Origin of the sequence: Agathobaculum sp. Marseille-P7918 (assembly GCF_900625105.1) — a bacterium.
Classification (GTDB): Bacteria; Bacillota; Clostridia; order Oscillospirales; family Butyricicoccaceae; genus Agathobaculum.
This window is the reverse complement of sequence record NZ_UYYD01000004.1, coordinates 113,465-170,313: the sequence shown is the minus strand read 5'-3', so window position 1 is coordinate 170,313 and position 56,849 is coordinate 113,465. Positions and strand designations below refer to the sequence as shown.

The 56,849-nt window shown below is 57.4% G+C and carries 52 protein-coding genes, 1 tRNA gene, 1 other RNA gene and 2 pseudogenes (2 of these 56 running past the window's edge); 28 read left to right on the top strand and 28 right to left on the bottom strand.

Features of this window, described 5'->3' with window-relative positions; all coding sequences use genetic code 11:
- The 4 genes from EJL02_RS08310 to EJL02_RS08295 all read left to right on the top strand — a co-directional run.
- Positions 1-695: the 3' portion of a sugar ABC transporter substrate-binding protein gene (locus EJL02_RS08310; protein WP_125115942.1), read on the top strand. The gene continues 316 nt to the left of window position 1, outside the view; 695 of the gene's 1,011 nt are visible here — the last part of the coding sequence; its start codon lies beyond the left edge, outside the window; its stop codon occupies positions 693-695.
- Positions 696-914: 219 nt separating this feature from the next.
- Positions 915-2,423, top strand: coding sequence for a sugar ABC transporter ATP-binding protein (locus EJL02_RS08305; protein ID WP_125115941.1), 1,509 nt, complete (start codon positions 915-917; stop codon positions 2,421-2,423).
- Positions 2,416-3,399, top strand: a complete 984-nt coding sequence (locus tag EJL02_RS08300) for an ABC transporter permease (RefSeq protein ID WP_125115940.1) — start codon at positions 2,416-2,418, stop codon at positions 3,397-3,399. Before EJL02_RS08305 ends, EJL02_RS08300 begins: the two co-directional genes overlap by 8 nt.
- A gap of 258 nt (positions 3,400-3,657) precedes the next feature.
- Positions 3,658-4,662, top strand: coding sequence for a Gfo/Idh/MocA family protein (locus EJL02_RS08295; RefSeq protein ID WP_125115939.1), 1,005 nt, complete (start codon positions 3,658-3,660; stop codon positions 4,660-4,662).
- Positions 4,663-4,779: 117 nt separating this feature from the next.
- On the opposite strand, the gene EJL02_RS08290 is transcribed toward EJL02_RS08295, so the two are convergent.
- Positions 4,780-5,799, bottom strand: a complete 1,020-nt coding sequence (locus EJL02_RS08290; protein ID WP_125115938.1) for a Gfo/Idh/MocA family protein — start codon at positions 5,797-5,799, stop codon at positions 4,780-4,782.
- Positions 5,800-6,090: 291 nt separating this feature from the next.
- Here EJL02_RS08290 and hrcA point away from each other — a divergent pair, with 291 nt between their 5' ends.
- The 4 genes from hrcA (at position 6,091) to dnaJ (ending at position 10,928) form a co-directional block, all read left to right on the top strand.
- Complete coding sequence (gene hrcA, locus EJL02_RS08285; RefSeq protein ID WP_164510349.1) at positions 6,091-7,137, top strand: heat-inducible transcriptional repressor HrcA; 1,047 nt, start codon at positions 6,091-6,093, stop codon at positions 7,135-7,137.
- Between the two features lie 30 nt (positions 7,138-7,167).
- Positions 7,168-7,713 (top strand): nucleotide exchange factor GrpE, encoded by a 546-nt coding sequence (gene grpE, locus EJL02_RS08280; protein WP_125115936.1) that lies wholly within the window; start codon positions 7,168-7,170, stop codon positions 7,711-7,713.
- 139 nt (positions 7,714-7,852) lie between these two features.
- Positions 7,853-9,703 carry a molecular chaperone DnaK gene (gene dnaK / locus EJL02_RS08275; RefSeq protein ID WP_125115935.1) on the top strand — a complete coding sequence of 617 codons (1,851 nt, stop codon included), beginning with the start codon at positions 7,853-7,855 and terminating at the stop codon, positions 9,701-9,703.
- A 76-nt stretch (positions 9,704-9,779) separates the two neighbouring features.
- Complete coding sequence (dnaJ, locus tag EJL02_RS08270) at positions 9,780-10,928, top strand: molecular chaperone DnaJ (protein ID WP_125115934.1); 1,149 nt, start codon at positions 9,780-9,782, stop codon at positions 10,926-10,928.
- A gap of 57 nt (positions 10,929-10,985) precedes the next feature.
- Here the strand turns inward: dnaJ and EJL02_RS08265 are convergent, their stop codons facing one another.
- The 4 genes from EJL02_RS08265 to EJL02_RS08250 all read right to left on the bottom strand — a co-directional run bounded on the left by EJL02_RS08265 (position 10,986) and on the right by EJL02_RS08250 (position 15,010).
- Positions 10,986-11,852 (bottom strand): NAD(P)-dependent oxidoreductase, encoded by an 867-nt coding sequence (locus EJL02_RS08265; protein WP_125115933.1) that lies wholly within the window; start codon positions 11,850-11,852, stop codon positions 10,986-10,988.
- 28 nt (positions 11,853-11,880) lie between these two features.
- Positions 11,881-13,248, bottom strand: coding sequence for a citrate/2-methylcitrate synthase (locus tag EJL02_RS08260; RefSeq protein WP_125115932.1), 1,368 nt, complete (start codon positions 13,246-13,248; stop codon positions 11,881-11,883).
- A 237-nt stretch (positions 13,249-13,485) separates the two neighbouring features.
- A complete protein-coding gene (locus tag EJL02_RS08255) occupies positions 13,486-14,112 on the bottom strand; it encodes a flavodoxin family protein (protein WP_125115931.1) in 627 nt (208 codons plus the stop codon).
- A gap of 46 nt (positions 14,113-14,158) precedes the next feature.
- A complete protein-coding gene (locus EJL02_RS08250) occupies positions 14,159-15,010 on the bottom strand; it encodes a YihY/virulence factor BrkB family protein (protein ID WP_125115930.1) in 852 nt (283 codons plus the stop codon).
- Between the two features lie 131 nt (positions 15,011-15,141).
- Between EJL02_RS08250 and EJL02_RS08245 the strand changes: the two genes are divergently transcribed.
- Positions 15,142-15,654, top strand: a complete 513-nt coding sequence (locus tag EJL02_RS08245; RefSeq protein ID WP_125115929.1) for an SLOG family protein — start codon at positions 15,142-15,144, stop codon at positions 15,652-15,654.
- Between the two features lie 70 nt (positions 15,655-15,724).
- Here EJL02_RS08245 and EJL02_RS08240 read toward each other — a convergent pair whose 3' ends face one another.
- On the bottom strand, positions 15,725-16,792 hold the full coding sequence (locus EJL02_RS08240) for a branched-chain amino acid aminotransferase (RefSeq protein ID WP_125115928.1): 1,068 nt from the start codon (positions 16,790-16,792) through the stop codon (positions 15,725-15,727).
- Positions 16,793-16,967: 175 nt separating this feature from the next.
- Here EJL02_RS08240 and EJL02_RS08235 point away from each other — a divergent pair, with 175 nt between their 5' ends.
- Entirely contained in the window at positions 16,968-18,152 is a 1,185-nt protein-coding gene (locus tag EJL02_RS08235) for a polysaccharide deacetylase family protein (protein ID WP_125115927.1), read from the top strand.
- 41 nt (positions 18,153-18,193) lie between these two features.
- Here the strand turns inward: EJL02_RS08235 and EJL02_RS08230 are convergent.
- The 3 genes and pseudogenes from EJL02_RS08230 to EJL02_RS08220 all read right to left on the bottom strand — a co-directional run.
- Positions 18,194-18,685 (bottom strand): annotated as a pseudogene (locus EJL02_RS08230) (sigma-70 family RNA polymerase sigma factor); the annotation flags it as partial.
- Between the two features lie 23 nt (positions 18,686-18,708).
- Complete coding sequence (locus tag EJL02_RS08225; RefSeq protein ID WP_125115925.1) at positions 18,709-20,085, bottom strand: recombinase family protein; 1,377 nt, start codon at positions 20,083-20,085, stop codon at positions 18,709-18,711.
- Complete coding sequence (locus EJL02_RS08220; RefSeq protein ID WP_125115924.1) at positions 20,082-20,270, bottom strand: hypothetical protein; 189 nt, start codon at positions 20,268-20,270, stop codon at positions 20,082-20,084. The genes EJL02_RS08225 and EJL02_RS08220 overlap by 4 nt, the downstream gene beginning before the upstream one ends.
- A 201-nt stretch (positions 20,271-20,471) precedes the next feature.
- On the opposite strand from EJL02_RS08220, the gene pta reads away from it, so the two are divergent.
- The gene (pta, locus tag EJL02_RS08215; protein WP_125115923.1) at positions 20,472-21,446 is read left to right on the top strand and encodes a phosphate acetyltransferase; all 975 of its coding nucleotides are present in this window, start codon (positions 20,472-20,474) and stop codon (positions 21,444-21,446) included.
- 116 nt (positions 21,447-21,562) lie between these two features.
- Here the strand turns inward: pta and EJL02_RS08210 are convergent, their stop codons facing one another.
- The 5 genes from EJL02_RS08210 to nifJ form a co-directional block, all read right to left on the bottom strand.
- Positions 21,563-22,924, bottom strand: a complete 1,362-nt coding sequence (locus EJL02_RS08210; protein WP_125115922.1) for an AI-2E family transporter — start codon at positions 22,922-22,924, stop codon at positions 21,563-21,565.
- Positions 22,925-22,977: 53 nt separating this feature from the next.
- On the bottom strand, positions 22,978-23,283 hold the full coding sequence (locus EJL02_RS08205) for a hypothetical protein (RefSeq protein ID WP_125115921.1): 306 nt from the start codon (positions 23,281-23,283) through the stop codon (positions 22,978-22,980).
- A gap of 14 nt (positions 23,284-23,297) precedes the next feature.
- Positions 23,298-23,939, bottom strand: coding sequence for a 3'-5' exonuclease (locus EJL02_RS08200; RefSeq protein ID WP_125115920.1), 642 nt, complete (start codon positions 23,937-23,939; stop codon positions 23,298-23,300).
- Positions 23,936-24,637, bottom strand: a complete 702-nt coding sequence (locus tag EJL02_RS08195) for a DUF2461 domain-containing protein (protein WP_164510348.1) — start codon at positions 24,635-24,637, stop codon at positions 23,936-23,938. Before EJL02_RS08195 ends, EJL02_RS08200 begins: the two co-directional genes overlap by 4 nt.
- A 224-nt stretch (positions 24,638-24,861) precedes the next feature.
- Positions 24,862-28,422 (bottom strand): pyruvate:ferredoxin (flavodoxin) oxidoreductase, encoded by a 3,561-nt coding sequence (gene nifJ / locus EJL02_RS08190; protein WP_125115918.1) that lies wholly within the window; start codon positions 28,420-28,422, stop codon positions 24,862-24,864.
- Positions 28,423-28,735: 313 nt separating this feature from the next.
- On the opposite strand from nifJ, the gene EJL02_RS08185 reads away from it, so the two are divergent.
- Both EJL02_RS08185 and EJL02_RS08180 read left to right on the top strand, forming a co-directional pair.
- Positions 28,736-30,259: a YifB family Mg chelatase-like AAA ATPase gene (locus EJL02_RS08185; protein ID WP_125115917.1), complete on the top strand. Its 1,524-nt coding sequence runs from the start codon at positions 28,736-28,738 to the stop codon at positions 30,257-30,259.
- Between the two features lie 134 nt (positions 30,260-30,393).
- Complete coding sequence (locus tag EJL02_RS08180; protein ID WP_164510347.1) at positions 30,394-31,596, top strand: M15 family metallopeptidase; 1,203 nt, start codon at positions 30,394-30,396, stop codon at positions 31,594-31,596.
- Positions 31,597-31,640: 44 nt separating this feature from the next.
- On the opposite strand, the gene EJL02_RS08175 is transcribed toward EJL02_RS08180, so the two are convergent.
- On the bottom strand, positions 31,641-32,984 hold the full coding sequence (locus EJL02_RS08175) for an MATE family efflux transporter (protein ID WP_125115915.1): 1,344 nt from the start codon (positions 32,982-32,984) through the stop codon (positions 31,641-31,643).
- Between the two features lie 196 nt (positions 32,985-33,180).
- Between EJL02_RS08175 and EJL02_RS08170 the strand changes: the two genes are divergently transcribed.
- The gene (locus EJL02_RS08170) at positions 33,181-34,275 is read left to right on the top strand and encodes a helix-turn-helix domain-containing protein (RefSeq protein WP_164510346.1); all 1,095 of its coding nucleotides are present in this window, start codon (positions 33,181-33,183) and stop codon (positions 34,273-34,275) included.
- Positions 34,276-34,694: 419 nt separating this feature from the next.
- Here the strand turns inward: EJL02_RS08170 and ssrS are convergent.
- Together ssrS and EJL02_RS08160 are read right to left on the bottom strand one after the other, a co-directional pair.
- Positions 34,695-34,889, bottom strand: a non-coding RNA gene (ssrS, locus tag EJL02_RS08165) — 6S RNA.
- Between the two features lie 54 nt (positions 34,890-34,943).
- Complete coding sequence (locus EJL02_RS08160; protein ID WP_243114432.1) at positions 34,944-35,222, bottom strand: DUF1292 domain-containing protein; 279 nt, start codon at positions 35,220-35,222, stop codon at positions 34,944-34,946.
- 383 nt (positions 35,223-35,605) lie between these two features.
- Here EJL02_RS08160 and infC point away from each other — a divergent pair, with 383 nt between their 5' ends.
- From infC to EJL02_RS08140, 4 genes are all read left to right on the top strand, one after another.
- Positions 35,606-36,115: a translation initiation factor IF-3 gene (infC, locus tag EJL02_RS08155; RefSeq protein ID WP_243114431.1), complete on the top strand. Its 510-nt coding sequence runs from the start codon at positions 35,606-35,608 to the stop codon at positions 36,113-36,115.
- A gap of 44 nt (positions 36,116-36,159) precedes the next feature.
- Positions 36,160-36,363, top strand: a complete 204-nt coding sequence (rpmI, locus tag EJL02_RS08150) for a 50S ribosomal protein L35 (protein WP_054327617.1) — start codon at positions 36,160-36,162, stop codon at positions 36,361-36,363.
- A gap of 33 nt (positions 36,364-36,396) precedes the next feature.
- The gene (rplT, locus tag EJL02_RS08145; protein WP_125115912.1) at positions 36,397-36,750 is read left to right on the top strand and encodes a 50S ribosomal protein L20; all 354 of its coding nucleotides are present in this window, start codon (positions 36,397-36,399) and stop codon (positions 36,748-36,750) included.
- Positions 36,751-36,899: 149 nt separating this feature from the next.
- Positions 36,900-37,538, top strand: coding sequence for an orotate phosphoribosyltransferase (locus EJL02_RS08140; RefSeq protein WP_125115911.1), 639 nt, complete (start codon positions 36,900-36,902; stop codon positions 37,536-37,538).
- Between the two features lie 17 nt (positions 37,539-37,555).
- On the opposite strand, the gene EJL02_RS08135 is transcribed toward EJL02_RS08140, so the two are convergent.
- The 3 genes and pseudogenes from EJL02_RS08135 to trmB form a co-directional block, all read right to left on the bottom strand.
- Complete coding sequence (locus EJL02_RS08135; RefSeq protein WP_125115910.1) at positions 37,556-37,918, bottom strand: DUF134 domain-containing protein; 363 nt, start codon at positions 37,916-37,918, stop codon at positions 37,556-37,558.
- Between the two features lie 3 nt (positions 37,919-37,921).
- Positions 37,922-38,329: pseudogene (locus tag EJL02_RS08130) on the bottom strand (NifB/NifX family molybdenum-iron cluster-binding protein); the annotation flags it as partial.
- A gap of 109 nt (positions 38,330-38,438) precedes the next feature.
- Complete coding sequence (gene trmB / locus EJL02_RS08125; protein ID WP_125115908.1) at positions 38,439-39,098, bottom strand: tRNA (guanosine(46)-N7)-methyltransferase TrmB; 660 nt, start codon at positions 39,096-39,098, stop codon at positions 38,439-38,441.
- A 136-nt stretch (positions 39,099-39,234) separates the two neighbouring features.
- Here trmB and malQ point away from each other — a divergent pair, with 136 nt between their 5' ends.
- From malQ to EJL02_RS08105, 4 genes are all read left to right on the top strand, one after another.
- A complete protein-coding gene (gene malQ, locus EJL02_RS08120) occupies positions 39,235-40,728 on the top strand; it encodes a 4-alpha-glucanotransferase (protein WP_125115907.1) in 1,494 nt (497 codons plus the stop codon).
- 37 nt (positions 40,729-40,765) lie between these two features.
- A complete protein-coding gene (locus tag EJL02_RS14450) occupies positions 40,766-42,004 on the top strand; it encodes an HAD-IIIA family hydrolase (RefSeq protein ID WP_243114430.1) in 1,239 nt (412 codons plus the stop codon).
- A 161-nt stretch (positions 42,005-42,165) separates the two neighbouring features.
- Positions 42,166-42,873, top strand: a complete 708-nt coding sequence (locus EJL02_RS08110) for a helix-turn-helix domain-containing protein (protein WP_125115906.1) — start codon at positions 42,166-42,168, stop codon at positions 42,871-42,873.
- A 97-nt stretch (positions 42,874-42,970) separates the two neighbouring features.
- Positions 42,971-43,046 (top strand) — tRNA-Gly (locus EJL02_RS08105).
- A 278-nt stretch (positions 43,047-43,324) separates the two neighbouring features.
- On the opposite strand, the gene EJL02_RS08100 is transcribed toward EJL02_RS08105, so the two are convergent.
- On the bottom strand, positions 43,325-44,191 hold the full coding sequence (locus EJL02_RS08100; protein WP_164510345.1) for a pyridoxamine kinase: 867 nt from the start codon (positions 44,189-44,191) through the stop codon (positions 43,325-43,327).
- A 135-nt stretch (positions 44,192-44,326) separates the two neighbouring features.
- Here EJL02_RS08100 and EJL02_RS08095 point away from each other — a divergent pair, with 135 nt between their 5' ends.
- From EJL02_RS08095 to EJL02_RS08080, 4 genes are read left to right on the top strand one after another with little or no spacing between them, the layout of a single operon-like run.
- The gene (locus EJL02_RS08095; protein ID WP_125115904.1) at positions 44,327-45,598 is read left to right on the top strand and encodes a glycoside hydrolase family 10 protein; all 1,272 of its coding nucleotides are present in this window, start codon (positions 44,327-44,329) and stop codon (positions 45,596-45,598) included.
- A 22-nt stretch (positions 45,599-45,620) separates the two neighbouring features.
- Positions 45,621-46,352 carry an acyl-[acyl-carrier-protein] thioesterase gene (locus EJL02_RS08090; RefSeq protein WP_125115903.1) on the top strand — a complete coding sequence of 244 codons (732 nt, stop codon included), beginning with the start codon at positions 45,621-45,623 and terminating at the stop codon, positions 46,350-46,352.
- A 3-nt stretch (positions 46,353-46,355) separates the two neighbouring features.
- Positions 46,356-46,667 carry a hypothetical protein gene (locus EJL02_RS08085; RefSeq protein WP_125115902.1) on the top strand — a complete coding sequence of 104 codons (312 nt, stop codon included), beginning with the start codon at positions 46,356-46,358 and terminating at the stop codon, positions 46,665-46,667.
- Positions 46,651-47,088 carry a HEPN domain-containing protein gene (locus tag EJL02_RS08080; RefSeq protein WP_125115901.1) on the top strand — a complete coding sequence of 146 codons (438 nt, stop codon included), beginning with the start codon at positions 46,651-46,653 and terminating at the stop codon, positions 47,086-47,088. The genes EJL02_RS08085 and EJL02_RS08080 overlap by 17 nt, the downstream gene beginning before the upstream one ends.
- 45 nt (positions 47,089-47,133) lie before the next feature.
- Here EJL02_RS08080 and EJL02_RS08075 read toward each other — a convergent pair whose 3' ends face one another.
- Positions 47,134-48,417 (bottom strand): glycosyltransferase family 2 protein, encoded by a 1,284-nt coding sequence (locus EJL02_RS08075; protein ID WP_330548625.1) that lies wholly within the window; start codon positions 48,415-48,417, stop codon positions 47,134-47,136.
- 327 nt (positions 48,418-48,744) lie between these two features.
- Between EJL02_RS08075 and EJL02_RS08070 the strand changes: the two genes are divergently transcribed.
- Both EJL02_RS08070 and EJL02_RS08065 read left to right on the top strand, forming a co-directional pair.
- A complete protein-coding gene (locus EJL02_RS08070) occupies positions 48,745-49,245 on the top strand; it encodes an RNA polymerase sigma factor (protein WP_125115899.1) in 501 nt (166 codons plus the stop codon).
- A complete protein-coding gene (locus tag EJL02_RS08065) occupies positions 49,232-50,302 on the top strand; it encodes a DUF4179 domain-containing protein (RefSeq protein ID WP_125115898.1) in 1,071 nt (356 codons plus the stop codon). Before EJL02_RS08070 ends, EJL02_RS08065 begins: the two co-directional genes overlap by 14 nt.
- Before the next feature lie 90 nt (positions 50,303-50,392).
- Here the strand turns inward: EJL02_RS08065 and EJL02_RS08060 are convergent, their stop codons facing one another.
- The 6 genes from EJL02_RS08060 to mraY form a co-directional block, all read right to left on the bottom strand.
- Complete coding sequence (locus EJL02_RS08060) at positions 50,393-51,334, bottom strand: magnesium transporter CorA family protein (protein ID WP_125115897.1); 942 nt, start codon at positions 51,332-51,334, stop codon at positions 50,393-50,395.
- A gap of 180 nt (positions 51,335-51,514) precedes the next feature.
- Positions 51,515-52,663: a cell division protein FtsZ gene (gene ftsZ, locus EJL02_RS08055; RefSeq protein ID WP_125115896.1), complete on the bottom strand. Its 1,149-nt coding sequence runs from the start codon at positions 52,661-52,663 to the stop codon at positions 51,515-51,517.
- A gap of 269 nt (positions 52,664-52,932) precedes the next feature.
- Positions 52,933-53,967 (bottom strand): cell division protein FtsQ/DivIB, encoded by a 1,035-nt coding sequence (locus EJL02_RS08050; RefSeq protein WP_125115895.1) that lies wholly within the window; start codon positions 53,965-53,967, stop codon positions 52,933-52,935.
- A gap of 18 nt (positions 53,968-53,985) precedes the next feature.
- On the bottom strand, positions 53,986-55,122 hold the full coding sequence (gene murG, locus EJL02_RS08045; protein ID WP_125115894.1) for an undecaprenyldiphospho-muramoylpentapeptide beta-N-acetylglucosaminyltransferase: 1,137 nt from the start codon (positions 55,120-55,122) through the stop codon (positions 53,986-53,988).
- A gap of 56 nt (positions 55,123-55,178) precedes the next feature.
- The gene (locus tag EJL02_RS08040) at positions 55,179-56,444 is read right to left on the bottom strand and encodes an FtsW/RodA/SpoVE family cell cycle protein (protein WP_125115893.1); all 1,266 of its coding nucleotides are present in this window, start codon (positions 56,442-56,444) and stop codon (positions 55,179-55,181) included.
- 25 nt (positions 56,445-56,469) lie between these two features.
- On the bottom strand, positions 56,470-56,849 hold the final stretch of the coding sequence (mraY, locus tag EJL02_RS08035; RefSeq protein WP_125115892.1) for a phospho-N-acetylmuramoyl-pentapeptide-transferase. It continues 622 nt past the right edge of the window; only the last 380 of its 1,002 coding nucleotides appear in the window; its start codon lies off the right edge, out of view — the gene reads right to left on this strand; it ends in the stop codon at positions 56,470-56,472.

Here is a 56,849-nt window from a genome sequence, read left to right as displayed (position 1 = left end):
TCGTTATCGCTCCGCTGCAGGCTGATCTGGTTAAGACCCTGATCGCTGGTCAGGAAGCTCCGATCATCGCGGTTGATACCGATATCGATGCACCGGAAGTTCTGTCCTTCGTAGGCACCGGTAACGAAGAAGCGGCTGCTATGGGCGGCGAAGAGGCTGTTAAGGCTGCTCAGGCTGCTGGCTGGACCGAGATCAAGGCGATCGCGATCTCCGGTGTACAGGGCGACGGCACCGCTACCGCTCGTCTGACCGGTTACCAGAAGGGCATCGAAGAGGCCGGCGGCACCTTCCTTGCTGACGAAATCCAGTATGCTGACGCTGTTGCTGACAAGGCTGCTAACTCCATGGAAGCTATCATGCAGAACCATCCGGAAGGCATCGCTATCATCGTCTGCAACAACGACGATATGGCAATGGCAGCTGCCCGCGCTGCGAAGAGCAACTCCGCTTATGCCAACACCATCTTCGTTGGCTTCGACGGCATCCAGTCCGCTTGCACCGCGATCCTGAACGGCGAAGAGACCATGTCCGTTGCACAGGAAGCTTACGATATGGGCTACAAGGCTGTTGAGACTGCTGTTGCAGCTCTGAACGGTGAGACCCCGGCTGAGTTCGTTGACTCTGGCTGCTCTGTTGTTACCAAGGACAACGCTCAGGAGCGTCTGGACACCCTGAAGGGCTATCTGGGCGAGTAATTTTGCGAGCCGCTCTTGTAGGTAAGTTTTAAGTAAAAGGGAGGAACCCCTGCAAGGATTGAATAATCAGTGCAGGGGTTCTTTCCAGTTACCGACCCCCACCCGCGAGACTGAGACAAAGTGCTTGGCTTTTGCTGAAAAACTTTGTCCTGCAACTGTACCGAGACCAGTTTCCTTATGTCCCGCACTTCATCTCGGAGAAGAAAAGGTGATATGCAAATGAGTGAATACGTAGTAGAGCTGAAAAACGCAACTAAGCGTTTTCCGGGCGTAGTGGCTCTGAAAAACATGCAGCTCGCTGTCAAACCCGGTGAGATCCTGGGTCTGATCGGTGAGAACGGCGCGGGCAAGTCAACCCTGATCAAGGTGTTGACCGGCGTGCACCAGGCAGACGAGGGCCAGATTTTTGTTGACGGTGTAGAGCAGCATTTCAAGAATCCGAACGATTCCGCAGCCGCCGGCATTGCCTGTGTATATCAGGAACTGAATATTGAAAAACTTCTGAGCATTACAGATAACATCTTTATCAACAAGTGGATCAAAGGCAAAGGTGGCCTGCTTGACTATTCGGCCATGCACAAGAAGGCCAAGGAAGTTATGGCTTCCCTTGGTCAGGATGTTGACCCGACCAAACCCGCAGGTAACTTTGGTATGGGCGTACAGCAGATGATCGAAATTGCAAAGGCAGTTCTGATCAACGCAAAAATGATTATTATGGACGAGCCGACCTCGTCTTTGGGCGAAAAAGAAGTAGAACAGCTCATGAAGACTTGCCGCGAACTGAAATCGCGCGGCATCGGCATTGTCTTTGTTTCGCATAAGCTCGAAGAACTGTTTGAGCTGTGCGACCGCGTCACCGTTATCCGTGACGGCGAGTACATTTCCACCAAACCGATCGACGAATGGGATAACGATTCGTTGATCACCGCAATGGTTGGCCGTTCGCTGGACAACCAGTTCCCGAAGGAATTCGGCACCAAGAGCGCTGAGCCGATGCTCCAGGCGGAGCATCTGATGGAAGCCGGCGTGCTTCGCGATGTTTCGTTTGAAGCATACGGCGGACAGATCCTCGGCTTTGCCGGTCTGGTTGGCGCAGGCCGTACCGAGACCATGCGTGCGATTTTCGGTGCGGATCCGCTTGACAGCGGTAAAATCATCATCAAGGGCAAGGAAGTACAGATCAAATCCCCGAGTCAGGCCATCAAGGCAGGCATTGCGTTCCTGACCGAAGACCGTAAAGGCCAGGGCCTGGTTCTGGCGCAGAGCATTCGTACCAACCTGATCCTTGCAAACATGAAGGGCTTCAGCGATGGCCCGTTCCTGAATGAAAAGCGCATTCTGGAAGCCGGCGAAAAGAATATTGCTTCCCTGCGCATCAAAACCCCGTCGATCGATGAAATCGTCGGCCAGCTGTCCGGTGGTAACCAGCAGAAGGTTGTTATCGGTAAGTGGGTCAACACGGATGCCGATATCTTCATTTTCGACGAGCCGACCCGTGGTATCGACGTCGGCGCAAAGGTTGAGGTTTACAACGTCATGAACGACCTTGTCAAACAGGGCAAGTGCGTTATCATGGTCTCCTCTGAAATGCCGGAGATCCTCGGCATGAGCGACCGCGTCATCGTCATGCGCGGCGGCGAGGTCATGGCCGACGTAGACCGCGACAGCAAACATTTCAATCAGGAAGACCTTATGAAGGCAGCTTGGGGAGGTAAATTAGATGACTAAATCGAAAAAGTCCAGTAATTTGATGACTTATGCTGGCACGTTCGGCGCACTGCTGATCCTTTGCATTATTTTCACCATTTTTTCGCGTAACTTCTTGACGTTTTCCAACTTCATGTCCATCCTGCGTCAGTCTTCGTTCAACTGCCTGCTGTCTGTTGGTATGTTGCTCTGCCTGATTACCGCCGGTATCGACCTGTCCGTAGGCGCGAACGCGACCTTCTGTGCATGTCTTGCCGGTATGATGGTCAACAAGGGCGTTAATAACTCCTTTGTTCTGATCGTTGTCATCATCGTAGCTGGCGTCCTGATCGGCTGGATCAACGGCACCCTGCTGACCCGCCTGCACCTGCCCCACCCCTTCGTTTCTACCCTCGGTATGAAGAACGTACTTTGGGGCGCAGGTCTGATCGTAACCGGTTCTCAGATGGTTTCCTTCTCCGGTTTGAACGGCGTTATGTGGCTGGGCTCCGCTTCGATCGGCAGCTTCCCGGTCAGCTTCGTAATGGTTATCATCATCTACATCATTATGCACGTTCTGCTGACCCGCACTTCGCTGGGCCGCTCGATCTACTGCGCAGGCGGCAACCCGGAAGCAACCCGCCTGTCCGGTATCAACTCCGCAAACGTTCTGACCTTCTGCTATGTGATTTCCGGTTTGATGGCTGCTCTGGCTGGTCTGGTTTCGATCGGTCGTTCCGGTATCTGCAACGGCGTTAACGCAATCCAGCCGTACGATACCGACGCTATCGCATCCTGCATCATCGGCGGCGCTTCGTTCATGGGCGGCAAGGGCACCATGCTCGGCACCATGCTCGGCGCTCTGATCATCCAGACCCTGCGTAACGGCTTCACCCTGCTGTCCATCGACTCTGCAATGCAGAACTCGATCCTCGGCCTGGTTATCATCGGCGCCGTACTGCTCGACGTTACCCGTGAGCGTATGGAAGCTAAGGCTCGCCGTCTGGCTGCAAAGTAATCACTCATTGCAATACATCGGAAAAGGCTGTCGCTCCGCGGCAGCCTTTTTCCATTACAAGTATGATCATTGTCCCCCCTCTTTTCCCTCATGTTTTTTTGCGAAAGATTGTCCCCCTTCTCTTGCATCCTCATCCAAACTATGCGAAAATAATGATATCAAAAGTTGGTTTAGCTGCTTGTTCGCGAGTGCTCTTTCCCGCAGCAAATGCAGACTGATCCATCAGCTGTTTCACCCATCACAAAGGAGAGATTACATATGCTGAATATTGGTGTAATCGGCTGCGGTGCCATCGGCCGCGACCACATCCGCCGTCTGCACGATCTGGTGCCCGGCTGTCAAGTTGTTGCCTGTGCCGATTATTTTGAGGAAGCCGCGCGCAAAACCGCAGCGCAGTATGAAGGTCTGCGCGCCTATCCGTCCGGCGAAGAACTGATCGCAGCGCCGGAAGTGCAGGCTGTGCTGATCGCCTCGTCCGACCCAAGCCACGCAGGCTATGTGCTGGAATGCCTCAAGCACGGCAAATTTGTATTCTGCGAAAAGCCGCTGGCACAGAACGCTGCCGACTGCGAGAAGATCATTGAAGCCGAGCTGGCACAGGGCAAGCGTCTGGTGCAGGTTGGTTTCATGCGCCGTTATGACCGCGGTTACGCCGAGATGAAGCGCATCATCGACTCCGGCGAGCTGGGCGCGCCGCTGATGATCCACGCCTGCCACCGCAACGTCTCCCAGCCGGACGGCTTCCAAACCGAAATGGGCGTATCCAACGTCGCCATCCACGAGCTGGACATTTGCCGCTGGCTGCTGTCCGATGAATACGCAAACGGACAGGTGCTCAAGGTACGCCAGTCTGCCTGCTCGACCAAGGGCTATGACAACCCGCAGATCGTTCTTCTGGAAACCCAGTCGGGCGCACGAATCGACGTCGAGGTACAGGTTGCCGACGCCTATGGTTACGACATCCAATGCCAGGTCGTCTGCGAAAAGGGCACGGTCAATCTGCCCGACCCGTACGCCGTTGTCAAGCGCGCCAATGCGACCCGCTCCTTCCCCATCCTGACCGACTGGAAGGATCGCTTCATCGAAGCTTACGACATCGAGCTGACCGAATGGGTCAAGTCGCTGGCCGCCGGCGGCCCGACCGGCCCGTCTGCGTGGGATGGCTACGCGGCCTGCGTGGCTGCGGATGCCCTCAACCGCTCGCGCGGCACCGGCCAGTTCCTGCCGATTGAAATGATGGAAAAGCCCGCCATGTACAAATAAGTGCTGACAAAAAAGCCGCCCTTTCAGGCGGCTTTTTTCACAGGATAAACGCAAACAGCCCCGCGCATCCCGCGCGAGGCTGTTTTGATTCTTCTATAAAGGATGGTCAGAAACGCATCAATATTCGACCTTGACCGCCTTGCCGGTATGGAACGAATCCGTGATCGCATAGGTAACCACCGTTGCCTTGGTGCCGTCATAAACGGTCAGCTCGGGCTTGCGGTCCTTCTGGATGCAATCGATGAAGTCCACCATTTCCAGCAGATACGCTTCCGCAAAACGCTGCGGGAAGTTCTCGACGATCTCCTGACGCGCGCCGTACTGGTCGTATACCATCACGCGATCCTTCCACGGCACACCGGCCACGCGGATGTGACCATCGGTCGCAACGATCTCAGTCTCGGTATGGTAACCATGCGGCGCCGTACGGCCGACGTGCAAGAAAGCAACCGTACCGTTGTCAAACTTGAGCATCGCCATACCGGTCTCGGTATCGCCGTTCTCCGCAAATTCCGGATGCTTGAACGTCGTGCCCGCCGCATAAACTTCGGTCACCTCGCCGCCGAGGAACCAGCGCATCAGGTCGATGTCGTGCGACGCCGCATCGATAAAGATGCCGCCCGAGGTCTTGGAGAACTTGATGCAGCTCTCGACCAGCGCCTCCGGATCCAGACCGGTCGCCTTGACCAGATACGGCTTGCCGATCTGACCGGCATCGATCTTGGCCTTGGCATCAGCGTAGGACGGGTCATAGCGGCGCATGAAGCCCAGGAAGAACACCTTGTCCGGGTGACGCTCAACAGCGGCCTCGGCGCGCTTGCACTCTTCCAGCGAGCAGCCCAGCGGCTTATCCGTGAACACATGCTTGCCGGCGTCGAGCGCGTACTCGATCATCCAGCAATGCTCAGGAGACGAAGAAACGATGACCACGGCTTCGATATCCGCTTCGTCCACCATCTTCTTATAATCTGTCGTTACATAATCGACCTTGAGATAATCCTTCGCCCAGTCCAGCTCCTTCTGCTCCAGCGAGCACGCAGCAACCAAACGGCAGCCCGGAATCTTAAAAGCCAGATTTTCCGCATGCACAGCGCCCAAACGGCCCAGGCCAACGATACCTGTTTTTACTTCTTTCATGTGATTTGTCTCCTTCTTTTCTGAGAATATATTTCTCTCTCACACGGCCGACTGCCGCTTTTCTCCATGCATTATCATATCATTTTACCGCGCGAAAAGCAAGCAAACAGGCCGCAATTTCCCGCTGTTCCGTGTGGATTTGGCACTCTGTCCCCGGGTGTGACAACAACCGGAACATCATTTAACAAAATATTCATAAACGGCACTTGACTTTGCAGCTATACGGTGGTAAATTTAGTTTAGCACTCAGGAAGGATGAGTGCTAAACTCAATAGAAAGGAGTCGGGTTCGGTGGAACTTTCCGAGCGAAAAAAGCAAATCCTCAAAGCCATCATCGGCGATTATATCCGCACAGCCGAACCGGTCGGCTCCAAGGCACTGACGGAAGGTCATTCCCTCCCCTTTTCCTCCGCCACCATTCGCAACGAAATGAGCGAACTGGAGGAAATGGGCTATCTGGAAAAACCGCACACCTCTGCCGGCCGGATTCCCTCTCCGCAGGGTTACCGCCTGTATGTGGATGAACTGATGGAGCAGCCGGCGGATACCGGCGACGACGATCCACCGCTTCAGTCCATGATGCAGACCAAGGTGCGGGAGCTGGACCGTCTGATCCAAGAGGCGGGCAAGCTGATTTCCAGCCTGACCAATTACGCATCCGTTGCCATCACCCCTGCGCTGACGCAAATCTCCATCCGGCAGTTTGAGATCATCGCAGTGGACAAAATGAACTTTGTCATTGTGGTGGTTACCGATTCGGGCACGGTCAAAAACAAGATGGTGCGCACGATGGCGGACGTTTCCAAAGAGGAAACCGAGCTGCTCACCTATGTGCTCAACCAGACATTGACCGGCCTGCCGCTCAGCCACATTACCGCAGAGCGTTTCGATATCGTGCGCCGCGCCGCCGGTCTTTCCGCGCTGCTCGCGCCGGTTGCCGAATACATCGCGGAACTGATCGAAGAGCTGAGCGACCAAAAAGTCTTTCTCGAAGGCACCAACAAGCTGCTGCGCTTCCCCGAGTACCGCGACCTGCACAAAGCGCAGGCGCTGCTCGATTACATGGAGGATGACCGCAAGCATCTGCTGCCGGCCACCCGCAAGATCGATGGTATCCAGTTCTTCATCGGACCGGAAAACGGGGCCAATCCTCTGCGTGAAACCTCAGCGATTTACGCAAAATATGATATCGGCCACATCGGTCAGGGCGCCATCGGCATTGTCGGACCGACCCGCATGGATTACGCCAAGCTGTCCGCACAGCTCAGCCGCTTTGCCAAGGGCCTGAACAAGCTGATCGCGGAAACCTTTTTGGATGAAAAAGACGGGAATCATTGATTTCCTTGCAAATGGAGGCATCAAATCAATATGAGCAAAAAGAAACAGCCCGAAACCGCCGAAACCGAACAGGCAGCAGCGGAGCAGGCAGCCGAAACCGCTGCCGAACAAACGGGAACGGAACAGCCTGCCGCACAGCCCGCTGAGGACTGGAAGGCCAAGTTTGACGAACTCAACGACCGTTACCTGCGCATGGCGGCGGAATATGACAACTTCCGCAAGCGCAGCCAACGCGAACGCGAGCAGTCGTATAATGACGCGGTCAGCCACGCGGTCAAGGCGCTCTTGCCGACTTACGACAATCTGGAGCGCGCGATCAAGGCGGAAACCGCGGACATGGAATACAAAAAGGGCGTGGAAATGACCATGACCCAGCTGGTCGAAAGCCTCAAGGGCTTAAACGTCACGATCATCGAGGCGTCCGCAGGCACCGGCTTCGATCCCAACTTCCACAACGCTGTGATGCATGTGGAGGACGACAGCTTGGGCGAAAACGTCATCGCCGAGGTGTTCCAGCAGGGCTTCCAGATCGGCGACAAGGTCATCCGCCACGCGATGGTCAAGGTTGCCAACTAAAACGAGGAATAAAAATCGAGAGACGCTCCCGGTTTTTATGGAAATTTCTCAGGTGAGAAATTTCCGGATAAATGCGCGCCCAACAGCGCGAAAATAGTGTAATAAAGCATCTGAATCATATAAAGGAGTGCTATCAATCATGGGCAAAATCATCGGTATCGACTTAGGTACAACCAATTCCTGCGTAGCCGTTATGGAAGGCGGCGAGTCGGTCGTCATCCCCAACGCGGAAGGCGCACGCACGACCCCGTCTGTTGTTGCGTTCTCCAAGGACGGCGAGCGCATGGTCGGTCAGGTCGCAAAGCGTCAGGCCGTCACCAACGCGGATCGCACGATTATCTCTATCAAGCGTCACATGGGCTCGGATTACCGCGTCAACATCGACGGCAAGCCCTATTCCCCGCAGGAGATCTCCGCAATGATCCTGCAGAAGCTGAAGGCGGACGCAGAAGCTTACCTCGGCCAGCCGGTCACCCAGGCGGTCATCACGGTTCCGGCTTACTTCTCCGACTCTCAGCGTCAGGCGACCAAGGACGCCGGCAAGATCGCGGGTCTGGAAGTCCTGCGTATCATCAACGAGCCGACCGCAGCGGCACTGGCTTACGGCGTCGATAAAGAAGCCGAGCAGAAGATCATGGTTTACGACCTCGGCGGCGGCACGTTCGATGTCTCCATTCTGGATATCGGCGAAGGCGTACTGGAAGTACTGTCCACCGCAGGCGATACGCACCTCGGCGGCGATGACTTCGACCAGCGCATCATCGACTGGATGGTTTCTGAGTTCAAGAAGTCCAACGGCATCGACCTGTCGAATGACAAGATGGCTATGCAGCGCCTGAAGGAAGCGGCAGAAAAGGCCAAGATCGAGCTGTCCGGCATGGCGCAGACCTCGATCAACCAGCCGTATATCACCGCGGACGCCACCGGCCCGAAGCACCTCGAGCTGACGCTGACCCGCGCAAAGTTCAACGAACTGACCGCAGATCTGGTCGAGCGCACCATGGGCCCGGTTCGTCAGGCGATGTCGGATGCCGGCCTGACCGCGTCCGACCTGTCCAAGGTCCTGCTGGTCGGCGGTTCCACCCGTATCCCGGCGGTACAGGAAGCAGTAAAGAACATCACCGGTAAGGAAGGCTTCAAGGGCATCAACCCGGATGAATGTGTTGCCATCGGCGCATCCATTCAGGGCGGCGTACTTGGCGGCGAAGTCAAGGACGTCCTGCTGCTCGACGTTACCCCGCTGAGCCTGGGCATTGAGACCCTCGGCGGCGTATGCACCAAGCTGATCGACCGCAACACCACCATCCCGACCAAGAAGAGCCAGATCTTCTCGACCGCGGCCGACAACCAGCCGTCCGTTGAGATTCACGTCCTGCAGGGCGAGCGCGAGATGGCAGCGGGCAACAAGACCCTCGGCCGCTTCACCCTCGACGGCATCGCGCCGGCGCCGCGCGGCGTACCGCAGATCGAAGTTACCTTCGATATCGACGCCAACGGCATCGTAAACGTATCGGCGAAGGATCTGGGCACCGGTAAGGAGCAGAAGATCACCATCACCGCATCGACCAACCTCAGCCAGGAAGAGATCGACAAGGCAATGCACGAAGCCGAGCAGTACGCCGAGCAGGATAAGAAGAACAAGGAAGCCGTTGAGATCCGCAACAACGCGGAGCAGCTGGTCTTCCAGTCTGAGAAGGCACTGACCGATCTGGGCGATAAGCTGACCGCGGACGAAAAGAGCGGCGTACAGGCTGAGATCGACAAGGTCAAGGAAGCGCTCAAGGGCACGGATACCGATATGATCAAGATGGCCACCGACAACCTCTCCAAGAAGTTCAGCGATCTGGCCGGCAAGATCTATCAGCAGCAGGCACCGCAGGGCGGCGCCAACATGGGCGGCCAGCCGGGTGCAGGCGCACAGGGCGGCGCGCAGGGCGATTTCGTTGACGCGGACTTCACCGAAGTCAAGGACGACGATCAGAATAAGTAATTTCCATGCCGCGTGGGGCGGAACGGGTTCCGTTCCGCCCTGCGGCATGCTATTTTCCGTTATTTGAGGGATCACAATGGCTGATAAAAGAGACTATTACGAGGTGCTGGGCGTACAAAAAGGCGCGAGCGAGGAAGAGCTGAAAAAGGCTTACCGCCGTCTTGCCCGTAAATACCACCCCGATCTGAATAAAGATAATCCGGAGGCTGCCGACAAGTTCAAGGAAGTCAACGAGGCGTATGAAGTGCTGTCCGATAAAGACAAGCGCGCGAAATACGACCAGTTCGGCTTTGCAGGCGTCGATCCGAGCTATGGCGGCGGCGCAGGCGCCGGCGGCTTCGGCGGCTTTGACATGGGCGACCTCGGCGACCTGTTCGGCTCGTTCTTCGGCGGCGGTTTTGGCGGCAGCCGCAGTTCGCGCCGCAATGCACCGCAGCGCGGCGAGTCCATCCGGCAGAATATCATCCTCTCGTTTGAGGAAGCGGCTTTCGGCTGTGAAAAGGAGATCTCGGTCAACCGCATCGAATCCTGTGACGCATGCGGCGGCACGGGCGCGGCCAAGGGCACGAGCGCAGAAACCTGCCCCAACTGCCGCGGTACCGGTGTGGTAACGCAGACCCAGCGCACGCCGCTGGGCATGTTCCAGACGCAGGGCGCCTGCCCGAACTGCCGCGGCACCGGCAAGATCATCAAAAAGCCGTGCCCCAAGTGCGGCGGTGCGGGCCGCGTGCGCAAGACGCGCAAGTTCAAGGTCAACATCCCGGCCGGTATCGACGAAGGCCAGTCCATCCAACAGCGTGGGCAGGGCAATGCCGGCGTCAACGGCGGCCCGGCGGGCGATCTGTTTGTGACGATCTCCATCCGTCCGCATCCGATCTTCACCCGCGAAGGACAGGACGTCTACGTCGATATCCCGATTTCCTTCACGCAGGCGGCTTTGGGCGACACGCTGCAAGTGCCGACCATCGACGGCCGCGTGGAATACAAGGTACCGGAAGGCACACAGACCGGCACAGTGTTCCGCATGAAGGGCAAGGGCATCCAGAACGTAAACGGCCGCGGCCGCGGCGACCAGTATGTCCGCGTCAGCATCGAAGTGCCGCGCAATCTGTCCGAAAAGCAGAAGAAACTGCTGCGTGAGTTTGAAGAACTGTCTACCGACGAAAACCAGAGCAAGCGCAAGGGCTTTTGGGATAAAGTCAAAAACGCACTGGACCTCGACTAAATCACATAATAAGACCCGGAACGAAATCGTTCCGGGTCTTGTTTTATGTTTTTTTCGTTACTTGTCCGTGCCGCGATAGTAGCGGATAAGCGCCTGCGTGCCCAGATCGCCCATGCCCTCGGCTTCGAGGTCGCCATACATCGTGCAGACCCGCTCGAGCACGGGCAGCGAGCCAAAGCCCTGCCCCTGCGCGATTTTCATGTCCTTGATAAAGTGCTTGAGGAAAAAGCCGGGCGCATAATCCTCTCGCATCATCTTGGGCATCAGGTTCTCCATCTGCCACGAGCCGGCCGCACCCTTGGAAATGCTGTCGAGCATCTTCTGCGTATCCAGCCCAGCCCGCTCGGCATAGGCCAGCGCTTCGCTGACGCCGGCAATCGTACCCGCAATCGCGATCTGGTTGGCCATCTTGGTGTGCTGGCCTGCACCTGCCGGGCCTTCATACACGATCTGCTTGCCCATGGCCTCAAACAGCGGCAAGCAGGCCTGAAAATCCGCCTCGTCGCCGCCGACCATGATGGACAGCGTGCCGTTTTTCGCACCCGTATCGCCGCCGGAAACCGGCGCATCCAGCGTGTGCAGACCGCTCGCCTTGCCCTCTTCATAAATGCGCACGGACAATTTCGGGTCGGTCGTCGTCATGTCAATCAGATAGGTACCCGGCTGCGCGGCGGCAAGAATGCCCTCCTGTCCGAAATACACCTGCTCGACATCCTTCGGGTATCCTACCATCGTGATCACTGCATCCCGGCCAACGGCACACGCCGCAGCCGAATCGCACCAAGTGACATCGTTTTCCGCCAGAAAATCCGCCAGCTTGGATTTGGTACGCGAATAAATCGCCACTTCATAGCCTGCTTTGAGCAGGTTTTTCACCATGGAACGCCCCATCACACCAACGCCGATAAATCCGATCGATTTCATTGTTCTTCCTCCTATCCCAAATCAAAAATCAACGATCCTTAAGCGAAATATATGCGGTTGCCGGCTGTACGCAGCGGTACGCCGGACGGATGATCTTGTCCGTATTGACCAGCTCTTCCAGTCGATGCGCGCTCCAGCCCACGATACGCGCAATGGCAAACACAGGCGTGTACAGCTCGGGCGGCAGCCCCAGCATGGAATACACGAAGCCTGAATAAAAATCGACGTTCGCCGAAACGCCCTTGTAAATATGGCGCTCATGCGCGATCACCTCGGGCGCCAGCCGCGCAACCAGCGAATACAGCGCAAAATCCGCATCCCTGCCCTTCTCGTGCGCCAGCTGTCCGACGAAGGACTTGAACACCTCGGCACGGGGATCGGAGATCGAGTAAACCGCATGGCCCAAACCGTAGATCAGGCCTTTACGGTCAAACGCTTCCCGGCGCAGCAGTCGGCCCAGATAATCCGCAACCGCTTCCTCATCGGTTGTATCCGTAACGTTCTTTTTCATATCCTCGAACATCTGCACAACCTTATAGTTCGCGCCGCCGTGCTTGGGGCCCTTGAGCGAGCCAAGCGCCGCCGAAATCGCGGAATAGGTATCCGTACCCGACGAGGTGACCACATGGGTGGTGAACGAAGAGTTGTTGCCGCCGCCATGCTCCATATGCAGCACGAGCGCCAGATCGAGCACGCTCGCTTCCAGCGGCGTATATTTCATATCCGGCCGCAGCATGCGCAGAAAATTGGATGCCGTGGACAGGCTGTCCGACGGATAATGAATATACATGCTTTCGCCGCGCTCATAGTAATTATAGGCATGATACGAGTAAACCGCGAGCATCGGGAACACCGAAATCAGCATCAGGCACTGCCGCAGCACATTGGGCAGCGTAATCTCGTCCGCTTTGTTGTCATAAGACGCCAGCGTCAGCACGCTGCGCGAAAGGCTGTTCATCATGTCATGCGTCGGCGCTTTCATGATGACGTCACGCGTGAAATTGGTCGGCAGCGTACGGCCCTGCGCCAGCAGGCTTTTGAAATCGCTCAGCCGTTTGGCGTCCGGCAGCTCACCGAACAGCAGCAAATACGCCACTTCCTCGTAACCCTTGCGGCCATCCCGAATGAACCCCTGCACCAGATCGTTGATCTTGATGCCGCGATAATACAGCTCACCGTCACAGGGAACCAGCTTACCGTCCACCTCTTTTTTGGAGATGATATCCGATATATTGGTCAGTCCCGCGAGGACGCCTTCTCCGTTCAGGTCACGCAGACCGCGCTTGACGTCGTATTCCTTATACAACGCTGCATCAATGTGGTCATGTCTGGCGCACAGCGACGCCAGTGCTTCCACCCGCGGCGTGACCTGCAAAATATCGTGTTCTGCCGTCATATAGTATCCATCCCTTTCCAGCATATACTATCCCATGTATATATTGTATCTGGAAAAGCGCAAGGCTTCAATGACAATTCGGTAATATCCTGTTAATAATTTGTGAATTTTCACAGAAAAAAAGCGACAGTCTTGCAATTTTTGGGTATATATTGGACAATTTACTCAAAAAATGCATCCCATTTCCGTGCAATCCGCGATAAAAAGAAAGGCACCCAAGGTGCCTTTCCTGCTGTTTCAGCGGATGTAATTGAACATGGTGCGGGGATGGGTTTCCGGGGGCTCGATCCCGGCCTTGTCGATCACCTTGAGCATCCACGCAATGTTGCGGCCCAGCTTTTCGATGACTTCCACGCCCTCGATATCCTGCTTGCACTCGCCGATTTCCGCGCCATGCACCGCATTCCAATAATCCGAGGTGACCAGCACCATCTCCATCGCGTCCATCAAGCCGAGCAGCTGCTGATAGGTCTCCATGCCGCCCGAACGGCGCAGGGTGCAGAGCGCCGCGCCCACCTTGTGGTGGAACTGATTTTCGCCGCAGCAGGCCGCAAGCATGATGCGGTCCATCACGCACTTCATGCTGCCCGCAATGCCGCCGTGGTAAACCGGCGAGGCCAGCACGATGCCGTCCGCCGCGATGCACTTTTCGATGATCTCATTGACGCCGTCATCGTTCTGCACGCAGCGCAGCGTGTTGTTGTTCAGGCAGTGGTAGCAGGCCATGCACGGATGCACCTTGGCGCCCGGCTGGCATACCTCAAACTCGATGCCCTCCTGCTCGAGCACCTTGCCCAGCACGTCGAGCATCTGCGCACAGTTGCCGCCCTTGCGCGGCGAACCATTGATCGCTACAACTTTCATTTTTCTTGTCCTCCTCTTTTTTCATCCGGCATCCGGATGCAGCTTGTTAATCAATATGCTTTTGGTTTTCCAGCCGGTACAGCCGCATAACCACCAGCGTATGGTTGAGCTGCGGCCCCATCAGCAGGATCATACTGACGATATACAGCCACAGCATCAGCACGATGATGGCGCCCAGCGAACCATACAGCACGGAATAACGCGCCATATTGTCCACATAAAACGAAAATCCCCACGAAACCAGCAGCCATGCCACGAGCGAAAACAGCGCGCCCGGCCACACCTCCCGGAACTTGAGATGCAGGTTGGGTACGACGCGGTTAAACAGCATCAGAAACACGAAAATGAACGGGATCATCACCCAAAAGCTGGCGTCATGGGTCATGTTGAGCACCGGCTGCGGAATGGGCGCCACGCGCGGCAGCAGGCGGATCAGCGCCTTGCCCGCAACGACCAGCACGAAGCTGCACACGACCGATACCAAAAATCCCGCCGTGATGCCAAACGAAATCAGCACATCCCGGATCATGCCGCGCGCCACCTCGACATGGTAGATGTCATTAACCGTGCGCATCATCGAGCGTACCGCGCGTGAAAGGAAATACAGCGTCAGGCCGATGCCGATCAGCATGGGACTGACCGGCGGCGTTGCCGCAAGCTGGTCCAGATAGGAAACGATCAGCTGCTGCAAGCTCTTGGGCAGCATTTCCAGCACAGGCTGAATGCCTTCCAGCGACAGGTTCAGGCGCGCCAAAAGCGCATTGAGAAAAATCAGCAGCGGGAAAATGGAAAACAGCAGGAAATACGACAATTCTGCCGCCGCCTGCGGAATGCCATCCGAAAAGTATCGGTAAACCATGCGTTTGACCAAATAGAAAAATCGGTTTTGTCCGTTCATGGCACCCTCCTCTTTCCGCCGCAGTTTTTATTATTGTACCAGCTTTTTTTCCCATTTACAACTTGCGTTTTGCCGCAGAAAGCGGTATACTGTCCATAATAGAACATTTGTTCTGATTGGAGGTGAGGCGAATGCCGACCGATCGTGCCGTGACCTGTTGTTTTTCCGGGTACCGTGCCGAAAAAATGCCGTTTGCGGCGAACGATCCGCGAGCCGATGCGCTGCTGTCCGCGCTCGACTGCGCGATTGCAGATGCCGCGGCGCAAGGCTACACGGTCTTTTTCTCCGGCATGTCCACCGGCTTCGACCTATGGGCGGCCGAAGCCGTGCTGCGCGCCCGCGCATCGCTGCCTGTGCAGCTGTTCTGCGCCGTCCCGTTTGACCAGCAGGCCGAGCGCTACACCCTCGACTGGAAGCGTCGCTTCAACCACTGCCTGCTCGCGGCGGACCGCGTTTTCGCGCTGTCCCGCGACTACTATACCGGCTGCTACGCCGCGCGCAACCGCTTTATGGTGGACGCCTCTTCCCTGCTCATCTGCTATTTCGACGGCAAGCCGGGCGGTACGGCGCAGACCGTCCGCATGGCGGAGCAAAGCGGACTGCGGATCGTCAACCTGGCAGGCTGCCAGATGCAGCTTTTTTGACGGAACACAAAAACTCCCTTCGGCGCTTGACGCGTCGAAGGGAGTTTGCTTTTGCTGAAAAACCGTTCGATCAGTCTACCTTGACCGTCCAGCCCAGCTCGTCCGGCTGGGTGCCCCACTGGATGCCGGTCAGCGTGTCATACAGCTTGTGGGTGATCGGGCCGATCTCGCCGTTGTTGATGTAGGCCACATCGCCCTCATAGCGCAGCTCGCCTACCGGAGAGATAACCGCCGCCGTGCCCGTGCCGAACACCTCTTCCAGCTTGCCGTCCTTGGAAGCCTGCATCACGTCCACGATCGGCAGGCGCTCTTCGGATACCGGAATGCCCCAGTGCTTGAGCAGGTCGATGCAGCTCATGCGGGTGACGCCCGGCAGAACCGTACCGATGCAGGGAGCGGTGTAAACCGTGCCGTCGATCTTGAAGAAGCAGTTCATCGAGCCAACCTCTTCGACATACTTGTGCTCCACGCCGTCCAGCCACAGGGTCTGCTCATAGCCCAGCTCGTGCGCCTTGACCTGCGAAATCAGGCTGGCCGCGTAGTTGCCGCCGCACTTGGTAAAGCCGGTACCGCCGGGGCAAGCACGGGTGTACTCATCCTCAACGAAGATCTTGACCGGGTTGATGCCGGTGGAGTAATACGCGCCGACCGGCGAGCAGATGATGATGAACTGATGGGTCTTGGACGGACGCACGCCGAGGTGCGGCTCAGTCGCAATGACAAACGGACGGATGTACAGGCTGGTGCCCGGCTGATGCGGCACCCAATCCTTTTCCACCGATACCAGCGCCTTGACGGCCTGCACGAAATCCTCTACCGGCAGGCTGGGCAGGCACATACGATGGTTGGTGTTGATCATACGCTGGGCGTTCTTGTCCGGGCGGAACAGCTGGATCGAGCCGTCCGGCGTACGGTATGCCTTCATGCCCTCGAAGGACTCCATCGCATAGTGCAGCACCATCGCCGCAGGATCAATCGACAGAGGCTCGTACGGTACGATGCGGGCATCATGCCAACCCTGCTCCTCATCGTGATCGATAATCAGCATATGGTCGGTATAGTAAATGCCAAAGCCCAGGCTATTCTCGTCCGGCTTGGTTTTCTTGTGGTCTGTGAGCTGTGTTCTGATCTGCAGCATGGTGGATTCACTCTTTCTTTTATTGGTTTTGTACGCATTCCGTCATAGATTTTGTACTCTTTCATTATAGCACTTTGCCAAGATAAAGCAAGGCGTTTTTTTACAAGAAGGATGACAAACCATCGGCTTTTTGTTATAATATGTTCGTGTAAATTGCTGAAAGGAGTGACCGCGTATGAAACGCCGGCTGAAAAAGCTGCTCAGTGTGCTGCTTTGTGCGGTGCTGATCGTTGTCGTGCTTCCCGCGCCGGCCCGCGCATTGACGCTGACCGCGGTCAACGATACGCTGCTCCCGCTGTCCGACAGCACCATGCCGGCACGGCTGGGCGGCGAGCTGTATGTCCCGTATAGTGTGTTTTCCTCTCTGGGGGTATCCGCCTCCAGCGACGGAAGCGTGCTCAACCTCTCCGCCAACGGCCAAACCCTCAGTTTTGCCACGGACGAAGGTTATGTCTATGACCAAAACCTGAACAGCTACTCCACTCCCGCCTACGATATGAACGGCACGGTATATGTCCCGGTCAAACTGTGCTGCGGCATGTTCGGGCTGAGCTATTCCACGCTCACCGCTTACGGCGAAACCGTGCTGCGCATCACGGACGGCTCTGCCTCCAGTGACTCCTCGTTTGCCTCCAATCAGGGCAGCGCGATCGAAAGCGCCATCAACGCATACAAAGGCATCACGCCTTCCCAACCCTCGGACGGCGGACAGACCACGACCAAGCCGACCGAACCGCCCATCCCCGCGGTAGAGGAGAAACCCACACAAAAACCCGCCCGCGTGTACTTAACGTTTTACGGCGCACCGACGTCCGCCGCGACGCCCGCCATTTTGGACGCGCTGCAAAGCGCCGGCCGGCTGGCGACCTTTTTCCTGCCGACCGATTTCTCCACCTGGCCGGATGACGTCATCCGCCGCATCGTCGCCGAAGGGCACACCCCCGCCCTGCTGCTCAGCGCGAATGAGCAGACCAGCGCCGAGGACATGGTGGCGTCACTCGCGGCGGCCAACGAACGCTTAAACCTGCTGACCGGCTCGTCCGCGCGCATTATATCCAATGAAACCGGCTGCGATAAACTGACGCAGACACAGCGCGACGCGCTGGTCAAGGCTGGCTACCGGCTGTGGGACACCACGATGGACTGCGGCGACGACACCCAGTCCGCCGCCCGCGCCTATGCCACCACCGCGCAGAAATTTGCCGGGACGACCGCAACCGTTGTGCTCCGGCTGCATCACAGCCGCAACACCGCGCAAACCGTACAGCTGCTGACCGCCTATATGTCGCGGCAGAGCATCCCTTCCTCGCGCATCACCTTCAGCGCAACGCCCATCAACAGCGCTTCGGATACCCGATAAGCACCAAAGCAAACGCAGGCCGCATTTACGGCCTGCGTTTTTTATATGCGCTTGCGGATGTGTTCCAGCGCGCCTTTTTCCAAGCGGGAGACCTGCGCCTGCGAGATGTGGATCTCGTCGGCGACCTCCATCTGCGTGCGCCCTTCAAAAAAGCGCAGACGAATGATGCGCTTTTCGCGCTCACTAAGACTGTCGATCGCCTCGCGCAGCGCAATGCTGGCGAGCCACTGCTCATCCGTGTTCTTGTTGTCCCCCACCTGATCCATCACGCAGACGGTATCCGTGCCGTCGTGAAAAACCGGTTCGAACAGTGACACCGGATCGAGGATCGCGTCGAGCGCGAGCACGACCTCCTCTTTGGGCATGTCCAGCAGCTTGGCCAGCTCGACGATGTCCGGCTCCCGCTGATGCTCGCGGACAAAGGCTTCCTTGGCCTGCAGCGCCTTATACGCCGTATCCCGCAGGCTGCGCGATACCCGCAATGCGCTGTTATCGCGCAGATATCGCCGGATTTCCCCAATGATCATCGGCATGAACATACAAAGTCGAAAAACAGTCATCCCGCCGGTGCGCGGCACGCGGCCGCGCCTTCGATGGCATAAAAAATCTCGATTTTTTCGTTTTGCAGCACGATTTTCTGCACACAGGCCCGCACCAACGTTTGCTTTTCCGCGTCACTCAATTTGTCCCAACAGGAACCAATGGTTTGCAGCGCCTGCCGCGCGGCGGTCTGGTCTTCGCGCTGCGCGTCTTGCTGCGCGCGGTCCAGCGCCTGCTCTGCGCGGCTATATTCGCGTCTGGCGCGCGCGATTGCCTCCCGCAAGGTATCATCCTCCCCGTCGGCAAAAAGCTCATACAGGCGGCGCAGCTTGCGCTGTGCACGGTCGAGCGCTCGGCGACATTCCGCCGGCGGTTTGCTGCTGCCGCGCGGCATTGCCGGCTGCGCCGCCAGCCGCGACAGATCGCGGATGACCACCGCCTCCACCTGCCGCGCCATCACGCCGCGGTTGGGGCAATCCGCGTCGTGCACCAGATGTGGCTTGGATTTGTCCCGCGAGTAACAGACCAGCTTATCGCCCGCGCCGCCCCATTTCTGATAGCGCATTTTCGCGCCGCAGTGCCCACAGACCAGCAAACCGGTCAGCAGCTTGCCGGATGCTGCGGCGCGCGGCTTGTCCGCCTTTTGCAGGCGGCGCCGCACCCGGACAAAGGTCTCCTTGTCCACGAGCGGCTCGTGCCGCCCGGGATAGGTCTCCCCGCGGTACACAATCACGCCGGTGTTGCTCTCCCGCAGCAGGATCTGCCGCACCAGATGCTCGTATTTCAGCCCCAGATCGCGTGCAATCCGTCCGGTCGATTGCCCTTCCAGATAGCGCGCGTAGATCTCGCGCACGGTATCCGCATCGCTGTTCGGCACCAGGATGCCCTTGGCCGCGTCGTAGTCATACCCAAAGGGGATTTTCCCGCCGCCCGGCCAAAAGCCCTGCTTGACGCGCTCGACCATGCCCATACGGGTGCGCAAAAAGATGTTTTCACGCTCGAGCTGCGCAAACGCGGACAGAATGCCGATCATCGCGCGGCCGTACGGGCTGCCGGTGTCAATATTCTCATTGATGGACACGAAATCCACGCCGTGCGGCAAAAACACATCCTCGATCAGGTAGAGCGTGTCCTTCTGGCTACGGCTGAGGCGGTCGAGCTTGTAGACGACCACGCGCTCCACCTGTCCGGCGCGGATGGCCTCCACCAGTTCGGTCACCGCCGGACGCGTCAAGTTGGAGCCGGAAAAACCACCGTCCACATAGCGCCGGAACCGGTCAATCCCCTTCATCCGACAGTAAGCTTCGAGCTTTTCCGCCTGCGCGGCCAGCGAATAGCCTTCATCCGCCTGCGCCTCGGTCGAAACGCGCAGATACAACGCCGTATGCTTCATAATTCATCCCTTCCGAGACTGCATCCCTCCGCCTCCAGTATAGCAGAGGGGGCTGTGTCCGGCAATGGAAGCTGCTGCCTGCTGCGCGCGGCGCCCAAAATCGCCCCCACGCCCTCCTGATCGAGCAGCAGCGGCGGCATCACGCCGTGCAGGCGCTTGCCGTTGAGATACCGGATGACCTGCATCCTATCACTCCCTTTCGCCTCTATTTTGCCCAAATATCCCGCAAAGCAACCCTTTGACAAAGCGATGCAGGAATTACTCAAAATCTACTCAAAATAATACTTGTGGAGCGATGTCGACAGGGTGTATAATGTGGTTACAATAGTTTGTCCGCGGCCACCCTCTGCGCCGGACAAACCCATTAAAATGGAGGAGAGTGCAACATGTTTGAAAATCTGATTGCCACGCTGAAAGCTGACAAGCGCAAGATCGTATTCACCGAAGGCCCCGATCCCCGCATCCTCGAGGCTGCTTCCCGCCTGAAGAAGGACGGCCTGCTGGATTCCATCCTGGTCGGCAACGTGGACGAAGTCAAGGCAGCGGCTCAGGCCGGCGGCTTCGATATCGAAGGAATGGAAATCATCGACCCCGAGACCTATCCGGAAATGGATGAGATGGTCGCCAAGATGGTCGAGCTGCGTAAGGGCAAGATGACCGAAGAGCAGTGCCGCACCGCGCTGGCAAAGGGCAACTACTTCGGCACGATGCTGGTCAAGATGGGCAAGGCAGACGCCCTGCTCGGCGGCGCTACTTACTCCACCGCGGACACCGTTCGTCCGGCGCTCCAGATCATCAAGACCAAGCCGGGCAACAAGATCGTAAGCTCCTGCTTCATTCTGCGCCGCGACGGCAAGGACGGCGGCGACGAGCTGTACGCAATGGGCGACTGCGCGATCAACATCAACCCGGGCGAGGACGATCTGGTAGAAATCGCTATCGAGACCGCCAAGACCGCCAAGGCGTTCGGCATCGACCCCAAGGTTGCAATGCTGAGCTACTCGACCAAGGGCTCCGGCAAGGGCGACACGGTTGACATGATGCGCAATGCCACCGAAAAAACCAAGGCTGCCGCGCCGGATCTGGCGGTTGACGGCGAGCTGCAGTTTGACGCTGCCTTCTCCCCGGTTGTCGCAGCGACCAAGTGCAAGGGCTCCCCGGTTGCCGGTCAGGCCAACACCTTCATCTTCCCGGACATCAACGCCGGCAACATCGGCTACAAGATTGCGCAGCGTCTGGGCGGCTTTGAAGCATACGGCCCGATCCTGCAGGGTCTGAACGCGCCGATCAACGACCTGTCCCGTGGCTGCAACGCGGACGAGGTTTACCAGATGGCAATTATCACCGCGGGCCTGAAGTAATCCCGCGCAAAACACTGCGTAAGCACCAACAAGGGGCGAAGCCAATGGCTTCGCCCCTTGTCTGTATCTGCCGCACGCATGAAAACCGCCGCATAAGAAAAGGACCGACCCTTGGGTCAGTCCTTTTTATTTTGTTCTTCCTGTTGCTTTTGCGCACGCGCCCGCTCCGCTGCGCGGCGGCGCTCCTTGGCCGAAACCGGCGGTCGCTCTTCCTTGACCTCGACAAATTCGCCGGTCGCCGGATCCAGCCGGCGCGGCCCGCGATAGTCGTTGGTGTCCGCGGACAGGCCGCGCTTTTTCAGCAGACTGCTGACCACTTCGGTCACCGCGCTGTACAGCACGGCAAACAGCGGCACGCCGACCGCCATGCCGGCAAATCCGAAAATGCCGCCGAACAGAAGGATGGCAAACATGACCCAGAAGCTCGACAAACCGGTCGAGTTGCCCAGGATCTTGGGGCCAAGGATGTTGCCGTCAAACTGCTGCAAAGCGAGAATAAACAAGACGAAATACACCGCCTGCACCGGGCTGATGACCATAATCAGGATAGTACTGGGGATCGCGCCGATAAACGGCCCGAAGAACGGGATGATATTGGTCACGCCGATGATAACCGAGATCAGCAAAGCAAACGACTGGTCCATGGTCATCAGGCCAAAGCCGATAAACAGGCGCAGACCGATAAAGCACAGCAGACCGATGATCAGCGAATCGATCAGCTTGCCGGTGATAAAACCGCCGAACACACGGTGCACATACGCCACGCGGCTCATGATGCGGTTGGCGCGATCGATCGAAAACAGGCTGTATGTCATCTTTTTGGCCTGTGCGCAGAAAGTATCCTTGCTGTTGAGGATATACAGCGCAATGATAATGCCGATCAGAATGTCAAACAGCACAGAAACCGTCGTCACCACGCCGGTCATCAGTTCAACTAATTGCGGCAGCGCGATGTTCTGCACCCAGTTGACGATCTGCTGCGAAAATTCCTCATAAATCTGGAGGAAATTCCGCTCGATCACGGGATTATCCTTGAGCAGCCCCGCAACCCAGCTGGAAATCTCGTTGAGATAGTCGTCCATCGACTCAAGCAGCGAAAAAATACTGACGACCAGCTGCGGCAGCACCATCCAGAGCAAAACGCCCACAACAGCAATGCCGATCAGCAATGTCAGGATACTGCACAATCCCTTGGCCACGCGGGTCCCGTTTTTCATGCGCCGGGCCAGCCGCGGCTGAATCCGCTTATACAGCGCATTGAAAACAGGCATCAGTAGATAGGCCATGATAAAACCATAGATGAACGGGCTGAGAATGCCCAGCAGATCCTGAAACATGTTCCAGATCGTCGGCAGCCATTGCAGCAGGAACACCACGACCGCACTGGAAACAATGACACAGAACGCGGTCAGGCCCCACTGAAAATAGTGCGGCTGCGCGCGGAACTTCGGTTTATTTTGCCGGGTCGGCTCCTCCACGGATACACCCCTCTCCCGCCGGGACAAACGCCCGGCCAATCATACTCAACAGATTATTCTTCGTCGCAGTTGAAGAAGATACGCCAGAACAGGTACAGCCAGCTTGCCGTAAACGCAAGGAACAGCACGCCGCGGAATTTCTTGAAAAAGCGCGAAAAGCATGCGCCCAGCCAAAGTCCCAGCGACAGCAGGCATACCTTGAAAATCGCAAAATCAAAAACGGAAAAGTCCTGTGCCTTGGAAACGGCATAGTCCGTCCAGCGGCCGGCCTGACTGCGCGCATCATCAGCGTACCGCAGCATCTGTTCCGCACGCGCGCGAAGGGCTTCCCGATCGATGTTTTCCAGATAGTTTTTCATAGCTGCTCTCTCCTTTATACATGACTTTGGGTTGAACGGACGGTTCTCCCGCCCCGCTGTTCCTTTGCAATGCTGCAAGGCACGGTTCCCATACACGAGATCCGTCCCAGCCGCATGCCGATACGCCGCGCGAGTGCATCCACATCCGCGCTGGCCGTATCCTGCAGGGCAGCCTGCAAAATCAGTCCAGCCGCACGCGCGTCCGAACCGGCTTCATGGTGGTTCAGCTCAATGCCCAGCGCCTGCGAAACCGTATCCAATTTATGATTTTGCAGTTCCGGCCATACCCGCTGCGACACTTTTACCGTGCACACATACCGGCATTCCGGCACGGGCAGATGATAATATGCCAGGCAGGCACAAAGCACCGCCGTATCAAACATAGCGTTGTGGCAAACCAGCACGCTGCCTTCCGCAAGCTCTGCCAGGCCGTTATTCCAAACCTCGTCAAACGTCGGCGCGTCCGCCACCATGGATTCCTTGATATGGTTGACGCGCACATTGCCCCAATGGAATTTGCCCACCTGTGCCGGGGGCTTGATCAGGGTCGTCTGCTCGGCCACCAAGGTATGATCTTCAAAAATGCTCACGCCCAAGGCGCAGGCGCTCAGCCGCGAAGCGTTTCCGGTTTCAAAGTCCAGTGCGATATATCTCATTGGATCGCCTCCCGGCGCCCTGCCTCCGCGCGTTCCTTCGCCGTCAGCAAAAACCGGTAAAACGGCGCCAGACGCTGCATGGTCTCCACCATCGGCTGCACGAATGAACCGTCCAGCAGCGGCGCAAAATCCGTATTTTCCCGGAAATCCACGCCGATTTCCTTGCGATTCAGCCAATCCTGATAGGCCGGCTCTGCATCCGGGAATTTGGGTCGTTTATAAAGTTCTCCCGCCAGATGCATGTGCGGACAGGACTGCACCGCGTCGTATGCTTCGAGAAACAGCTTATCCTCATGCAGGATCATCTCGCGCAGGGATTCCATTTCGCCCCTGCCCCATGCGCCCCAGCAGCCAAAGCCCCAGAACTCCGGATGAATCTCAAAATAATAACACGGCACGGACTCATGTTCCTGCCGTTTGCGGCGGAAAAACATCCACATATTCGCGCGGTACAGCGTTTTATCCTTGGTATAGCGTGTATCTCGGCGCACACGCGACACCATGCGCGACGGTGTGACCACAAACTGCGGGTCGATCTCCAGCATCGCGGGCGTCATCTGTGCGATCAATTCATGAAACGGCAAAATCACCTGCCGCTTGATTTCTTCTTTGTGTTCTTCGTAAAATTCCTTGCTGTTTTGCAGGCGGTTCAGCTGCAACAGGTCGATACCCGCAGCATTAAAGCCTGTGAATGCCATGAAAACGGGCACCACCTTTCTGTTTATCATTGTACCGCGTTTTCTCTGTGAACGCAACAGGATTTTGCTGTTTCACGCTGTGAAAACGCAAAATGTTGTGGGGTGTGGCCATTCTGTCCCGCGCAATATCCAAAAACAGACAAAAAAACCGCCCGCGGAAATCATTCCGCGAGCGGTTTCTATTTTTTGTTTCAGTCCAACGCGCTCCGCGTCGTCAGCCGGTCTTACGCCTCGGGAGCGTACAGAGCCTGCAGACGCTGCAGATGTGCGTAACGCTTGGTCGACTCAACCTCGGACTTAGAGAACAGCTTCTCCGCACGATCCGGGAAGGAGCGAGTCAGAGCAGAGAAACGCGCCTCGTTCATCATGAACTTGCGGTAATCCTCAGTCTTGGGCTCCTTGGACTCGAGAATGAACGGATTCTTGCCTTCCTTCGCGAGATCCGGGTTGAAGCGGAACAGGTTCCAGTAGCCGCAGTCAACAGCCTTCTTCATCTCAGCCTGGCAGTTGGTCATGCCGCCCTTGATGGAGTGCATTTCGCACGGAGCGTAGCCGATGATGAGGGACGGGCCGTGATAAGCTTCTGCCTCAGCGATTGCCTTGAGGGTCTGGTTCATGTTCGCGCCCATAGCGATCTGAGCAACGTATACATAGCCATAGCTCATTGCGATCTCAGCAAGGCTCTTCTTCTTGGTGGTCTTACCGGAAGCTGCGAACTGTGCAACAGCACCGATGTTGGTCGCCTTGGAAGCCTGGCCGCCGGTGTTGGAGTAAACTTCGGTATCGAATACCATAACGTTTACATCCTGGCCGGAAGCGAGGACGTGATCCAGGCCGCCGAAGCCGATATCATAAGCCCAGCCGTCGCCGCCGAAGATCCAGACGGACTTCTTAGCCAGGTATTCCTTGTGCTGGAGAACTTCCTTGCAAGCGTCGCAGCCAGCAGCCGCACCCTTTTCGAGCTCGGCAACCAGAGCCTTGGTCGGCTCTGCGTTAGCAGCGCCATCATCCTTGGTCTCCATGAACTTCGCGATCGCATCCTTGGTCTCAGCCGGGGTAGCGTCCGCCGCAGCCATCTCTTCCAGCTTGGAAATCAGGCGCTCACGGATAGCCAGCTGGCCATAGTACATACCGAGGCCGTGCTCCGCGTTGTCCTCGAACAGGCTGTTCGCCCAAGCCGGGCCGTGGCCGTCCTTGTCAACGGTGTACGGGCTGGTAGCAGCCGGGCCGCCCCAAATGGACGAGCAGCCGGTCGCATTGGAGATATACATACGGTCGCCGCAAACCTGGGTGATCAGGCGGGCATAAGAAGTCTCAGCGCAGCCTGCGCAGGAGCCGGAGAACTCAAGCAGCGGCTTCTTGAACTGGCTGTCCTTGACGGAGTTGACCGAGATCATGTCGGGCTTCTCGGCAACCTTGGCTACGCAATAATCGAACGCATCCTGCTGCGCCGCTTCCTGATCCTGCGGAACCATGGTGAGGGACTTGGTCGGGCAAACGCCAACACAGACACCGCAGCCCATGCAGTCGAGCGGGGAAACCGCCATGGTGTACTTGTAGACGCCCTTGCCCTTGCCGGCCTTGACATCGACGATCTTGGTCGAAGCCGGAGCAGCAGCAGCCTCTTCTTCGGTCAGCGCGAACGGACGGATGGTCGCGTGCGGGCAGACATAAGCACACTGGTTGCACTGTACGCAGGTATCCTGGTTCCAGGACGGAACGGTTACGGCTACGCCGCGCTTCTCGTAAGCGGCAGCGCCGTGCTCGAAGGAGCCGTCAACATGCTCGCCCGCGAAAGCGGATACCGGCAGGGAGTCGCCGTCCATACGGCCGATCGGCTCCATAACTTCCTTGACCATCTTGATGACTTCCGGACGGCCCTGCAGATCGCGGGTGTCTTCCGGCTCAACAGCGTCAGCCCAGGAAGCCGGAACGTCGATCTTGACGAACGCGGTAGCGCCGGCGTCGATGGCCTTGTGGTTCATATCAACGATATCCTGGCCCTTCTTCAGGTAGGACTTGGTCGCAGCTTCCTTCATGTAGCCGATCGCTTCTTCCTGCGGCATAACCTTAGCCAGCGTGAAGAAAGCGGACTGCAGGATGGTGTTGGTGCGCTTGCCCATGCCGATCTCGATGGCGAGGTCGATCGCGTTGATCGTGTAGAGCTGGATATTGTTCTTGGCAATGTAGCGCTTCTCAGAAGCCGCCAGATGATGCTCGAGTTCCTCAGGCGTCCACTGGCAGTTGATCAGGAATACGCCGCCCGGCTTAACGTCACGCACGATCGGGAAGTGCTTGGTGATGTAGGACGGGTTGTGGCAGGCTACGAAGTCAGCCTTGTTGATATAATAAGGAGACTTGATCGGCTTGTCGCCAAAACGCAGATGCGAAACGGTTACGCCGCCGGTCTTCTTGGAGTCGTACTGGAAGTACGCCTGAACGAACTTGTCGGTGTGGTCGCCGATGATCTTGATGGAGTTCTTGTTCGCGCCAACCGTGCCGTCGCCGCCGAGACCCCAGAACTTGCACTCGGTAGTGCCTTCCGCCGCAGTGTTCGGCGCGGGCTTCTCCTCGAGGGACAGGTAGGTTACGTCGTCGGTGATACCGATGGTGAACTGGCGCTTGGGCTCAGCCTTGGTCAGCTCCTCGTATACTGCGAAGACAGAAGACGGCGGGGTGTCCTTGGAACCCAGACCGTAACGGCCGCCGATGACGGTCTTATCGGTGATGCCGGCGTTTGCCAGAGCGGTAACAACGTCCAGATAAAGCGGCTCGCCCTGTGCGCCCGGCTCCTTGGTGCGGTCGAGAACCGCGATCTTCTTGGCAGTCTCCGGGATAGCAGCGATCAGCTTGTCCGCACGCCACGGACGGTACAGACGAACCTTAACCAGGCCGACCTTCTCGCCATGTGCGTTGAGGTAATCGATAACTTCTTCCGCTACGTCGCAGATCGAGCCCATCGCGATGATGATGCGGTCTGCATCCGGCGCGCCGTAGTAGTTGAACAGCTGATAGTTGGTGCCGAGCTTGGCGTTGACCTTGCCCATGTACTCCTCAACGATTTCCGGAACCGCTTCGTAGTACTTGTTGCAAGCCTCACGATGCTGGAAGAAAACGTCGCCGTTCTCGTGAGAGCCGCGCATCATCGCATGCTCCGGATTCAGAGCGCGCTTGCGGAACGCTTCGACAGCGTCCATATCGCACATTTCCTTCAGGTCCTCGTAATCCCAAACCTCGATCTTCTGGATCTCGTGGGAGGTACGGAAGCCGTCGAAGAAGTTGATGAACGGAACGCGGGACTTGATGGTCGCCAGATGGGCAACAGCACCCAGGTCCATAACTTCCTGCGGGTTGGTCTCAGCCAGCATAGCGAAACCGGTCTGGCGGCAGGCCATAACGTCAGAATGGTCACCGAAGATGTTCAGCGCATGGGACGCAACCGTACGCGCGGAAACATGGAATACGCAGGGGAGCAGTTCGCCTGCGATCTTGTACATATTCGGGATCATCAGCAGCAGGCCCTGAGATGCGGTGTAGGTGGTGGTCAGCGCGCCGGCTGCCAGAGAACCGTGCACCGTACCTGCGGCGCCCGCCTCAGACTGCATTTCGATTACCTTAACGGTAGTACCGAAAATGTTCTTCTGACCTGCGGCTGCCCACTGGTCCACGCTGTCTGCCATGGGGCTGGACGGGGTGATCGGATAGATACCCGCGACCTCGGTAAACGCATACGACACATGTGCCGCAGCGGTGTTACCGTCCATGGACTTCATCTTTCTTGCCATGTTTATATCCTCCTATTCAGTTATAACATGCTGAAGGGGTGAAAAGCCTTTTCCCGGTGTTTTTTGACACAGGAAAAAACCGTATTCACCGGCCGTTTTTATTCTATCACTCCTTACCAAAATTGTAAACACCAAATATGACAAATTCGTAACAATTTCCCGTTTTTTGATCGCAATTTCGTATTATGAAACAACAATCCCATACCATTTAAATATGTTACATTTGCTTTGCAGTTATCGTTTTGCATTGCGAAATTTCCAAAAATGCTGTATGATTATAAAACAGGAATTCAAATACAATGGGAGGAGTCCGATGGTTGCGCGCGTTTTTTCCGCGGGTCTGAGTGGCATTGACGGTTACGTTGTCACCGTGGAGTGCCTGCTGTCGGGCGGGCTGCCCCGGCTGGACGTCGTCGGGCTGCCGACCGGCGCGGTTTCCGAGGCGGGCGAGCGCGTGCGCGCCGCCGTCAAGGCCTGTTCGTTTGACTGGCCGGTCTCCCGTGTCACGGTCAACCTCGCCCCGGCGGATACCCGCAAGGCCGGCACGGCCTACGACCTTCCCATTCTGCTTTCCATCCTCTCGGCCGCCGGCCAGATCGACCCGCTGCCGCAGGATGCCGTTTTCCTTGGCGAGCTGTCGCTGTCCGGAACGCTGCGCCCGGTGTGCGGCGCATTGTCCATGGCGCTCGCCGCGCGGGACGCCGGGTTCCGAACGGTCTTTGTCCCCGTGCAGAACGCACAGGAAGCATCCTATGCCGCAGGCATCACCGTGCTTCCGGTAGCGGACCTGCCCGGCCTGCTGGACCATTTGTCCGGACGCGCCGCGCTCCCTCCCTGTCCCCCACCCGAACCACCGCCGCCGCAGGACGACGCGCTGGACTTTTCCCATGTGATGGGACAGCATGCCGTCAAGCGCGCGCTGGAGATTGCCGCCGCGGGCGGCCACAATATCCTGCTTTCCGGGCCGCCCGGCTCGGGCAAAAGCATGATGGCAAAGCGGTTTTCCACCATCCTGCCGCCGCTGTCGGACAGCGAACGGCTGGAGGTCATCCGCGTGTGGTCGGCCGTCGGCCGCGGACAGGAAGCCGTCGGGCGTGCCGCCCGTCCCTTCCGTGCCCCGCATCACACCACCTCTGCCGCCGCACTCACGGGCGGCGCAGGCACCGGCAGCCGTCTGCCCACGCCCGGCGAAATCTCGCTGGCGCACCGCGGCGTGCTGTTTTTGGATGAACTGCCCGAATTTCACCGCGACGTACTCGAAGCGCTGCGCCAGCCGCTGGAGGATGGCCGCGTAACCATTTCGCGCGTGGCCGGACAGGTCACCTATCCCGCGCAGTTTCAGCTGATCGCGGCGATGAATCCCTGCCGCTGCGGCTGGTACGGCACCGATCGCTGTACCTGTTCCAAAACCTCCGTGCAGCAATACCTGCGCCGGCTGTCCGGCCCGCTGCTCGACCGCATTGATTTGCAGGTTGCGGTGCAGCCGGTGGAATACGCGGCACTCGCCGCGCGCGGACAGGCAAACGAAGAAACTTCCGCTGCCATCCGCGCCCGCGTGCTGGCAGCGCGCGACGTGCAGTACCGGCGGCAAGGCGCGGACGTCTGCAACGCAGCCCTACCCCCTGCCCAGCTGGCCGAATGCTGCCCGCTGTCCGAGGAGGCTTCCGATCTGTTCCGCGCCGCTTTTGCGCGGCTCGGCCTGACGGCGCGCGCCCACGACCGCGTCCTGCGCATGGCGCGCACGATCGCCGATCTGGCGAACAGCCCCGTCATCGGCCCCGAGCACCTCGCCGAAGCGCTGCAATACCGCACGCTCGATCGTGCCGCAAACGGCTGATGCCCTGTGATTTTGTGGAAAAAGCTGTGGATACTGTGAATAAGTTCCTCTTTTTCGCAATTTTTACACAAATCGACAATCTCCCAAACATAAAAATACCCAATTCGATACCCATTCCAAGGAGGCCCTTAGTTATGCCACATCCGTTTTTCCGCCGCGCCGGCGCGCTCGCCCTGCTCGGTGCGCTGCTCACGCCGCAAGCCGGCGCCCTGTCCGACATTTCGGTCTGGGCGCAGGAAGGCGTCACTGCCGCACAGGAAGCCGGGCTGATGCCCAGCTCGCTGGAAGCGCGCAGCGCGAAAGGCGAAATCACCCGCGCCGAATTCTGCGGCATTGCTGTCAACGCCTATAAGGCGGTCAGCGGCAAGGCGGTTTTTGCATCCGGCAAAAAGCCCTTCCGGGACTGTGACGACCCCAGCGTCGTCGCGGCGTATGAGCTGGGGCTGGTCAACGGCCGCGGCGACGGCGTTTTCGACCCGGATGCCAGCATCGAGCGCCAGGATCTCTGCGTAATGCTGTACAACATTCTGGATGCCGCCGGCATCGACGCTCCCGCCATCGCAGGCGACGCCTGCGTGGAGGATTACCCCGACGTCCCCGAAATCAAGGATTACGCGGTCAATGCCATGATTACCATGGTGGACTATACCGTGGTCAACGGCATTGCCGGCAACGACCAGACCACCATCCTCGCTCCCGACGGCACGGCCACGCGCGAGCAGGCCGTCATCATGGCCAGCCGCTTCTGCTCCGCCTTCGCGGAGGAATCCGACAACACTTCGGATAACACCACCGACTCGTGGGATGATCCCGATCCGGATATGACGCTGCCGCAGACCGACGAAGAAAAGTGGGCGCTGGTCTATGGTGCAAGCACCGAAAAGTACCAGACCGCCGAAGAGGCCGAAGCCAACATCGTGGAGGTCGCCGTTCCGGTATGGCGTCTGCAATCCGACGGCACCAAGACCGCGGGCACGGCCTATATCGAGGTCAACCGCAGCCTCGCCCCGATCGTTGAGGATATTTTCGAAGAAATCTTCAACGGCGACGAACAGTTCCCGATCAAGAACGTCGGCGGATATTCGTGGCGCACGGGCGAACATTCGCAGGGCACCGCGATCGACATCAACTGGGAGGAGAACATGGAAGCGACCATCAACGCGGACGGTTCCCTCACCCCGACCACCGGTTCCTACTGGTTGCCGGGCGAAGACCCCTACTCCATCCCCGAAGGCGGCGATGTGTATAACGCATTCATCAGCCACGGTTTCCTGTGGGGCGGCAACGCATGGCGCAGCAAGCGCGACTATATGCACTTCAGCTATTTCGGCACCTGAGACGAAAATACAAAAAGGTCCTGCCAGATTGGCAGGACCTTTTTTCATCCATTCACATGCAGCAGACGCGTCTTGTGCTTGAGATAATAGCCCACGCCCGCCAGATCGGCCAGCGCCCAGCCGATCGGCACCGCCGCCCAGATACCGGTCACCCCGATCGCCGGCACGGCAGACAGCAGATACGCCAGCGCAACGCGCGTGCCCAGCGAGATCACGGTGAGCACCACCGACATGCCCGGCCGCTTGACCGCGCGATAAAACCCATACAGCAAAAACAGCAGGCCGATGCCAAAATAGCAGGACGCTTCGATCCGCAGATAGCCGACGCCGACCGCAATGATCTCGGTTTCCTCCGGCTGGATAAACAGGCCCATCAGCGGCCGCGCAAAGACGCAAACCGCCAAACTGATGACAACGCAGAACACAAATGCCGCCCCGACCGCGCTTCGGATGCCGCGGCGAATGCGTTCTTCATTGCGGGCGCCGAAGTTCTGCGCGATAAATGTGGAAAACGCGTTGCCGAAATCCTGCACCGGCATATAGGCAAAGGAGTCGATCTTGACCGCCGCGGCAAACGCCGCCATCACGGTCTTGCCGAAGCTGTTGACCAGCCCCTGCACCATCAGGATGCCGAAATTCATCACCGACTGCTGCACACAGGTCAGAACGGACAACCCGGCAATTTCGCGGATGACCGCGCGGTCCCAATGCATGTGCCGCCGCTCCACCCGCAGTTCGGGAAACCGCAGCAGGCAATAGGCTGCAATGCCGACACCGGACACATACTGCGCGATGACCGTTGCGACCGCCGCGCCCGTCACCCCCCAGCGGAACACCAGCACAAACAGCAGGTCGAGCGCGATGTTGAGCACCGCGGACGCGGCCAAAAACACCAGCGGTACCAGCGAATTACCCACCGCACGCAGCAGATTGGCAAAAAAGTTATACAGAAATGTCGCCGCGATGCCATAGAAAATACAGTACAGATACTGCCGCATGAGCGGCGCCACGGTATCCGGCGCATGCAGCACAAAAACAATCCCGTCCAGCCCGGCAAAAACCAGCAGGTTCATCGCAATGGTAATCAATCCAATCAGAAGGAAGGACAAAAACAGGCTGTTTTTCAGCCGCTCCATGTCGCGTTTGCCAAACTGCATGGCAAAAAAGGCGCTGCTGCCCATGCACAGGCCCAGCAGAATCGACGTGAGGAATACCATCAGCGTATAAGCAGAACCGACCGCCGCGAGCGCATCCGACCCCAGAAACTGGCCTACAATCAGCGTATCCGCTACATTATATAGTTGCTGCAGCAAATTGCCGACCATCAGCGGCAGCGCAAACAGCAGCAGCCGCTTGGTAATACTCCCCTCGGTCAGATCGAGCGACATCGCGCCATTCCCCCTTTTCCACTCTGCTTATCCTATCAGAATCCGGCGGCAGCGTCAACCGCCCCGCCGGACATAACCGACGGTTGAAAAATCCAACCACCGGTTAAACCGCGCCTCCATTGTGCACGGTGCGGCGGCATGGTAAGATAAACATACAAAAGGTCCTTTTGAATCTGCTGTGAAAAGGATGAACAACATGGAACTTTGCATCGGAACCACGATCCTTGCCGCGCGCCGCGCCAAAAAACTGACGCAGGAGGCGCTTGCCGATCTGGTCGGCGTATCCGCCGCGGCCGTCAGCAAATGGGAGACCGGCGCGAGCTATCCGGACATCACCCTGCTGCCGCCGCTCGCCCGCGCGCTCGGCCTGACGGTTGATGCGCTGCTTGACTTCCACCCCGCCCCCTCCAACGAAGAACTGCATGCGATCAGCGAGCGCCTGCGCGCCGTATTCGATGAGCAGGGCTTCGCCGCCGGGCAACAGCAAGCGGAGGCCGTGCTGCGCGAATATCCGTCCTGCGGCCAGCTGAAAACCTTGATCGGCGGGCTGTATTTCCATTATCTCGCCTCCGCTCTCGCGCACGCGGACGACCCGGAGCAGGAAAGCGAAGCGCTGATCGCGCACTGCCTTGCGCTGTTCGAGCAGGGTGAAGCGCAAAGCGAAACCGAAAATGAGAAGATGGGAGCGCGGCTGCTGCGCATTAACACGCTGACCATGCTCGGACGCTGCGAAGAAGCCGAGGCGCTGATCGACACCCTGCCCGCCCGGCAGCCGCTCGACGCAGATGTGCTCCGCATCAACCTGTATCTGGCGCAAGACAAGGTGCCGGAAGCCGAACAACTGACCCGCAAACAATTGCTCACCCATGTGCACGAAGTATTAAGCGCACTGATGTACCTGACGACCGCCGCGCGGCGGCAAAAGGATTTCCCGTCCGCGCACCGCTGCTGGGATGCTCTTTGCGCGATAAACGAACTGTTTGCCCTCGACCGCTCCAACGACCTGCTGATCGGCATTTTGCTTGCGCAGGACGAAGGCAGCACGGAACAGGCACTCAAGTTATTTGAGCAGTACATCGACGCGCAGCTGGCGTTTACACTCGACTACCGTCAAAACCCGTTTTTCGCCGGTACACAGACCCGCGTGCCGACCCAAAACGAGATCGCCGAAATGCGTCGGCTGACGCTGCGCTCGATCGAGACGGACGGGCAGTTCGCGCCCATCCGGGATGAGTCCCGGTTTCGCGCCGCCGTCGAACGTTTCCGCGCCGCGATCCCGCCCGAAGCATAAAAAAAGTGCCCGAAACGCGTTTCCGTTTCGGGCACTACCCTTTTATGAGACGATTTTTCATATTTAGAATGGAACTCCCTTTTTTGTTCTCCGGGAAATAAATATAAAAAAACCACGCGGCCGCATTTCTTTTTCAGCATGCGCGCCCTGCGTGGACATATCCGTAAGCGTTTTACTTATCGCTATGCGTCTCATGTTCGTCACCGAAGATCAGATCATCGATATCCGGGCGATCGGGCTGCTGAGGGATTCTCAGATGTCTCATGTTGTTTTCCACCTCCTCTTTTACTTTGCTTAAGTTCAGTATAACATCTTATGCAAAAAAAGCAAATAAAATTCCTGTAAAGTTACACAAATGTAACAATTTTGTTTCACCTGTTTTATGCTTGCATGCGACAAAATCCAACATTTGGATATAAAAATACCCCGCCCTGCCGATGCAGCCCAATTAGTAACCTGCACGACTCATGCAGGTGGGTTTTCTGTTTGGCATATCTGCGCTTCCAACGTCCGTGTATACCCGGGAGGCCTGCTGCTCGATGCCAAAACGTTCCGAAATCCCGTACTAAAAATGTGGGTTAAAAAAGGGCTGCTGTCGCACAGGGCAGGGATTTGACTGATCCGTGCCGTTTGCGGCGTGGATTGTACTGACGCGCTGCGGCGTGCGGTTATTCTTCTTCCTCCGCCTCGGCGCGCTCCATCACGATATCGAAAACCGCGTCCGCGATCTCATCATCCTCGACCGCTTCGAGCAGTTCCTCGCCGTTTTCCTCGACGATCTGCATGATGACGACCTCCGCGTCCTCCTCAACGGAAAGCTCCGCCGGGATAAACGCCAGATAGGTCGTTCCCTGATATTCCACGGTGTCGATGTGCTCAAATTCAACTTCGTTGCCGTCCTCATCGATCAGCGTGACAAAATCGTTGCCGTATTCCTCACTCATCATCCGGCACCTCCTTGTGTTTCAAGTTCGGGCTGAAAAGGAGAAGCCTTCTCCTTGCTTTAAGCATAACAAATCGCGTCCCTTTTGTAAAGCCCCATTCTCAGGCGCCGTACTGTCATAGTATGCTGCCTGTGCGAAATATCATACCAGTTAAAATTACCGAAATAAAGCCTTGACTTTGTACGCGGATTCTGATATAGTATTTCAGGTAACAAGGAAGAAGGCAATGTCCTCACCCGCAGCGTTTTGAGCAAACGGGTCAATAAAGCACAAATCTGTTTTGGGCAGGTTTGCGGTTTATGCAGGGAGGACGGTCGCTTTCGATCGGTCCTTTTTCTTTTTGTCTTAACCCATTTATCGTTTGGAGGTGCTTACCAATCAGCAGCATGGAACATCAAATCAATGAAGAGATCCGCGACAAGGAAGTCCGTCTGATCAGTGACGACGGCCAGCAGCTCGGTATTGTTCCCATCCAGCAGGCGCAGGAAGCCGCCGTTGAAAAGGGCATGGATCTGGTCAAGATCGCCCCGCAGGCGAAACCGCCGGTCTGCAAAATCATGGACTACGGTAAATTCCGTTTCGAACAGGCCAAGCGCGAAAAGGAAGCGCGCAAAAACCAGCGCGTCGTGGAGATCAAAGAGATTCGCCTGACCCCCAACATTGACGTCGGCGACCTGAACACCAAAGTGAAAAACGCCTGCCGCTTCCTCAAGGACGGCGACAAGGTCAAGGTTTCGGTTCGTTTCCGCGGCCGCGAGGTCACGCACGCGTCGCTTGGTCAGGATCTGCTCCATCGCTTCGCGGAGCTGTGCGCGGATTGCAGCACGGTGGAAAAGCAGCCCAAGCTCGAAGGCCGCCAGATGCTGATGTTTCTGGCGCCCGCTAAGGACAAGTAAACCAAAACGCGCCCAGCGCGCAAATTCAGAGAGGAGCAAACCTTATGCCTAAGATCAAAACGCACAGCGGTGCAAAGAAGAGATTCTCCGTAACCAAGAACGGCAAGTTCAAGCGCGGCCATGTCGGCAAGCGTCACCTGCTCAACGGCCATGGTAAGACGACCAAGCTCAAGCGCCACCTCCGCAAGGAAGGCTTCGCGGATTCCACGAACGTAGCGCAGCTCAAGCGTCTGCTGCCGTATAAGTAAGTAAAAACATCTTTCATATAGGAGGCAATTACAATGGCAAGAGTTAAGGGCGCAATGATGACGCGCAAAAGAAGAAAGAAGATCCTGAAGCGTGCAAAGGGCTACTGGGGCGCCAAGTCCACCCATTATCGTGTAGCCAACCAGGCTGTCATGAAGAGCCTGAAGTACGCTTATATCGGCCGCAAGCACAAGAAGCGCGACTTCCGCCGCCTGTGGATCACCCGTATTTCGGCTGCCGCTAAGTCCTGCGACATGAACTACAGCCGCTTCATGAACGGCCTGAAGAAGGCCGGCATCGACCTGAACCGCAAGATGCTCGCGGATCTGGCCGTAAACGACAAGGCTGCATTCGCTGCTCTGGCTGAGAAGGCCAAGGCTGCGCTTTAATTCATCCGGATGAAAACCCTGCTGCTTTTGCAGCAGGGTTTTTTTGTCATCCCGCACAAAAGGCGCACGGCTTTTTCTTGCCCTGCGCATCAAATTGCGCTATAATAGGTTTGTGATTTTTATAACGCACAAAGAAAGGTGGTCATTCTATGCAGCAGCCGATCCGAATTACTTCCCGTTCCAACAAACGTCTGTATGCAGACGCGATTCCGGGTCATTTTGCAACCAACCATTCCCATATCAATTACTACATTGATATGTCCGAAATCAAGCATAACATGGCCATGGCACTCGAAGCTGCGCGCAGCATTGCGTTCCGCTTCTCCACCGTCAGCATCGATACGCTGCTTTGTCTGGAAGGCACCGAATATATCGGCGCCTATGTCGCAAGGGAGCTTGCCAACTCCGGCATCGGCAGCCTGAACACCAACAAGGCCATTTACCTTGTCGAGCCGGACAGCAACGTCAACGGCCAGTTCATGTTCGCGGACAACCTGCGCCCCATGATCGAGCACCGCAACGTGCTGGTTCTGGTCAACACCGCTTCCACCGGACAGACCTTGTCGCAGACCCGCGAGTGCATCGAATATTACGGCGGCCGCGTTGCCGGTTATTCTGCGCTGTTCTCCAATATCTCCGAACTCGACGGCAAACCGGTCTTCAGCCTGTTCTCGGGCGAGGATTTCCCGCATTACCACAACTTCGTGCGCGGCAAAAACTGCCCTGCCTGCGCGGCCGGCGTTCCGCTGGACGCGATCGTCACCCCGCGCGGCTACACCAAACTGTAACAGAAAAACCGGAAGGCTCAGCCTTCCGGTTTTTGTTTTGCGCATCCGCGATGCGCACAGCATCCGCCCCGCATGCAATGCGCGCGCTTTTCACACACCGCAACGTCGCCGCCTTCGATGCGGAGTATCCTGCCGTTTACCAGCGCTTCCGCCAGTTTGCGCCGCGCGGTATTATAGATCGACTGCACGGTCGTGCGTGCCACGCCCATCTGCGCGGCTGCCTGTTCCTGCTGCATGCCCTGCAAATCGATCAGGCGGATGACCTCATATTCGTCCAGCCCCATCGTGACCGGCTCGCCCGCGCAGCCCATGCCGCGCGGGCCAAATTCCCGGCAGACCGGCAGGCCGCACACACGGCGGCATTTTTTCGGTCTGGGCATGGCTCAGCCGTGGCAGTGACCGCCGCAGTGGTGGTCGCCATGCGACGAGCAGTCATGCCCTTCCCCATGGTGCTCGTGATGGCTGCACTGAACATCCGGATTGTACGCGAGCGAACCGGACAGAAATGCCTCAACTGCCGCGTCCGCACTGCCCTGCACGCCGCCGAGCAGACGGATATTCGCTTCGGCCAGCGCGGCCTGCGCGCCGCCGCCAATACCGCCGCAGATCAGTGTATCCACGCCCTGCGCCGCGAGAAAGCCCGCCAGCGCGCCGTGGCCGCTGCCGTTGGTATCGACAACCTGAGAAGAAAGGATTTTCCCATCCTTGGCTTCATATACTTTGAACTGGGCGGTGTGGCCGAAATGCTGGAAGACCTGACCGTCCTCATAAGTGACTGCGATTTTCATAAAAACGCCTCCGTGTTTTGTTTCCGGCATATGCCGGTTATATAAGTATGATACCACATTTCCGGCATATGTCAAGAATGAAAAAGCGGCCCTCAGGCCGCTTTTCCCGTGTTCACTTTCTCAAAAACTCCGGCAGACGGCGTCTGGCCTCCAGCCGGTAGATGCGCGCGCCCTCAGACGAGAATTTTTCCTCGTACTCGGTCATCACGTTGCCCTCAAAGTCCGAGTTGTGCAGATCGAGCGAAATGTTCTGGAGCAGCCAGCCGAACTGGCAGATCTCCTGCAAGGTCCATTCGAAAAACCGCTGGTTGTCGGTCTTGAAGCAGATATCGCCCTGCTGCTTTAAGATCTCGTCGTACACCTCGAGATAGGCACGCCACGTCAGGCGGCGCTTGCGCTGCCGGTTGGGCGGCCACGGGTCGGAAAAGTTCAGATAAATGCGGTCCACCTCGCCGGGCGCGAATACCTCTCGCAGCTCAGCCGCGTCAAACGACACAAACCGAAGGTTGGGCAGCGGATGCTGCTGGCAGCGTTCGGCCGCCATAATCAGTGCGCCTTCCTCCCGCTCGACCGCGATGAAGTTGATATCCGGGTGCAGCTCGGCCATGCCGATGGCGAAACGACCCTTGCCGCAGCCGATTTCCAGATGCAGCGGATGGTCGTTTGCGAACAGCGCGCGCCATTTGCCGCGCTTTTCCTTGGGTTCAAAGGCCATCACATCCGCGCAGGCCGCGAAACGAACGTCAAGATTTTTCTTTTTGCGCATTCTCATGCGTCAAATTCCCCTTTTTCCTGTATATTTTTCAGCCTTTTCATTATATCCTGCCCCAACACGCTTGGCAAGCAAAATTGACAAATTTCCATAAAACACGCTATAATACCACTATACGCAAATGGGGGATGAATCTATGTTCAAACGTTCCAGCGGCGTGCTTGCGCACGTCACTTCCCTGCCCTCGCCGCACGGCGTGGGTACCATGGGCAAAACCGCTTATGAATTTGTCGATTTCCTTGCGGCCGCACACCAGACCTACTGGCAGGTGCTGCCGCTGGGTCACACCGGGTTCGGCGACTCGCCTTACCAGTGTTTTTCCGCCGCTGCGGGTAACCCGTACCTGATCGACCTGGATCTGCTGGTCGAGGACGGCCTGTTGACCGAGGCCGAGGTCAAGGCGGGCGACTTCGAGGCCTCGCCCGACACGGCGGACTTCGAGCAGCTGGCCGACACCCGCTGGCCGCTGTTCCGCAAAGCCTATTCGCGCGTGGACGACAAGCTGCGCGCCAAGATCGACGCGTTTACCGAAGAAAACGCCGAATGGCTGCCGGATTACGCGCTGTTTATGTCGCTCAAAGAGGAAAAATACCACCATATGCCGGTCTATATGTGGCCGGACAAGGCGGTGCGCGACCGCAAGCCGGAAGCACTGAAAAAAGTGACCGAAGAACTGCGCGATGAGATCGATTTCCGCATCTTCCTGCAATATATTTTCTTTACGCAGTGGACCGCGCTGCGTGAATATGCCAACGAGCACGGCATCCAGATCATCGGCGATATCCCGATCTATGTGTCGGCCGACTCGGTGGACGTCTGGACGCACCCCAAGCTGTTCAAGCTCAAGGCGGATAAAAGCCCCAAGCTGGTCGCGGGCGTGCCGCCCGACTACTATTCGGCCACCGGTCAGCTGTGGGGCAACCCGGTCTACGATTGGGACGCACACCGCGCGGAGGGCTTCGCGTGGTGGATCTGGCGCATGAAGAGCAACATGGCGCTGTTCGACGTGGTGCGGCTGGACCACTTTCGCGGCTTTGCCGCTTACTGGGAAGTACGCGCGACCGAGGAGACCGCCGTCAAGGGACACTGGCGCAAGGGCCCCGGCATGGAGCTGTTCCACGCAATTGAAAAGGCGCTCGGCGATCTGCCGCTGATCGCGGAAGATCTGGGCGTCATGACCGACGAGGTGCGCGAGCTGCTGGCGGAAAGCGGCTTCCCGGGCATGAAGGTGCTGATTTTCGGCTTTACGCCCGACTGCGACAACGAACACCTGCCGCACAATTTTGTCCCCAACAGCATTGTATACACCTCAACGCATGACTCGCAGACCGTGTGCGAGCAGATCATGGACATCTGCACCGAGCCGGAAAAGCAGTTCGCTTACCGGTATCTGCGCACCTCGCACAGCGAAGCGATGGGCTGGAGCGCGATCAAGAGCGTGTGGGCATCGCCCGCGCGCATCGCCATGACCACCCTGCAGGATCTGCTCTCACTGGGCGCGGATTCCCGCATGAACACGCCGGCCACCATCGGCGGCAAAAACTGGCGCTGGCGCGTGCGCAAGGAAGCGCTCAACCCGACAGTCTCGGCCATGCTGGGCGAGATCACGCAGACCTATATGCGCGGCTGAAACCGCGTCCCGCAACAAGAAAAAGGATAGCGATAGCATGAAAATTACCACTGCAATTTTTGATCTGGACGGCACGCTGCTCAACACCTTGGGCGATCTGTGTGACAGCGTCAACTGCGCCATTGTGCGCCGCGGCTTCCCGGCCGTGACCGAAGAGCAGACCCGCATGCGCGTCGGCAACGGCGTGCGCAAGCTGATCGAGCGCTGCATCCCGGAAAACAAGCGCACGGAAGAAATGATCGACACCTGCCTGGATGAATTCCGCACCGCCTATAACCAGCGCATGATGAACCGCACCCAACCGTACGACGGCATCCTGCCGCTGCTCAAGCAGCTGAAAAAGGCAGGCGTTTCGGTCGGTGTGCTGTCCAACAAGTATGATCTGGCCGCCAAAAGCCTGATCCGGCACTTTTTCGGCGATCTGGTGCAGATCACCTACGGCGAGCGCCCGAATGTTCCGCGCAAGCCCGATCCGACCAGCGCGCTGCAGCTGCTGCGCGAACTGGGCGGCGACGCGACCACAACCCTGTACATCGGCGACAGCGCGACCGACATGCAGACCGCGAAAAACGCCGGCCTGTCCGCCGTCGGCGTGACATGGGGCTTCCGTTCGGCCGAAGAATTGACCGACGCCGGCGCAGATGCGCTGGTCAGCAGCCCCGCGGAACTGCTGCCGCTGTTTGAGCGCGGCCTGCTGGCCGTGGACGCCATCTGCAAGGCCTTCACGCAGCGCGGCTTTGGTTTTACTTATTTTCCCACCGTGGCCGATGCCCTGCCCTATCTGATCGATACCTGCGCAGGCAAGTCGGTTTCGCTGGGCGGTTCGATGACCCTCAAAGCGCTCGGTTTCCCAGAAGCATTCTCCAACAGCACCGCCGTGCACTGGCACTGGGTGCGTACCGGCGAGTACTTCCAGACGCCGGATATTTACCTCAGCTCGGCCAATGCGCTGAGCGAGAACGGCGAAATCGTCAATATCGACGGTGCCTGCAACCGAGTATCCGGCACACTGTTCGGCCCGAAGCGCTGCATCTTTGTCTGCGGCATCAACAAGCTGTGCCCGGATCTGGAAAGCGCAATCGACCGCGCCCGCAATGTCGCCGCACCGATGAACGCCAAGCGCCTGGGCAAGCAAACGCCCTGCGCCGTGGACGGCAAATGCCACGACTGCAAGAGCCCGGACCGCATCTGCCGTGCAATGGTCATCCATATGGGCCCGCCGCAGCGCATGGAACGCTGCGAGGTCGTCCTGATCGGCGAGCCGCTCGGCTATTGATCTCACCCCAATCCCCTGCACCCAAAATCAGCGCGTTTTCTCCAAAAACGCGCTGATTTTTTGATATGCAACCGGCGGTTGCGGGATTTCCAGCCCAACATGGTGGCGTGCAACCCTGTTTTTCGATACAATGGCCTCACCAAGCAAGGAGGTAACCAAACATGACACTGGGAGAAAAAATCATAGACCTGCGCAAAAAGCGTGGCCTGTCGCAGGAGGATCTGGCGATCACACTGGGCGTGTCCCGACAGGCAGTCAGCAAATGGGAGGTCGGCGATGCGACGCCCGATACGGAAAAAGTCGTGGCTCTGGCCGAATATTTCGATGTTTCGACCGACTGGCTGCTGCGGGATATCGCGCCGCAGCAAAGCTCGTCAGGCGGCAAGGACGCACACATGTCGCCGGCACAGGCGCGGGCAGGCGCACCGCTGCTGCTCTGTATGACGCTGGGCGGCAGTGCGTGCGGATTGTTTCTGCTGTTCTACGGTCGCTTTTTCGCGCCCACTGACACCCCTACTGTCATCGGCGTGATCTTGCAGATTTGCGCTATCGCGCTGGCAATGGGCTTCGGGCTGTATCTGAAAAACAGTGTGGATGCGCCGCAGGGCTCGGATTTTATCCGCGCGTTCTGGCGCGTTGACATCTGGATCGTCGCACTGCTGCCGATGCGCGTCTTCTATTTCACGTTCCTGCAAGTACTGAACCTGATCCCCGAAGCAACCCTTTCCCGTCTGTGGTTCACCCTGCCCCAGCCACTGTGGACGCTCGGCCGCGTCATCCTGTTTGCTGGCATCCCCATTATGCTGTATGTCGCCGTGTGCCTGTTTGTTTCGCTGGTACTGTGCCACCGCCCCCGCAAAAAGGGCTAAAAAAAAGTTTTCCTGTTTTTCTTAATTTTTGCTTGACAGCATGTCCACCCTTTGCTATAATAAATATCGCGCTGATGAGTTCGGCGCGATAGAAAATGCGGCTGTAGCTCATCTGGTAGAGCGCCACCTTGCCAAGGTGGAGGTAGCGAGTTCGAGCCTCGTCAGCCGCTCCAAAAACAAGAAGACCTGTCAATGACAGGTCTTTTCTTTTTTGGTTATGGATGCGAGGCTCGAAAGGGCGTAAAACAAAACAGCCCGGCGGGCTGTTTTGCAGCCCGTGTGATTAGGCCGACTGTCCCAGTCGGCCGGAGCCTCGCCAAATCCGACCTCGATGGGCGGATTTGGCGTCTCGCGATAAGCATCTGCCCCGTTTTCTGAAGTACCATAACGCTGGTATGGCTCGAAAGGGCGTAAAAAGCACCGCTCAAAGGCGGTGCTTTTTTATGATCGCTTATTCCTGCCGGAGCGGACGGTCCCGCAGCTCCCGCTGATAGGTGCCGTCGATCAGCCGCGGCAGCACCTTTTCAAACTGCACGCCATGCATGGGATCGGTTTGCTGCGCCATCGTGTAAGCAATGCAATCCTTGACATATTCCCCTGCCAATTCGCAAGCATCCTCCAGCGTGACATCATTGAGCATCGCGCTGAGCATGGCCGATGCAAACAGATCGCCCGTACCCGGGTAATACCGGTCGATCCGACGATGCAGGCTGAGCGCGCCGCCGGACGCGGACAGGCAACCCGACCCGACCCGGCCCGGTGCAAAATCCAGACCGGTCAGCACAACCTCGGCACCATAGTGGGCACGCAGCGCCCGCAGCCATTCCCACGCCTCGTCCGCACTGCCCGGCTTGCTGTTCGGGTCACGGTCCAGCAGGATCGCCGCTTCGGTCGTGTTGGGGGTGATGATATCAGCGATTGCGCACAGCTCACGCATCCGTGTACACATTTCCGGCGTATAAGTATCATACACCTTGCCGTTATCCCCCATCACCGGATCGATGAGCGTGATGCCGTCCGTCGTTTTCAGCCGCTTTGCCGCTTCCCCGACGCAGTCAATCTGATCCGCCGAACCCAAAAAACCGGCATAAATCGCCTCGAACCGCAGCCCCAGCTTATCATATTGGTCTATCGTGCCCTGCATCGCACCGGTCAGATCGGTCGTCACCCAGCCAGGGATCGCGGTATGGGTGGAAAACACTGCCGTCGGCAGCGGCACACACTGATGCCCGCCCGCAGAAAGCACCGCGATGATCGGCACCAGCGACGAGCGCCCAAAGCCGGATAAATCGTGCAGCGCCAGAATCTTTTTTTGCATGGCCCATTCACATCCTTTTTCTGTCCGTGTTTCATCATACGATGAATCCGCGTCCGTGTCAATCATTCTTGCTTTCTCCCCCTCGCAATGGTAAAATAATTATATATTTACGCTAACTGTTAAAGGAGTCTTCCCATGCTCAAGCAACGCGTTCTTTCCATCGTTTTGATACTCACCCTGCTCTTTTCCAGCGCCGGCGCTGTACAAACCGCGCAGGACGGCATGCGCGGCGTGTGGGTTTCCACCGTATACAACATCGACTACCCCTCTGCACAGGGTCTTTCCGCCGACACGCTCAAAAGTGAAGCGGATACCATCCTCGACAATATTGCCGCTATGGGCCTGAATACGGTTTTCCTTCAGGTGCGTCCTTCCGCAGACGCGCTGTATCCGTCTGAAATCTTCCCGTGGAGCCGTTATGTCAGCGGCACAACCGGACAAGCGCCGGACGGTGATTTTGATGTGCTAGCCTATTGGATCGATGGCGCGCACAGCCGCGGTTTGCAGCTGCATGCGTGGATCAACCCCTACCGTATCACCAAAGACGGCCAGAGCGAGTGGGACGCGCTGCCGGACAGCAGCCCGGCCAAACAGCACCCGGAATGGGTTGTAAAATATGAGGACAATTACTATTTCAACCCCGGCCTGCCGGCTGTGCAGCAGCTTGTCGTGGATGGCGCGACAGAAATCGTGAAAAACTACGATGTGGACGGCATTCATCTGGATGACTATTTTTATCCGGGCACGGATTTTAACGACCAGTCGACCTTTGCCCGTTACGGCACAGACTTTGACGACATCGGCGACTGGCGGCGCAACAATGTCAACACCCTGATCGCCACGCTCGACAAAACGCTGCACGAGATCGACCCGACCCTGTCGTTCGGCGTCAGCCCTTCCGGCATCTGGGACAACAAGGCCGACAACCCCAAGGGCAGCGAAACCAACGGCCGTTCCTCCTATCGCGAGATCTACTGCGACTCGGTTCAGTGGATCCAGAAGGGCACCGTCGATTACATCTGCCCACAGCTTTACTGGGAAATCGGTTACGAAATCGCAGATTTTGAAGTGTTGCTGGACTGGTGGCAGGAAGTGATCTCCACCAGCGACGTTGCACTGTACATCGGCATCGGCGCCTATCGCGCCGCAGAAGCCCAGCCGGGCGACGTCTGGTACGGCACTGCCGAACTGGAACGCCAGCTCGCATTGCTCGACAGCAGCATTGACATTCAGGGCGAAGTGTACTTCAGCTACTCCTCTCTGGAGAACATAGACGGCTGCGCCGATATGCTTTCCCAGCATTACGCGCAGGATGAAAACAGTCCGGAAACCACGCCGGATGCCTCGATGCAGCAAGCTTCCCTGCTTGACTTGGTATCCCGGTTCATTGCCAGCCTGTTCCACTGATTGATAAGGAGGCGTTTCCCTTTTGGCAGATCTTCTTTCCCGTGAGTACGAAATCAACTACGGCCATATTGACAACCGCGGCATCGCCAAGCCGTCCTTTCTCTGGCTGGTGATGCAGGACGCGGCCACGGTGCACGCAGAATCGCTGCATTTAGGCCCGGACGAGCTCAACATTGTCTGGGTGCTCTCGCGCATGAAAGCGCGTCTGGCGCGCCCTCTGCGCCCGTATGAGCGTATCCGCTGCGAGACCTGGTGCCCCGGCATCCGCGGCGCCAGCTGGTACCGCTGCTTTGCCTTCTTTGCAGACGAACAGCAGATCGGCGAGGCACAGTCGATGTGGGTCACGCTCGATCCGGTCTCGCACCGCATCCTGCGCCCCAGCTCTTTCCCGGCAGCCGAGAGTTACCTGCATAAGTCGCGCGGCGACCTGTTTGAGCCGCTGCCCAAACTGACCTGCGACACTGTGCGTCCGCACCACGTCCACACCGTGCAGTATTCCGACTTGGACGTCAACAACCATGTCAATAATGTGCGCATCGTCGAGCTGATTTCGGATGCACTTGACCTGCAGCGGCAGCCGGGCTTTGTCTCCTCCCTGCAAGTCAACTATACCGCCGAAACCGCGTTCGGCGAGCAGCTGGAGCTGCTCTGCGGCACGGTGGACGGCGCGCGGTATGTGCGCGGAGAAGCCGACGGAAAAACGCATTTTGAAGCGCTGGCGACCCTGTCGCCGTTTGAGATGCAGGAGGGATAACCCATGACTGAAGCCATCCGGCAAGCGGCGCAGGATATCCTCCGCATCTGCCAGCCGCGTAAAATCATTCTGTTTGCGGAAAAGCGCACCATGGCCACCGGCAAGCTCAAGGCGTTCAGCCTGTGCGTGGTCGTGCCGGACGGCACGGACTGCCGCCATCTGCGCACGCAGCTGCATCTGGCGCTTTCCGCCGATGTGCCGGTCAATCTGAGTCTTTACACCGCCGAGGAGTGGGACGATCTGCTCGAGGATGAAACCTCGTATGCCGCCTGGATCGCCCGGAAAGGGCAGGTGATTTATGAGCCGAAGACGTAAAGGCGCGTCGGACAGCCACTTCTATTACAAATGGCTGGATAAAGCGCTCTGCGACTTGCAATGCGCCCGCCTGCTGCTGACCTACGGCGGCGACCATTACAACATCGCCTTCCACTGCCAGCAGGCCATTGAAAAAGCGCTCAAGGGCTACCTGCTGTTTCGCACGGGCCGCCATTTCGACGGCCACAACCTGACCTATCTTTGCCGGCAGGCGATCCAGCAGGATGCGGATGCGTTTTCGGAATATCTGGACGAAAGCGCCGCGCTCAACGATCTGTATATCGAAACCCGCTACCCCACTGATCTTCCATTTGAGATTGACGAAATGGAGATCCGCCGGTATCTGGATATGGCGGAGCGCATGTTTGCCGCCATCCGGCGCGAGCTGTATGCCGGCGGCCGGCCGCATCATGTGGAATAAAAAAGCTGCTGCAACTTTTGTTGCAGCAGCTTTTCTTATCTTTAGTTATGCACGCTCGTTTTCGTTGTGTGCCTTTGCCGTAAGGCCGTGGCGGATGGGCTTCCACTCCACCTTGCCAACCAGCGCAGCCAGCGAAATCGGAATATAGGTCAGCATGAACAGCGGGAAGGTGAATACATAAAAGATCTTCTTCCAGGTGCTGCCCTTGATCTGCTTCCACTCGGTTGCCATGGTAAACGCACCGAACATAAACAGGCTGAACGAGATGCCCTTCAGCGTGGCCAGAATAATACGGCCCAGCATACGCAGCACGCGATATGTAATGAACGCGGGCTGGGACAGGCTGCTCAGGCAGACAAACAGGGACAGGCCCAGTACGCCGATTGTCACCAGATTGCAGGGCGCTACGGTCATCAGCATGTCATAGCAGGACATGCCCTTCTTGCCGCCGCGCAGGCAGCCGCGCAGCAGCGGCGCCGTATACTTCGCATCTACCTGATAGAAGCCCTTGCTCCAGCGCAGACGCTGATCCCAGGACTGACGGAACTGGATCGGCTGTTCGTCGTAGATGATCGCCGTGCCACAATAACCGATTTTACGGCCGTGCGCCGCACAGGCGATAGAGAACTCAATATCTTCGGTCAGCAGATGATAGGGCCAGCCGCCCTCTTCGCGGATGACATCGCTCGCCACCAGGAAACCGGTGCCGGAGACGGCACAGTTGACACCCAGCTGCGTGCGCGGACGGTTCAGGAAACGCGCTTCGCGCAGGAACCACAGCGCATAGCCTGCGGAAATCCAGTTGTCACAGAAGTTCTTAGAGTTGCGGTAGCTGGTCAGAGCAGCAAACTCACCGGTATCAAACATCTTGTTCATCTCGCGGACGAACTGCGGATCTACCAGGTTATCCGCATCAAACACGAAAAAGCCGTCATACGTCGTTTCACCATAATCCGCAAAGATATGATGGAACAGATAATCCAGCGCATAGCCCTTGCCGACCTGTACCTTATTAAAACGCTCGTACACGATCGCGCCCGCCTTGCGGGAAACCTCCGCCGTGCTGTCCGTGCAGTTATCCGCAATAACGAACACATCCAGCAGTTCGGACGGATAATCCTGTTTTTTCAGCGTTCCGATCAGGTCTCCGATGACGGCCTCCTCATTACGCGCTGAAATGATCGCCGCATAGCGATGCAGTTTGGCATCCTGCTTGCCTTCACGGCCCTTGCCAACCAGACCGATGATCAGATACACGACCTGATACGCATAGGCTGCCGTAAAAAATATGAATAAAACAAATTGCAGACTCTCTAAAAACCGAAGCATGTCAATCCTTTGTCTCCTTCATTTTAGTCCATAAACTTTCATTCCGTTTTTTCCTTGTAATATCATAGCACTATTCCCGTTGAATGCAACTACTTTTTGCGTTTTTTCAGGCATTTATTGCAATTTTTCTCTGTTCGCACAAAAAAACCGCGATTTTTTCTGCAATTTTCATCACTGTTTTTTGTCACAAACCTTCGTCATCCTGCTTGCAGTATACCACCGATTGCGCTTGCATTCCGCAAGAAATTCTTAAGATTGAAAATCATCTTCCATTTCGTCACACATTGCCGCCGTCAATCGTTATTAGAGTGAAAGGAGATGATCGCTATGCCGGTCTGGCAGGATGCGGCCGACGCCGCAGTATTCGTACATCGGTATTCGGGCATGATCCTGCGGCTGTGCTTCACCTATTCGCTCGGCCGGGCGGATGCGCAGGATGTATGCCAGAACGTATTTCTCAAATTGCTGCAAAGCGACCGACGCTTTGACAGCGAAGGCGAAACGCGCGCATTCATCATCCGCATGACGATCAACGAATGCAAGGACATCCTCAAGAGCGGCTGGCGCCGCCGCTCTGTCCCATTCGACGAGCTGATCGAACGCGAGGTTCCCTTTCTTCCCGCGGAAGACACCGGCGTGCTGGCCGCGGTACAGCGTCTGCCGGTCAAATATCGTGAAGTCATCTACCTATATTATAAGGAAGGCTACAACGCCGAAGAAATCGCGGCGATGATCGGCGCAAAGCCCGCCGCCGTACGGCAGCGGCTTGCCCGCGCCCGCGCCAAACTCAAACAAGAACTGGAGGGCAGCGACAATGAGACGATATAACCAAGCGCTCGACGCGCTGCACTTTACCGAGGCGGAACAGGATATGCTGATTGAACAACTGAAACAGGCGGCTGCGGCCGCCCAAAAGCCGAAAAAACGGCGGCGCCCCCCAAAAGCCATCCTCATTGCGGCCATTATCGCCTGTGTGCTGACGTTTACAGCAGCGGCAGGCACAGTCGTCGTCTTTTTCGCTGATCCGGATGCCGGCCGCGCGCGACTGGCGGATTTTTTCAATCTTTCCCCTGATACCGTAGAGGAAAACACCGGCTTTACCGCAAGCGGCGCCAGCACAGAATGCAATGGCGTGACCGTTACCCTGAGCGGCATGTACACCGACGAACACAATGTATGTGCGCTGTTCTCTGTCACAAAGCAGGATGGCTCTGCGTTCGTCGATCCGGCGGAAGAACCACAGACCTATGCACTCACCTTCGAGGATATCCGTTTTCTGGCCAATGGCGAGCCGGTGAACGGCGGTGGAGGCGACAATCCACCGTCTTTCGAACCCGATATGCGCGAATTCCATTTGAGCATTGAGATGGCGCTGCCGAATGTCCAACAGATGGAAGGCGTGCCGCTCAGCTTCTATTTTTCCAATGTGTGCAGCTACAAAAAAGATGGAAACCACATCGGCTTTGACCGAATCGTTGTCCCCGGAGTCTGGACGATCGAGGTACCGCTCACGTTTACCGAAACCACGGTACAGGCGCAGGCAGGCCAGCAAATGCAGTATGGTAATCTCAACATTACCATTGAATCCATCGCGTTCACCCCAACCTACTATTACATCGAATTCCAGTATGACAAAGAAATGGCATATGACGACGATCACAACCTCTATCTGGACGGTGTGTTGGATGAATACGGCGACACATATTATCTGACTGGCGCTTCGCCAGTCCTGCGTACCCGCGATGGCTCGCAGTACCAACTTGACTATCAGTATTCGCTCCACGGCCATGCGGCGATTGGCCTGCTGCCGGAACCCATCCCGCTGGAGGAAGTGGAATCCATCACGATCTTCGGCGAGACCATTCCTCTTGTCTGGCAGGAATAACAAAAACAACAAACAGGGCGCGCCGCAAGGCGCGCCCTGTTTTGTTATTTCCCCGGAAAACAAAAAGCGCCGCTTATGCGGCGCCAAAAATCAATCCAGATTCTTCTTTTTGAGCATGAACCACGCGAAGAAGCACGCGGCCACCGAGATCAAAAGCGGTATCCACCAGACAAAATCGCCCGGCAGGTTGCCGCCCTCGATATTCATGCCGTAAAAACCGAAGATGATATTTGGAATGGTCATGATGATGGTCAGTACAGTGAGCACCTTCATGATGATATTCAGGTTGTTGGATACGACCGAAGCGTATGCGTCCATCGTGCCGGACAAAATGCTCGAGTAAATGCCGGCCATCTCGATGGCCTGCCGGATCTCGATCAGCGCGTCCTCCAGGATGTCACGGTCATCCTCATACAGCTTGAGCACACGTCCGCGCAGTACCTTTTCCATCGTCACTTCGTTGCCCTTGAGGGAGGCGGAGAAGTAAACCAACGATTTGGACAGCCCGAGCAGCTGGATCAGCTCTTCGTTCTTGAGCGAATCATACAAGCGCTTCTCGATGCGGGTAAAGTCGCGCTCGATCATGCGCAGGTTTTTCAGGAAGCGTCCGGCCACACGCAGCAGGATCTGGAACACAAAGCGTGTACGCAGCGCGGTGTGCACGCCTTTGACCGCACCCTCTGCGATCGAACGCAGGACGATGCTGTCCTCCAGACAAACCGTGATGACCGCATTCTGCGCCACCACGATGCCCATTGGCAGCGTGCTGAACATTTGGCCGCCGTCCTCGACCGAGCTTTTTTCCACCATCGGGATGTCAACAATCATTAACAGCTGATCGTCCTCAGTCTCGACACGCGAGCTTTCCTCCGGGTCGAGCGCTGCGCGCACGAATTCCTCTTCCACATGCGCCGCGCGGGCGATCTCCTCCAGTTCATCCGAACTGGGATGCACCATATTCACCCAGCAGCCCTCTGCGAAGCCGCTGATTTCCGTGATTCTACCATCAATGGTCTTGTAGAATTCTACCATATCTTACCGCCTTTCCGCGGCTTCACGCAAATGCGCCACCGCGAGTTTGTAGTTTTTGCTTACTTCGAGGGTCAGCACTCACGGTGATCACACTCCTTTTTACAAGAATTTTACAAGGCCTTTTCAGACCAAAACAGCCCTATAAAGGGCTGTTTCTCTGTCATTTATGCTATAACGATATCAGCGATGGTCCTTATCAAAGATGCGCATCAGCACGTCGAAGGCCGCGTCATCCGAACCCAGATCGCTGGACTTGGACTGCGCAGACGAGGACTTGTCCTCTGCCGCAGCTGTAGAAGCCTCGGTGAACAGACCGGAATTCGACTTCTGCTCCGGCTGATTACCGTCCATGCTCATCTTTGCGGAGTTCGGGATGTTGTCAAAACCGGTTGCGATAACAACCACGCGGATCTCATCATCCATCGTGTCGTCGATGAATGCACCGAAGATGATGTGCGCATCCGGATGTGCCGCCTGCTGCACCATGGTGGCAGCCGTTTCGACTTCATCCAGACCGATATCGTCCGAACCGATGACCGACACGATAACACCGTGCGCCATATCAATCGAGGTCTCCAGCAGCGGGCTGGAAATTGCCATGCGGGCCGCTTCGGCCGCCTTGTCTTTCCCAGCTGCACGGCCGGTACCGATATGCGCGTAACCTGCGTCCTTCATCACCGAGGTAACGTCGGCGAAGTCGAGGTTGATGAAGCCCGGTACGGTGATCAGCTCGGAAATATTGGCAACCGCCTGACGGAGCACGCCGTCCGCGATTTCAAACGCATTCTTAAAGGTGATCTTCTGCTCAGATACGTACTTCAGACGCTCGTTCGGGATGATGACCAGCGAGTCAACGTTCTTGTTCAGTTCGTCGATACCGCCCAGCGCCTGCTCCAGACGCTTCTTACCCTCGAACGCGAACGGACGGGTGACAACGCCGACCGTCAGGATGCCCATTTCACGGGCGATCTGCGCCACGACCGGTGCCGCACCGGTGCCGGTGCCGCCGCCCATGCCGGCGGTGATGAATACCATATGTGTATTGGCAAGCGCCGCAGCGATCTGGTCCTTGCTTTCCTCCGCTGCCTTGCGGCCGATCTCCGGGTTTGCGCCTGCGCCCTGTCCCTTGGTCAGCTTCTCGCCAATCTGGATCTTGGTGCCGGCCTGAGAAAAGTTCAGCGCCTGCATATCCGTGTTGATCGAAATAAACTCAACACCCTGCACGCCGCTTTCGACCATGCGGTTGACCGCGTTGCCGCCGCCGCCGCCTACGCCGATAACTTTAATGTTTACTACATTATCCAAGCCCTGTTCAAACTCAAAACCCATTGTTGCCATCCTCCGTTTTATGATAAAGAATCCTTCAGATTATCTTATACGTTCTTTCGTATAAAGCCTGCTGCCTGCCGCAAGCAAGCTGTCCCTATTGTTTTAATTTTACCTCTAATTGTTCCATTTTGCAACATAAATTAGTGAATTGCTTAAAAAAAACTGAAACTTTTCTGTATCATTCCACCAAATCCATACCAAAATGCCCCGCAAAGCCGCGCTGTGCAAAGCATTCCAGCTATCTTTTGGTTCATTTTCCCCCTTTTTCCTTATTCCTCTGTTGTATCCCAGTCTGTGTCTTCCGTATCGGTCTGATCCTCCTCTGCTCCGGTCTGGTCCTCTGCACCCGATCCGTCCTCACTGATTTCGCCGGACGACTCCGCACTCTGTGCGTCCGTCCCGTCCGAATCCGGTGTTTCCGTATCCTGTGCATCCGTTCCATCCGTCTTCTGCGCAGCATCGCCCGAGGCGGACTCCGCCGCCGCAGCCGCTGTTGCATCCATACCGGATTTCGCCACGTTTTCCGCGGTATCCGGCACATAGTGCAGACGGTTCTGGTCATCCCAATACAGCCGTCCGATATCCGACGGCGACAGACGCTCCTCGATCACGGTCTGCGCAAAGCGCAGATGATACGCCAGATCATCGATCGTACCGATTTGGATATCAAACCGATTCTGATAGCCGATGCGGATATCGTGCAGATCGGACAGATTGATAAACGAAAGGCCGTCCAGCATTTCGGCAGCGTCCATGGTCTGTAAAATAGTCAGCAGCGCTTGCACTTCATCGCTCGCGTCTGCCGAAAGCATCTGTCCGGGCAGCATGCCGGACAGCGTCATACCGACCACGACCGGAAGGCCGTTGTTCTGTGCGCTCTGCTCGAGCACCTTGCCTTGTTCGCTGAGATAAAGATAGCCGCCGTCCGACGGCACGGCGACCGCCGCGGTGCATTCGGTCACGGTGACCACCAGCGCGTTGGGCAAATGCCGCCGGATCTGCACGGTTTCCAGATACGGGAACCGTTCGAGCAGCGCATCCGACACCTTTACCTTATTCCAAAGATACAGGTTGTCCCCTTGCTTGACGTCCATCCCCGCAACGATCTCTTCCGCGCGGTATTTCATCGCGCCCTCCACGGTGATGGTATCCACTTTGAAGAAAACCGTCAGCGCCAATGTCGCGGCGGCCAACAGCACAAGGAGGAACACCACCCGACCCACAGCATGAAAAAAGCGCTGCCGGCGGCTTGCGCGCCGGCGCATCTGCTCGGGCGTTTTCTGTCTTCGCTTTCTGCGTCTCATGTCAACGCCCCTTTGTTGTTATTTTCCGTGATGCTCGATCGCCCAAAGGATCTCACGGTAGATCTTCTCGCTCGCGTCATGCGCGGCAAGGCTAGTGGCGTCGTGCCCCATCTGCCGCAGCGCCGCCGGATCGGCGAGCATGGTCTGGATCTCGTCATACAGCTTGCGCGGAGACGCGTCCTTTTCCAGCAGGACGCGGCAGCCGCCGGCTTTTTCCAGCGCACGGGCGTTTTTCTCCTGATGGTTTTCCGCCACATACGGCGACGGCACCAGAAGCGCGGGCCGTCCCAGCATACACAGCTCGCCCAGCGTCGCCGCGCCCGCGCGGCAAACCACCAGATCGGCCGCGGCCATGCGGTCGGCCATATCATAAATATATTCGGTCACTTGGATATTCGGGTGCGCGGCCAGATCCGCGCCCTGTTCCTTGGCCATCTGCGGCAGCCAATCGCGCGCCGCCGCGCCCGTGGCATGCACATGATGATACGGCACGTTGTTCTTGCACTCGAGCGCAATCGTGCCCGCCATATGCTCATTCATATACTTGGCGCCCATCGAGCCCCAGAAGGACACGACCAGCTGGTCGTTCTCGCCCAGCCCAAAGCGGGCGCGCGCCTTTTCGCGGTCCGCCGCAAGGATTTCCCCGCGCACAGGCGCACCGGTCAGCACGACCTTGTCGCCCCCGCCGAGGATCTCTTTGGCCTGTTCAAAGCAGACCAGCACACGGTCCGCCTTTTTCGCCAGCATCTTGGTCACTTTGCCGGGCAGGGCGTTGACTTCGAGCAGCACCGTGGGAATTCCCATCTGCTGCGCCGCCCGCACCACAGCAAACGAAGCATAACCGCCGCAGCCGATGACGCAGTCCGGCCGCGCCTGCCGCAGCAGCTTTTTCGCCGTGCTGACCGCCGAAACCGCCAACTTTGCCGCTTTTACATTGTGCGCCAGCCCCTTCGGGCTGAGCGAACGCGACATGCCGATGATCTCGATTGCGTCCAGCGGATATCCTTCCCGCGGCACCAACTTGTTCTCGATGCCGCGCTTGGAGCCGGCAAAACGCACGACCGTATCCGGATGCTTGTGTTCAAAATAACGTGCAATCGCCAGCCCGGGCGTCACATGGCCGCCCGTACCGCCGCCGGTGATATACAGTCTCAAGTGAGTTCCCCCTTCTTTGTCTCAGCCGCCCGTTGCTACACAGGCCGGCTTCCCCTTTACTCTTCCGCGCGCGTTTCGATTCGCGCGTATCTGGAAATATTGAGCAGTATGCCCATTTCACCCATCTGCATGAGCAGCGCCGTGCCGCCGTAGCTGAAAAACGGCAGGCTCGCGCCGGTGACCGGGATGATGCCCGTGATAACGAACAGGTTCATCAGGGTCTGGATCGCCAGCTTTGCCGTGATGCCGGTTGCCATCAGGCAGCTGAACTTATCCGGCGCCGCGCGCGCGATGCGGAATCCGCGGAAGATCAAATAAGCAAACAGCAGCAGCACGAGCAGCGCGCCGATCAGGCCCATCTCCTCGCACCACGAGGAGAAAATGAAGTCGTTCTGCGGTTCGGGCAGGTACAGATGCTTCTGCATGCCCTTGCCCAGACCGCGGCCAAACAGGCCGCCCGAGCCGATGGCAATCTGGCTCATCGCGCCTTGCCAGCCCTCGCCGCGCATATTGGAAAACGGATCGAGCCAAACCGAAAAGCGCTCCTGCACATGCTCAAAAGCAAAATAGAACGCGGTCAGGATGCCCGCGCCGGCCACCAGGATCGGCCCGAAATACCACAGGCGCATGCCGCCGGCCACCAGAATGACGACACCCAGACCACAGATGATCATCATGGCCGAAGTGTGCGGTTCCAGGAACAGCAGCACGATGTAAGCAACCAGCAAAAAGCCATACGGCTTGATCAGGCCCTTGAAGCTGCGGATGCCCTTGGTGTCGCGCGCGATCCAATAGGAAAAGCAAACGATAACCGTGATCTTGGCCAGCTCGGACGGCTGGAAGCCGAACAGCCAGCGCTGCGCACCTTTGGAAGCCGTGCCCAGCGGTGTGATAACCAGCACCAGCAGGATGAGCGACAGCCACATCAGTTCCTTATAAAACCGCGCATATACCTTATAACTGATTTTGGAAATAACGATCATCGCGACGACGCCTGCCGCCGCATTGATCCCCTGACGGGAGATAAAGTAAGTCGCGCTACCCTGATAAAACAGCGCATTGGAATAACTGGCGGAAAACAGTGCGATCAGGCCGATGACCAGCAGCAGCAATACCGTGCTGAACACACCCATATCCCATGCATGGGCACGCACCCGCGACCGGGTGCGCGTACGCGCCGGAGGGGCTGCATGTGCATGCATCACCGCGGCATCGCGCGGTACGGGCGCACGATCCGGCCGAAGCGCCGGACGGGTCGTATCGATCCGCCGTCGTGGATCCGGTCGGCGCGGCGAACGCGCCTGTCTGGTTGTCGAAGCCATGAGGACACCTCCGAAGGGTTCAGAATTAGGACAGCACCGGAGCCAGTGCCACAAAGTAAGCCAGCAGGCAGAGCACAATCGTGATGCCCGAGAAGGTCAGCACGATTTTTTTCTCGCCCCAGCCGCACATTTCAAAGTGATGATGGATCGGGGCCATTTTAAACAGGCGCTTGCCATGGGTGGCCTTGAAATAGGTCACCTGCAAAATGACCGACAGGGTTTCAATGATGTAAATCAAACCGACGAGAAGCAGGATCAGCGGCATATCGCACGCAAATGCCAGACCTGCTACCGCGCCGCCGAGGAAGAGCGAACCAGTGTCGCCCATAAACACCTTGGCGGGATTGAAGTTATAGATCAGGAACGCCGCCAGACCGCCGGCCAGCGCCGCCGCGAAGATCACAA

Excerpts from the sequence above, each read along its gene's own strand:
- EJL02_RS08250 (WP_125115930.1), bottom strand. The coding sequence starts at position 15,010 with ATGAACGGACAAAACCGATTTTTCTATTTGGTCAAACGCATGGTTTAC.
- EJL02_RS08235 (WP_125115927.1), top strand. The coding sequence starts at position 16,968 with ATGAAACGCCGGCTGAAAAAGCTGCTCAGTGTGCTGCTTTGTGCGGTG.
- EJL02_RS08100 (WP_164510345.1), bottom strand. The coding sequence starts at position 44,191 with ATGCAAAAAAAGATTCTGGCGCTGCACGATTTATCCGGCTTTGGGCGC.
- infC (WP_243114431.1), top strand. The coding sequence starts at position 35,606 with ATGGAACATCAAATCAATGAAGAGATCCGCGACAAGGAAGTCCGTCTG.
- EJL02_RS08245 (WP_125115929.1), top strand. The coding sequence starts at position 15,142 with ATGCCGACCGATCGTGCCGTGACCTGTTGTTTTTCCGGGTACCGTGCC.
- EJL02_RS08160 (WP_243114432.1), bottom strand. The coding sequence starts at position 35,222 with ATGATGAGTGAGGAATACGGCAACGATTTTGTCACGCTGATCGATGAG.
- EJL02_RS08205 (WP_125115921.1), bottom strand. The coding sequence starts at position 23,283 with ATGAAAAACTATCTGGAAAACATCGATCGGGAAGCCCTTCGCGCGCGT.
- EJL02_RS08255 (WP_125115931.1), bottom strand. The coding sequence starts at position 14,112 with ATGAAAGTTGTAGCGATCAATGGTTCGCCGCGCAAGGGCGGCAACTGT.
- EJL02_RS08225 (WP_125115925.1), bottom strand. The coding sequence starts at position 20,085 with ATGAAGCATACGGCGTTGTATCTGCGCGTTTCGACCGAGGCGCAGGCG.
- nifJ (WP_125115918.1), bottom strand. The coding sequence starts at position 28,422 with ATGGCAAGAAAGATGAAGTCCATGGACGGTAACACCGCTGCGGCACAT.
- EJL02_RS08260 (WP_125115932.1), bottom strand. The coding sequence starts at position 13,248 with ATGACGGCAGAACACGATATTTTGCAGGTCACGCCGCGGGTGGAAGCA.
- EJL02_RS08220 (WP_125115924.1), bottom strand. The coding sequence starts at position 20,270 with ATGCAGGTCATCCGGTATCTCAACGGCAAGCGCCTGCACGGCGTGATG.
- EJL02_RS08060 (WP_125115897.1), bottom strand. The coding sequence starts at position 51,334 with ATGGTAGAATTCTACAAGACCATTGATGGTAGAATCACGGAAATCAGC.
- EJL02_RS08170 (WP_164510346.1), top strand. The coding sequence starts at position 33,181 with ATGGAACTTTGCATCGGAACCACGATCCTTGCCGCGCGCCGCGCCAAA.
- EJL02_RS08180 (WP_164510347.1), top strand. The coding sequence starts at position 30,394 with ATGCCACATCCGTTTTTCCGCCGCGCCGGCGCGCTCGCCCTGCTCGGT.
- EJL02_RS08175 (WP_125115915.1), bottom strand. The coding sequence starts at position 32,984 with ATGTCGCTCGATCTGACCGAGGGGAGTATTACCAAGCGGCTGCTGCTG.
- EJL02_RS08305 (WP_125115941.1), top strand. The coding sequence starts at position 915 with ATGAGTGAATACGTAGTAGAGCTGAAAAACGCAACTAAGCGTTTTCCG.
- EJL02_RS14450 (WP_243114430.1), top strand. The coding sequence starts at position 40,766 with ATGAAAATTACCACTGCAATTTTTGATCTGGACGGCACGCTGCTCAAC.
- rplT (WP_125115912.1), top strand. The coding sequence starts at position 36,397 with ATGGCAAGAGTTAAGGGCGCAATGATGACGCGCAAAAGAAGAAAGAAG.
- EJL02_RS08140 (WP_125115911.1), top strand. The coding sequence starts at position 36,900 with ATGCAGCAGCCGATCCGAATTACTTCCCGTTCCAACAAACGTCTGTAT.
- EJL02_RS08295 (WP_125115939.1), top strand. The coding sequence starts at position 3,658 with ATGCTGAATATTGGTGTAATCGGCTGCGGTGCCATCGGCCGCGACCAC.
- EJL02_RS08200 (WP_125115920.1), bottom strand. The coding sequence starts at position 23,939 with ATGAGATATATCGCACTGGACTTTGAAACCGGAAACGCTTCGCGGCTG.
- EJL02_RS08095 (WP_125115904.1), top strand. The coding sequence starts at position 44,327 with ATGCTCAAGCAACGCGTTCTTTCCATCGTTTTGATACTCACCCTGCTC.
- dnaJ (WP_125115934.1), top strand. The coding sequence starts at position 9,780 with ATGGCTGATAAAAGAGACTATTACGAGGTGCTGGGCGTACAAAAAGGC.
- EJL02_RS08240 (WP_125115928.1), bottom strand. The coding sequence starts at position 16,792 with ATGCTGCAGATCAGAACACAGCTCACAGACCACAAGAAAACCAAGCCG.
- EJL02_RS08185 (WP_125115917.1), top strand. The coding sequence starts at position 28,736 with ATGGTTGCGCGCGTTTTTTCCGCGGGTCTGAGTGGCATTGACGGTTAC.
- malQ (WP_125115907.1), top strand. The coding sequence starts at position 39,235 with ATGTTCAAACGTTCCAGCGGCGTGCTTGCGCACGTCACTTCCCTGCCC.
- EJL02_RS08195 (WP_164510348.1), bottom strand. The coding sequence starts at position 24,637 with ATGGCATTCACAGGCTTTAATGCTGCGGGTATCGACCTGTTGCAGCTG.
- EJL02_RS08110 (WP_125115906.1), top strand. The coding sequence starts at position 42,166 with ATGACACTGGGAGAAAAAATCATAGACCTGCGCAAAAAGCGTGGCCTG.
- EJL02_RS08065 (WP_125115898.1), top strand. The coding sequence starts at position 49,232 with ATGAGACGATATAACCAAGCGCTCGACGCGCTGCACTTTACCGAGGCG.
- EJL02_RS08135 (WP_125115910.1), bottom strand. The coding sequence starts at position 37,918 with ATGCCCAGACCGAAAAAATGCCGCCGTGTGTGCGGCCTGCCGGTCTGC.
- EJL02_RS08085 (WP_125115902.1), top strand. The coding sequence starts at position 46,356 with ATGACTGAAGCCATCCGGCAAGCGGCGCAGGATATCCTCCGCATCTGC.
- EJL02_RS08265 (WP_125115933.1), bottom strand. The coding sequence starts at position 11,852 with ATGAAATCGATCGGATTTATCGGCGTTGGTGTGATGGGGCGTTCCATG.
- EJL02_RS08040 (WP_125115893.1), bottom strand. The coding sequence starts at position 56,444 with ATGGCTTCGACAACCAGACAGGCGCGTTCGCCGCGCCGACCGGATCCA.
- trmB (WP_125115908.1), bottom strand. The coding sequence starts at position 39,098 with ATGAGAATGCGCAAAAAGAAAAATCTTGACGTTCGTTTCGCGGCCTGC.
- EJL02_RS08070 (WP_125115899.1), top strand. The coding sequence starts at position 48,745 with ATGCCGGTCTGGCAGGATGCGGCCGACGCCGCAGTATTCGTACATCGG.
- grpE (WP_125115936.1), top strand. The coding sequence starts at position 7,168 with ATGAGCAAAAAGAAACAGCCCGAAACCGCCGAAACCGAACAGGCAGCA.
- EJL02_RS08050 (WP_125115895.1), bottom strand. The coding sequence starts at position 53,967 with ATGAGACGCAGAAAGCGAAGACAGAAAACGCCCGAGCAGATGCGCCGG.
- EJL02_RS08080 (WP_125115901.1), top strand. The coding sequence starts at position 46,651 with ATGAGCCGAAGACGTAAAGGCGCGTCGGACAGCCACTTCTATTACAAA.
- EJL02_RS08075 (WP_330548625.1), bottom strand. The coding sequence starts at position 48,417 with ATGCTTCGGTTTTTAGAGAGTCTGCAATTTGTTTTATTCATATTTTTT.
- EJL02_RS08300 (WP_125115940.1), top strand. The coding sequence starts at position 2,416 with ATGACTAAATCGAAAAAGTCCAGTAATTTGATGACTTATGCTGGCACG.
- dnaK (WP_125115935.1), top strand. The coding sequence starts at position 7,853 with ATGGGCAAAATCATCGGTATCGACTTAGGTACAACCAATTCCTGCGTA.
- EJL02_RS08290 (WP_125115938.1), bottom strand. The coding sequence starts at position 5,799 with ATGAAAGAAGTAAAAACAGGTATCGTTGGCCTGGGCCGTTTGGGCGCT.
- rpmI (WP_054327617.1), top strand. The coding sequence starts at position 36,160 with ATGCCTAAGATCAAAACGCACAGCGGTGCAAAGAAGAGATTCTCCGTA.
- ftsZ (WP_125115896.1), bottom strand. The coding sequence starts at position 52,663 with ATGGGTTTTGAGTTTGAACAGGGCTTGGATAATGTAGTAAACATTAAA.
- pta (WP_125115923.1), top strand. The coding sequence starts at position 20,472 with ATGTTTGAAAATCTGATTGCCACGCTGAAAGCTGACAAGCGCAAGATC.